The organism is Mycolicibacterium canariasense, from assembly GCF_002101555.1.
In the GTDB taxonomy this organism is placed as follows: Bacteria; Actinomycetota; Actinomycetes; order Mycobacteriales; family Mycobacteriaceae; genus Mycobacterium; species Mycobacterium canariasense.
On the sequence record NZ_LQOL01000111.1, the window covers coordinates 57,408 to 115,078 of the forward strand.

Annotated in this window: 54 protein-coding genes (2 of these 54 cut by a window edge); 27 read left to right on the top strand and 27 right to left on the bottom strand. The window is 67.2% G+C overall.

From position 1 onward, the window contains the following. The 5 genes in view from AWB94_RS33400 to cobF are tightly spaced (at most 40 nt apart) and all read right to left on the bottom strand, a layout consistent with a single transcriptional unit that may run on beyond the window. Positions 1–1,435: the 5' portion of a xanthine dehydrogenase family protein molybdopterin-binding subunit gene (locus AWB94_RS33400; RefSeq protein WP_062659432.1), read on the bottom strand. The gene continues 734 nt to the left of window position 1, outside the view; 1,435 of the gene's 2,169 nt are visible here — the first part of the coding sequence; the start codon lies at positions 1,433–1,435; the stop codon falls past the left edge of the window. Beyond that, positions 1,432–2,409 carry an FAD binding domain-containing protein gene (locus AWB94_RS33405; protein WP_062659433.1) on the bottom strand — a complete coding sequence of 326 codons (978 nt, stop codon included), beginning with the start codon at positions 2,407–2,409 and terminating at the stop codon, positions 1,432–1,434. The genes AWB94_RS33400 and AWB94_RS33405 overlap by 4 nt, the downstream gene beginning before the upstream one ends. 6 nt (positions 2,410–2,415) lie before the next feature. Further along, a complete protein-coding gene (locus tag AWB94_RS33410) occupies positions 2,416–3,006 on the bottom strand; it encodes a (2Fe-2S)-binding protein (RefSeq protein ID WP_062659434.1) in 591 nt (196 codons plus the stop codon). Between the two features lie 40 nt (positions 3,007–3,046). Further along, a complete protein-coding gene (locus AWB94_RS33415; RefSeq protein ID WP_062659435.1) occupies positions 3,047–3,427 on the bottom strand; it encodes a phage holin family protein in 381 nt (126 codons plus the stop codon). Then, positions 3,424–4,167 carry a precorrin-6A synthase (deacetylating) gene (gene cobF / locus AWB94_RS33420; RefSeq protein WP_062659436.1) on the bottom strand — a complete coding sequence of 248 codons (744 nt, stop codon included), beginning with the start codon at positions 4,165–4,167 and terminating at the stop codon, positions 3,424–3,426. The genes AWB94_RS33415 and cobF overlap by 4 nt, the downstream gene beginning before the upstream one ends. A gap of 168 nt (positions 4,168–4,335) precedes the next feature. Between cobF and AWB94_RS33425 the strand changes: the two genes are divergently transcribed. Further along, a complete protein-coding gene (locus AWB94_RS33425) occupies positions 4,336–5,538 on the top strand; it encodes a diiron oxygenase (protein WP_062659437.1) in 1,203 nt (400 codons plus the stop codon). On the opposite strand, the gene AWB94_RS33430 is transcribed toward AWB94_RS33425, so the two are convergent. Beyond that, positions 5,496–6,695: an MFS transporter gene (locus AWB94_RS33430; RefSeq protein ID WP_062659438.1), complete on the bottom strand. Its 1,200-nt coding sequence runs from the start codon at positions 6,693–6,695 to the stop codon at positions 5,496–5,498. The genes AWB94_RS33425 and AWB94_RS33430 overlap by 43 nt on opposite strands. Positions 6,696–6,751: 56 nt before the next feature. On the opposite strand from AWB94_RS33430, the gene AWB94_RS33435 reads away from it, so the two are divergent. Beyond that, positions 6,752–7,633 (top strand): LLM class flavin-dependent oxidoreductase, encoded by an 882-nt coding sequence (locus tag AWB94_RS33435; protein WP_062659439.1) that lies wholly within the window; start codon positions 6,752–6,754, stop codon positions 7,631–7,633. 50 nt (positions 7,634–7,683) lie between these two features. On the opposite strand, the gene AWB94_RS33440 is transcribed toward AWB94_RS33435, so the two are convergent. Beyond that, positions 7,684–8,838 carry an ROK family protein gene (locus tag AWB94_RS33440; RefSeq protein ID WP_062659440.1) on the bottom strand — a complete coding sequence of 385 codons (1,155 nt, stop codon included), beginning with the start codon at positions 8,836–8,838 and terminating at the stop codon, positions 7,684–7,686. 98 nt (positions 8,839–8,936) lie between these two features. On the opposite strand from AWB94_RS33440, the gene AWB94_RS33445 reads away from it, so the two are divergent. Beyond that, positions 8,937–10,172 (top strand): MFS transporter, encoded by a 1,236-nt coding sequence (locus AWB94_RS33445; RefSeq protein WP_062659441.1) that lies wholly within the window; start codon positions 8,937–8,939, stop codon positions 10,170–10,172. A gap of 39 nt (positions 10,173–10,211) precedes the next feature. Here AWB94_RS33445 and AWB94_RS33450 read toward each other — a convergent pair whose 3' ends face one another. Together AWB94_RS33450 and AWB94_RS33455 are read right to left on the bottom strand one after the other, a co-directional pair. Further along, entirely contained in the window at positions 10,212–10,613 is a 402-nt protein-coding gene (locus AWB94_RS33450) for a DUF5709 domain-containing protein (RefSeq protein ID WP_062659442.1), read from the bottom strand. Positions 10,614–10,658: 45 nt separating this feature from the next. After that, complete coding sequence (locus AWB94_RS33455; protein ID WP_109762587.1) at positions 10,659–11,159, bottom strand: hypothetical protein; 501 nt, start codon at positions 11,157–11,159, stop codon at positions 10,659–10,661. A 71-nt stretch (positions 11,160–11,230) separates the two neighbouring features. Between AWB94_RS33455 and AWB94_RS33460 the strand changes: the two genes are divergently transcribed. Both AWB94_RS33460 and rnhA read left to right on the top strand, forming a co-directional pair. After that, positions 11,231–11,857, top strand: a complete 627-nt coding sequence (locus tag AWB94_RS33460; protein ID WP_062659443.1) for a VOC family protein — start codon at positions 11,231–11,233, stop codon at positions 11,855–11,857. Continuing rightward, entirely contained in the window at positions 11,854–12,321 is a 468-nt protein-coding gene (gene rnhA, locus AWB94_RS33465) for a ribonuclease HI (RefSeq protein WP_062659444.1), read from the top strand. The genes AWB94_RS33460 and rnhA overlap by 4 nt, the downstream gene beginning before the upstream one ends. Positions 12,322–12,370: 49 nt before the next feature. Here rnhA and AWB94_RS33470 read toward each other — a convergent pair whose 3' ends face one another. Further along, a complete protein-coding gene (locus AWB94_RS33470; protein ID WP_062659445.1) occupies positions 12,371–13,309 on the bottom strand; it encodes a hypothetical protein in 939 nt (312 codons plus the stop codon). A gap of 448 nt (positions 13,310–13,757) precedes the next feature. Between AWB94_RS33470 and AWB94_RS33475 the strand changes: the two genes are divergently transcribed. Continuing rightward, the gene (locus AWB94_RS33475; RefSeq protein ID WP_062659446.1) at positions 13,758–14,054 is read left to right on the top strand and encodes a hypothetical protein; all 297 of its coding nucleotides are present in this window, start codon (positions 13,758–13,760) and stop codon (positions 14,052–14,054) included. A 50-nt stretch (positions 14,055–14,104) separates the two neighbouring features. Here the strand turns inward: AWB94_RS33475 and AWB94_RS33480 are convergent, their stop codons facing one another. From AWB94_RS33480 to AWB94_RS33495, 4 genes are read right to left on the bottom strand one after another with little or no spacing between them, the layout of a single operon-like run. Next, a complete protein-coding gene (locus AWB94_RS33480) occupies positions 14,105–14,938 on the bottom strand; it encodes an SDR family oxidoreductase (RefSeq protein WP_062659447.1) in 834 nt (277 codons plus the stop codon). Continuing rightward, a complete protein-coding gene (locus AWB94_RS33485; RefSeq protein ID WP_234811977.1) occupies positions 14,935–17,055 on the bottom strand; it encodes a xanthine dehydrogenase family protein molybdopterin-binding subunit in 2,121 nt (706 codons plus the stop codon). Before AWB94_RS33485 ends, AWB94_RS33480 begins: the two co-directional genes overlap by 4 nt. 11 nt (positions 17,056–17,066) lie before the next feature. Then, a complete protein-coding gene (locus tag AWB94_RS33490; protein WP_062659449.1) occupies positions 17,067–18,071 on the bottom strand; it encodes an FAD binding domain-containing protein in 1,005 nt (334 codons plus the stop codon). Then, positions 18,068–18,583: a (2Fe-2S)-binding protein gene (locus AWB94_RS33495; RefSeq protein ID WP_201029618.1), complete on the bottom strand. Its 516-nt coding sequence runs from the start codon at positions 18,581–18,583 to the stop codon at positions 18,068–18,070. The genes AWB94_RS33490 and AWB94_RS33495 overlap by 4 nt, the downstream gene beginning before the upstream one ends. A 112-nt stretch (positions 18,584–18,695) precedes the next feature. Between AWB94_RS33495 and AWB94_RS33500 the strand changes: the two genes are divergently transcribed. The 5 genes from AWB94_RS33500 (at position 18,696) to AWB94_RS33520 (ending at position 25,997) form a co-directional block, all read left to right on the top strand. Then, positions 18,696–19,664 (top strand): amidohydrolase family protein, encoded by a 969-nt coding sequence (locus tag AWB94_RS33500; protein WP_165605400.1) that lies wholly within the window; start codon positions 18,696–18,698, stop codon positions 19,662–19,664. 7 nt (positions 19,665–19,671) lie between these two features. Next, positions 19,672–20,148, top strand: coding sequence for a (2Fe-2S)-binding protein (locus AWB94_RS33505; protein ID WP_062659452.1), 477 nt, complete (start codon positions 19,672–19,674; stop codon positions 20,146–20,148). After that, positions 20,145–22,283 carry a xanthine dehydrogenase family protein molybdopterin-binding subunit gene (locus AWB94_RS33510; protein WP_272937621.1) on the top strand — a complete coding sequence of 713 codons (2,139 nt, stop codon included), beginning with the start codon at positions 20,145–20,147 and terminating at the stop codon, positions 22,281–22,283. The genes AWB94_RS33505 and AWB94_RS33510 overlap by 4 nt, the downstream gene beginning before the upstream one ends. Before the next feature lie 70 nt (positions 22,284–22,353). Beyond that, entirely contained in the window at positions 22,354–25,089 is a 2,736-nt protein-coding gene (locus tag AWB94_RS33515; RefSeq protein ID WP_234811978.1) for a helix-turn-helix transcriptional regulator, read from the top strand. Between the two features lie 335 nt (positions 25,090–25,424). Beyond that, positions 25,425–25,997 carry a hypothetical protein gene (locus tag AWB94_RS33520; RefSeq protein WP_234811979.1) on the top strand — a complete coding sequence of 191 codons (573 nt, stop codon included), beginning with the start codon at positions 25,425–25,427 and terminating at the stop codon, positions 25,995–25,997. Positions 25,998–26,172: 175 nt separating this feature from the next. On the opposite strand, the gene AWB94_RS33525 is transcribed toward AWB94_RS33520, so the two are convergent. Next, positions 26,173–26,754: a TetR/AcrR family transcriptional regulator gene (locus tag AWB94_RS33525; protein WP_062659455.1), complete on the bottom strand. Its 582-nt coding sequence runs from the start codon at positions 26,752–26,754 to the stop codon at positions 26,173–26,175. Positions 26,755–26,844: 90 nt separating this feature from the next. Between AWB94_RS33525 and AWB94_RS33530 the strand changes: the two genes are divergently transcribed. Further along, the gene (locus tag AWB94_RS33530; RefSeq protein ID WP_062659456.1) at positions 26,845–27,606 is read left to right on the top strand and encodes an SDR family NAD(P)-dependent oxidoreductase; all 762 of its coding nucleotides are present in this window, start codon (positions 26,845–26,847) and stop codon (positions 27,604–27,606) included. Between the two features lie 178 nt (positions 27,607–27,784). Here the strand turns inward: AWB94_RS33530 and AWB94_RS33535 are convergent, their stop codons facing one another. Then, positions 27,785–30,040, bottom strand: a complete 2,256-nt coding sequence (locus tag AWB94_RS33535; protein WP_062659457.1) for an ATP-dependent DNA ligase — start codon at positions 30,038–30,040, stop codon at positions 27,785–27,787. 31 nt (positions 30,041–30,071) lie between these two features. Between AWB94_RS33535 and ku the strand changes: the two genes are divergently transcribed. The 7 genes from ku (at position 30,072) to AWB94_RS33570 (ending at position 35,916) form a co-directional block, all read left to right on the top strand. Next, positions 30,072–30,980: a non-homologous end joining protein Ku gene (gene ku, locus AWB94_RS33540; protein WP_062659458.1), complete on the top strand. Its 909-nt coding sequence runs from the start codon at positions 30,072–30,074 to the stop codon at positions 30,978–30,980. Positions 30,981–31,106: 126 nt separating this feature from the next. Further along, positions 31,107–31,898: an SDR family oxidoreductase gene (locus AWB94_RS33545; protein ID WP_062659459.1), complete on the top strand. Its 792-nt coding sequence runs from the start codon at positions 31,107–31,109 to the stop codon at positions 31,896–31,898. 13 nt (positions 31,899–31,911) lie between these two features. After that, positions 31,912–32,988 carry an NAD(P)H-dependent amine dehydrogenase family protein gene (locus AWB94_RS33550; RefSeq protein ID WP_062659460.1) on the top strand — a complete coding sequence of 359 codons (1,077 nt, stop codon included), beginning with the start codon at positions 31,912–31,914 and terminating at the stop codon, positions 32,986–32,988. Positions 32,989–33,028: 40 nt separating this feature from the next. Continuing rightward, complete coding sequence (locus AWB94_RS33555) at positions 33,029–33,313, top strand: hypothetical protein (RefSeq protein WP_062659461.1); 285 nt, start codon at positions 33,029–33,031, stop codon at positions 33,311–33,313. 8 nt (positions 33,314–33,321) lie between these two features. Further along, complete coding sequence (locus AWB94_RS33560) at positions 33,322–33,549, top strand: hypothetical protein (RefSeq protein WP_062659462.1); 228 nt, start codon at positions 33,322–33,324, stop codon at positions 33,547–33,549. Between the two features lie 78 nt (positions 33,550–33,627). Further along, entirely contained in the window at positions 33,628–34,857 is a 1,230-nt protein-coding gene (locus tag AWB94_RS33565) for an Nramp family divalent metal transporter (RefSeq protein WP_062659463.1), read from the top strand. Then, the gene (locus tag AWB94_RS33570; protein ID WP_062659464.1) at positions 34,858–35,916 is read left to right on the top strand and encodes a poly-gamma-glutamate hydrolase family protein; all 1,059 of its coding nucleotides are present in this window, start codon (positions 34,858–34,860) and stop codon (positions 35,914–35,916) included. A 198-nt stretch (positions 35,917–36,114) separates the two neighbouring features. Here the strand turns inward: AWB94_RS33570 and AWB94_RS33575 are convergent, their stop codons facing one another. From AWB94_RS33575 to AWB94_RS33585, 3 genes are all read right to left on the bottom strand, one after another. After that, the gene (locus AWB94_RS33575) at positions 36,115–37,137 is read right to left on the bottom strand and encodes a carbon-nitrogen hydrolase family protein (RefSeq protein ID WP_062659465.1); all 1,023 of its coding nucleotides are present in this window, start codon (positions 37,135–37,137) and stop codon (positions 36,115–36,117) included. Position 37,138: 1 nt separating this feature from the next. Further along, a complete protein-coding gene (locus AWB94_RS33580) occupies positions 37,139–38,572 on the bottom strand; it encodes a glutamine synthetase family protein (RefSeq protein ID WP_062659466.1) in 1,434 nt (477 codons plus the stop codon). A gap of 90 nt (positions 38,573–38,662) precedes the next feature. After that, positions 38,663–39,352 (bottom strand): FadR/GntR family transcriptional regulator, encoded by a 690-nt coding sequence (locus AWB94_RS33585; protein ID WP_234811980.1) that lies wholly within the window; start codon positions 39,350–39,352, stop codon positions 38,663–38,665. 139 nt (positions 39,353–39,491) lie between these two features. Between AWB94_RS33585 and AWB94_RS33590 the strand changes: the two genes are divergently transcribed. Next, positions 39,492–40,286 (top strand): TIGR03621 family F420-dependent LLM class oxidoreductase, encoded by a 795-nt coding sequence (locus AWB94_RS33590; RefSeq protein ID WP_062659468.1) that lies wholly within the window; start codon positions 39,492–39,494, stop codon positions 40,284–40,286. Positions 40,287–40,289: 3 nt separating this feature from the next. Here the strand turns inward: AWB94_RS33590 and araA are convergent, their stop codons facing one another. From araA to araB, 3 genes are read right to left on the bottom strand one after another with little or no spacing between them, the layout of a single operon-like run. Continuing rightward, complete coding sequence (gene araA, locus AWB94_RS33595; protein ID WP_062659469.1) at positions 40,290–41,807, bottom strand: L-arabinose isomerase; 1,518 nt, start codon at positions 41,805–41,807, stop codon at positions 40,290–40,292. Next, positions 41,807–42,490 carry an L-ribulose-5-phosphate 4-epimerase gene (locus AWB94_RS33600; RefSeq protein WP_062659470.1) on the bottom strand — a complete coding sequence of 228 codons (684 nt, stop codon included), beginning with the start codon at positions 42,488–42,490 and terminating at the stop codon, positions 41,807–41,809. Before AWB94_RS33600 ends, araA begins: the two co-directional genes overlap by 1 nt. Further along, entirely contained in the window at positions 42,487–44,169 is a 1,683-nt protein-coding gene (gene araB / locus AWB94_RS33605; protein ID WP_062659471.1) for a ribulokinase, read from the bottom strand. The genes AWB94_RS33600 and araB overlap by 4 nt, the downstream gene beginning before the upstream one ends. Before the next feature lie 358 nt (positions 44,170–44,527). On the opposite strand from araB, the gene AWB94_RS33610 reads away from it, so the two are divergent. From AWB94_RS33610 to AWB94_RS33635, 6 genes are read left to right on the top strand one after another with little or no spacing between them, the layout of a single operon-like run. Then, on the top strand, positions 44,528–45,535 hold the full coding sequence (locus AWB94_RS33610) for an ABC transporter substrate-binding protein (protein WP_234811981.1): 1,008 nt from the start codon (positions 44,528–44,530) through the stop codon (positions 45,533–45,535). A gap of 10 nt (positions 45,536–45,545) precedes the next feature. After that, positions 45,546–47,057 (top strand): sugar ABC transporter ATP-binding protein, encoded by a 1,512-nt coding sequence (locus AWB94_RS33615; RefSeq protein WP_062659472.1) that lies wholly within the window; start codon positions 45,546–45,548, stop codon positions 47,055–47,057. Next, positions 47,054–48,112, top strand: coding sequence for an ABC transporter permease (locus AWB94_RS33620; protein WP_062659473.1), 1,059 nt, complete (start codon positions 47,054–47,056; stop codon positions 48,110–48,112). Before AWB94_RS33615 ends, AWB94_RS33620 begins: the two co-directional genes overlap by 4 nt. Further along, the gene (locus tag AWB94_RS33625) at positions 48,109–49,098 is read left to right on the top strand and encodes an ABC transporter permease subunit (RefSeq protein ID WP_062659474.1); all 990 of its coding nucleotides are present in this window, start codon (positions 48,109–48,111) and stop codon (positions 49,096–49,098) included. The genes AWB94_RS33620 and AWB94_RS33625 overlap by 4 nt, the downstream gene beginning before the upstream one ends. A 20-nt stretch (positions 49,099–49,118) precedes the next feature. Next, the gene (locus AWB94_RS33630) at positions 49,119–50,120 is read left to right on the top strand and encodes a LacI family DNA-binding transcriptional regulator (RefSeq protein WP_062659475.1); all 1,002 of its coding nucleotides are present in this window, start codon (positions 49,119–49,121) and stop codon (positions 50,118–50,120) included. Then, positions 50,120–51,052 (top strand): aldose 1-epimerase family protein, encoded by a 933-nt coding sequence (locus tag AWB94_RS33635; RefSeq protein WP_062659476.1) that lies wholly within the window; start codon positions 50,120–50,122, stop codon positions 51,050–51,052. The genes AWB94_RS33630 and AWB94_RS33635 overlap by 1 nt, the downstream gene beginning before the upstream one ends. Here the strand turns inward: AWB94_RS33635 and galK are convergent. Genes galK through chvE form a run of 5 tightly spaced genes read right to left on the bottom strand, consistent with a single transcriptional unit; the run spans position 51,046 to position 57,278 of the window. Then, entirely contained in the window at positions 51,046–52,275 is a 1,230-nt protein-coding gene (gene galK / locus AWB94_RS33640) for a galactokinase (RefSeq protein WP_234811982.1), read from the bottom strand. The two genes, AWB94_RS33635 and galK, sit on opposite strands and share 7 nt — an antisense overlap. Then, positions 52,272–53,381 (bottom strand): galactose-1-phosphate uridylyltransferase, encoded by a 1,110-nt coding sequence (gene galT, locus AWB94_RS33645; RefSeq protein WP_062659477.1) that lies wholly within the window; start codon positions 53,379–53,381, stop codon positions 52,272–52,274. The genes galK and galT overlap by 4 nt, the downstream gene beginning before the upstream one ends. A 35-nt stretch (positions 53,382–53,416) precedes the next feature. Continuing rightward, entirely contained in the window at positions 53,417–54,664 is a 1,248-nt protein-coding gene (gene mmsB, locus AWB94_RS33650) for a multiple monosaccharide ABC transporter permease (RefSeq protein ID WP_234811983.1), read from the bottom strand. After that, on the bottom strand, positions 54,661–56,169 hold the full coding sequence (gene mmsA / locus AWB94_RS33655; RefSeq protein ID WP_062659514.1) for a multiple monosaccharide ABC transporter ATP-binding protein: 1,509 nt from the start codon (positions 56,167–56,169) through the stop codon (positions 54,661–54,663). The genes mmsB and mmsA overlap by 4 nt, the downstream gene beginning before the upstream one ends. A 20-nt stretch (positions 56,170–56,189) precedes the next feature. Beyond that, complete coding sequence (chvE, locus tag AWB94_RS33660; protein WP_062659478.1) at positions 56,190–57,278, bottom strand: multiple monosaccharide ABC transporter substrate-binding protein; 1,089 nt, start codon at positions 57,276–57,278, stop codon at positions 56,190–56,192. Positions 57,279–57,591: 313 nt separating this feature from the next. Between chvE and AWB94_RS33665 the strand changes: the two genes are divergently transcribed. Further along, a protein-coding gene (locus AWB94_RS33665; RefSeq protein ID WP_109762589.1) for a sigma-70 family RNA polymerase sigma factor crosses the window boundary here: on the top strand, positions 57,592–57,671 show its 5' portion. The gene runs 523 nt beyond the window's last position; only the first 80 of its 603 coding nucleotides appear in the window; the start codon lies at positions 57,592–57,594; its stop codon lies off the right edge, out of view.

A 57,671-nucleotide genomic window follows, 5' to 3' on the forward strand; every position in this document is an offset into this window, starting at 1 on the left:
CCCCGAGCGCGAAGCGCACCCGGCTCATCGGCAGTCCGAGCGCGTCGGCGGCGACCTGGGTCATCGACGTATAGGTGCCCGGCCCCATGTCACTGGTGGCGGTCTGGACTTCGGCGCTGCCGTCGCCGTTGATGCGCACCAATACATCGCTTTCGCTGCGGCTGGTGTGATATCCGGCGGCGGCCATCCCGATGCCGATGAGTTGGTCACCGTCGCGCACGACGCCGGGCACCGGATTGCGGCGCGACCATCCGAAGGTGTCGGCGCCGCGGCGCAGGCATTCGGCCAGCCGTCTGGTCGAGAACGGCAGACCGGTGCTCTGGTCGTGGTCAGGCTCGTTGCGCAGCCGCAGCTCGACGGGATCGATGTTCAGCAGGTGTGCCAAATCGTCCATGGCCGACTCCAGCGCGAAGGCGCCGGTGGTGGCGCCCGGTCCGCGCATGTAGGTGGGCAGGTTCACGTCCAGGGGCACCACCCGGTAGGTGGAGCGCATGTGCGGGCTGGTGTAGAGGAACTTCGGGGAGGCGGTGAGCCCGTCCTCGTAATGCCCATAGCGGGCGGTTTCGGTCGCCCCCTCGTGCACGGTGACCTGGATGTGCCCGGATCGCTGTGCACCGATCGCCAGTCGCTGTCTACTGGTGGGCCGGTAGCCGATTCCGGTGTAGGTCTGCTTGCGGGTGAGGATGAGTTTGACGGGCCTGCGCAGCTGCCGAGCGGCGAAGGAGGCCAGCAGTTGGTGCGGCCAGGTCTGACCGGCGCTACCGAATGCCCCGCCGACGAACGGTGAGATCACCCGGACGTTGTCGACCGGGATGCCGTGCGCCTCGGCATGGGCTTCCCGCGCGGACACGATCGACTGGACCTTGTCCCACACCGTGAGCCGGTCGCCGTCCCAGCTGGCCACGGTGGCCGGCAGTTCCATGGGGTTGTGGTTGTTGCGTGCGATGCTGTAGCGGTGGTCGGTGACGACGGCGGCGGTTCCCAGCGCGGCCTCCGGATTCCCGCGGACATAGTCCTTCTGATTCTCCGCCGGATGCCGGAACGCCCCCGGCGCATCGATATCGGTGAGTTGAGCGGCCTGGTGATAGCGCACCTGCACCAGCGCCGCACCGTGGGTGGCGGCTTCCAGCGACTCGGCGGCCACCATCGCCACCGGTTGGCCGAAGAAGGACACCGTGGTGGGGTCGAACGGCAGCTTCACCGCGGCGAAATCGGTGAACACTCGCAGCACGCCCGGGTGGGCGGCGGCCGAGGTGGCATCGATATCCCGTACCGCGCCGGCGGCGACGGTGCTGCAGACCAGGACCGCGTGCGCGACCCCCTGCACCGGGTTGTCGGCGGCATAGCGGGCCCGACCGGTGACCTTGAGAGGGCCGTCCACGCGCACGATGGGACGCCCGACGATGTCGGGGGCTACGCGCTGCGGCTGGGTCATGGCAGCGCCGCCACGGTGGCCAGCTGCCGGGCCACCGTGCGGCGCAGCAGTTCCACCTTGAAACCGTTGCCGGACAGTGGTTGGGCGCCGTCAGCTGCCGATACCGCTGCCGCAGGCCACAATTCGGGACGTACGTGCCGACCGATCAGGGCGTTCTCGACGGTGGGTAGTCGCCACGGGACGGTGGCCACCCCGCCCACCGCGACGCGCGCGGCCGCGACGACGCCGTCGGTGATGTCGAGCGCGACCGCCGCCGAGGCCAGGGCGAATTCATAGGACTGGCGGTCGCGTACCTTGCGGTAACCGCTGCGGCGCAGCCAGGGACCGGACGGGATCTCCACGGCGACAATGAGTTCACCCGGCCTGAGATCGTGCTCGACATCCGGGCTATCGCCAGGCCTCCGAAAGAATCCGGCAACGGGGATGCGACGCTCGGCACCGGCGTCGCGGGTGATGACCACGGCGTCGAGTGCCACCAGCGCTACCGCCAGATCCGACGGGTGGGTGGCCACACAATGGTCACTGCCGCCGAGGATGGCGTGGGTTCTGTTGAGCCCACCCCTCGCGGCGCAGCCCGTGCCCGGGGTGCGCCGGTTGCAGGCGGCGGTGACATCGCGGAAATACAGGCAGCGTGGACGCTGCATCAGGTTTCCACCGATGGAGGCCATGTTGCGCAATTGCGGAGACGCACTGCGCTCCAACGCTTCCACGACGAGCGGGTAGGTGCGCCGGACGTCGGGGTCGGTGGCCAGATCGGCCATCCGCACCAGGGCCCCGACCCGCAGCCGGTCCGGTCGCAGATCGATCTCGCGGTAGGGCAGCGCGTTGATGTCGATTACTGCGCCGGGTCGTTCGACAGTCTCGCGCATCAGGTCGACGAGGGTGGTGCCGCCGGCAATGTAGCGCGCGCCCGCCGCCCCGGCCGCCAGGGCCGCCTTCTCGTCGTGGGCCTTGGCGAACGTGAACGGGTACACCTGCGGTCAGGCCTTCTTCGCCGTCTCGGCGACCGCCGTCACGATATTGGTGTAGGCCCCGCACCGGCAGATGTTGCCGCTCATCCATTCCCGGATCTCGTCGTCGGAGCGGGTGTGGCCTTCGGCGATACAGCCCAACCCGGACATGATCTGCCCTGGTGTGCAGTAGCCGCACTGGAAGGCGTCGGCCTCGATGAACGCCTGCTGCAGGGGGTGCAAGCGGTCAGGTTCGGCGGGATCGGTGAGACCCTCGACGGTCTGGATGTGGGCGCCGTCGTGCATCACCGCCAGGGTCAGGCACGAGACGATCCGCCGGTCGTCGACCAGAATGGTGCAGGCACCGCAAGCACCCTGATCGCAGCCCTTCTTGGTGCCGGTGAGTCCGACCCGTTCGCGCAGCATGTCCAGCAGCGAGGTGGTGGTGTCGACCGTGACATCGGTGTCGGTTCCGTTGATGCGCAGCTTCACGTCGACGGTAGCCCCTGCAACGGTGGGCCTCTCGGCATCGCAGCCGGCGAGCAGTGGCGCCGCCGCGACCGCGCCGCCGACCGTTATCGAGGCACCGACGAAGGCGCGACGGTTGATCTGCGGAGGCACCCGCGCGAGCGTACGCCCGCAGTCTGTGGGCGCCCGGGGTTCAGGTACGGATCAGCAGCGACAGCAGCCAGCTGACGATGGACAACACGATGGCCGCCCAGATTGCGGTCCACCAGAAATCGTCGATGAACAGACCCCAGTGCGTGGTGTGCTCGGTGATCCACGAGGTGATCCACAGCATCAACGCATTGACCACGACGTGGAACAGGCCGAGGGTCACGATGTAGAGCGGAATCGAGATGATCTGCACGATCGGCTTGATGACCGCGTTGACCAGACCGAAGATGACCGCGACGACGAAGATGATGCCGACGCGTTGCACCGTCGTGTCACCGCCGACGAATCGGATTCCTGACACGAACAGCGTCACCACCCACAGCGCCAGCCCGGTCAGTGCGGCACGCAACAGAAAAGACGTCATCGATCCGCTCCTCGCAGTAGGTAGATGTCCATGATCCAGCCGTGCCGCGCTCTGGCCTCGGCGCGGCGCGCCGCGATCCGCTCACCAACCTCGCCCACGGTGCCGGACTCCAGCAACTCGTCCGGGGTGCCCAGATAGGCTCCCCACCAGATCCGGGTGTCCGGCGGGCAGGTCAAGAACGAGCAGTCGCCGTCGAGCATCACCACGGCGTCCTCGGCCAGCCCGTGGTCGCGGAGACGGCGGCCGGTGGTGATCAGCACCGGTGCGCCGATTTCGTTGAGCGCGATGCGATGTCGCGCGGTGAGTGCCTGGATGGCGGTGATGCCCGGAATGACGTCGAACTCGAACGCGACGTGTTCGGCCACCCGTTCCAGGATGCGCAGCGTGCTGTCGTACAGCGAGGGATCGCCCCAGGCCAGAAAGGCCCCGACGCCGTCGGGGCCGAGTTCGGTTTCGATGGCCTGGGCCCACAATCGGGCCCGGGCGGCGTGCCACTGGTCGACGTTGTCGCGATACTCGCCCTCGGTGGCCCGTTTGGGGTCGGGCAGTTCGACGAACCGGTACCCGGGTTCGGTGATGAACCGGTCGCAGATCAGCCGGCGCAGCGCGACCAGATCGTCCTTGGTCTCGCCCTTGTCCATCGCGAAGAACACGTCGGTGTCGTTGAGCGCCGAGATGGCCTGCATGCTCACGTAGTCCGGGTCGCCCGCGCCGATACCGATGACATGGATGGTGCGCACCTAGGAAGGCTAGCCGACCGCCCAATTGCGCAAACGGGCGGGAAAGTGCGAGAACTTGCCGACATTTCGTCGATTTCGGCGAACCGGGAGTATCCAGTACCCGGGGTATTGACTACTGGCGCCGGGCGGACGTAGCGTCGGTTCACGGGATTCGAAAGGACGTCACGCATGACGGCTTCGGTGAGAACTCAAACCACGCGCGCTGAATTCGCCGAGCGGCTGCTCAAGGGATCGGTGCGCAAGTCGTATGCCCCAATCGTCGACATCGACTGGGACGCCCCGTTGGATCCGGACAAATTCTTCCTGCCGCCCAAGGTGGTGTCGCTGTACGGCACCCCGTTGTGGGAGGCGATGAGCCGGGCCGAACAGATCGAGCTGTCCCGCCAGGAACTGGTGAACACCTTGTCGGCGGGCATCTGGTTCGAGAACATCCTGAACCAGGCGTTGCTGCGCAAGATGATGCATCAGGATCCGACGGCCAGCACGACCCATTACGAACTGACCGAACTCGGCGACGAGACCCGGCACATGGTGATGTTCGGCAAGGCGATCGCCAAGGTCGGCGCGGAGCCGGTGCGGCCCAGGCTGTATCAGCGCATCATCATCAACGGCCTGCCGTTCATCTTTCGCGGCTCGGTGCTGTGGGTGGCCGCGTTGATCGGCGAGGAGATCTTCGATTCGCTGCAGCGGCAGATGATGGACGATCCCGAACTGCAGCCGATGGTCCAGCGGCTCATGCGGATTCACGTCACCGAGGAGGCGCGACACATCCAATTCGCCCGCGACGGACTGCGTAAGCGCACGCCGACGATGTCGCGGTGGAAGCGGTTCTGGATCGGCAACCTCAACGGGGCCGGCGGTTTGTTCTTCCGTTTCCTGTTCACCAACAAGGTGCAGTACGCCAGGGTGGGCCTGGACGCCCGCGCGGCCCGCCGGATGGCGCGTAACTCTGCTCACCGCAAGCAGACCCAGATCTCCGGTTTTGCCCCGCTGGCGGCGTTCCTCGAAGAGGTCGGTCTACTCGGCCCGATCGCCCGACGAGTGTGGCGACGTTCCGGGTTCCTTCCCGCGACGGTCCCGGCGGCCCCGCGGCTCGACGAGGGCGAAGACGAATTCGTCGAGGACGTCTACGACGGCCCTGCCACGGTGAACGGGCGGGCGGTACGCGTCCGGCTGACCGGACACCTGGACCCGATCGACGGGAAATACCACTGGCAGGGCACGGTGTTCGACGAGCTCACCGAGGCCCCGCGCGGCGCCGCCACCGTCACGATCGACGGAAATACGGTGCAGGGCAAGTGCACCGAACGCTCCCAGCAAGGCGGCTATCAGATCGCCGGCGCGGGTTCGCCGCCCTTTCGCTTGGCGTGACCGAACACCAGCACCGCGATCGCGAACACGGCGCCGACACCACCGGAGATCAGCAGCGGCACGGTGCCCTGGCCGGCACCGGCACCCCAGGCCAGTCCCGCCCACACCCCCGCGAACAGGATGGCGAATCCGCTCGCACCCTGGAAAACACCTTGCGCGCTGGCCTGTACGTCCGGGCCGACCAGCGACGAGATCCACGCCTTGCCCACCCCGTCGGTGCAGCCGGTGAACAGTCCGTACACGCCGATCAACAGCCAGGCCGCCACCGGATCGTCGGTCAGGCCCAACCCGGCGTAACCGATCGCAAAGAACACCAGGCCGATGCCGAACACCTGGATCCGACCGATCCGGTCGGCCAGCACTCCGGCCGGGTAGCTGCTCAGTGCGTAGACGGCGTTGTAACCGACGTAGGCCAGAATCACCTCCACGACCGAGAAGCCGATCTCGTTGAGCCGCAGCAACAACAGTGCGTCGGGGAAGTTGATGATTCCGAATACAACGAGCGCACTTGCGGTGCGCCAGTACCGACCCGGCAGATCTTTCACGTGCGCGAAGATCGGTGGGCGCGCCGCGCGCTCCGGGCGCTTGCGCTCCCGAGACAGGAACACCAGCGCCACGCTGAGGACCGCCGGCACCGCGGCCACCCACAGCAGCGGCGCGATCTGATGATCCAGCAGCTCGTAGCCGGCCAGCCCGATGAGCGGTCCGATGACCGCCCCGAAGGTGTCCATGGCGCGGTGGAAACCGAACACCCGGCCCCGGTGCGCGTCGTCGACGTCGACCACCAACAGCGCGTCACGCGGGACGCCGCGTAGCCCTTTACCCAGCCGGTCGACGACCCGACCTGCCAGCACGCCCTGCCAGGACGCGAACGCCGCCACCATGATCTTGCCCAGGGCCGCCATGCCGTACCCGGTGGCGATGAGCGGGCGGCGCGCGAACCGGTCCCCCAGCGGGCCGGAGGCCAGCTTGGTCAGCGACGCGGCACCTTCGGCCGCGCCTTCGATCGCGCCGACCACGGCGGGTGGCGCGCCAAGCACGGTGGTCAGGTAGATCGGCAATAGCGGGTAGAGCAACTCGCTGGCGGTGTCCTGCAGAAAGGACACCGCGGAGAGCACGCGAACGTTGCGGGTGAGCCAGCCGGCGGGCACCCGCACATCATGCCCCGCCCCAATCCGACACACAGAACTAGAACACGTTCTAGTATCGCCTCATGCGGTTCACCTATGCGGAAGCCATGACCGACCCGAGTTACTACATCCCGCTCGCCAAAGCGGCCGATGCGGCCGGCTATCACGCCATGACCATTCCGGACAGCATCGCCTACCCCGAGGTGTCGGACTCCAAATACCTGTACACGGCGGACGGCAACCGCGAATTCCTGGACGGCAAATCCTTCATCGAGTCGTTTGCACTCATCGGCGCACTATCGGCCGTCACCACCAATCTGCACTTCAACATCTTCGTGCTGAAGCTGCCGATCCGACCGCCGGCGCTGGTCGCCAAGCAGGCCGGGTCCCTGGCCGCTCTGTTCGGCAACCGGCTGGGTCTGGGTGTCGGCACCAGCCCGTGGCCCGAGGACTACGAGATCATGGGCGTGCCGTTCGCCAAGCGCGGCAAGCGGATGGACGAGTGCATCGACGTCATCCGCGGCCTGACCTCGGGTGACTACTTCGAGTACCACGGCGAGTTCTACGACATTCCCAGCATCAAGATGACGCCCGCACCCACCAAGCCGGTGCCCATCCTGGTCGGCGGTCATGCCGACGCCGCACTCAAGCGCGCCGCACGCAACGACGGCTGGATGCACGGCGGCGGCGACCCCGAAGAACTCGACCCGCTCCTGGCGAAGCTGCAGCAGTACCGCGAAACCGAGGAGCGCATCGGGCAGGCCGACGATTTCCAGATCCACGTCATCTCGATCGACGGGTTCTCGCTGGACGGTGTCAAGCGCCTCGAAGACAAGGGCGTGACTGACGTGATCGTCGGCTTCCGGGTGCCCTACATCATGGGCGAGGACACCGAGCCGCTGGACACCAAGATCCGCAACCTGGAGTGGTTCGCCGAGAACGTCATCGCGAAGGCCAACGGTTAGCCCGAACGTGAACCGGTGGGCGACCTCCCGGCAGAACCTCGCCTACGAGTTCACGTTCGGGCGACAAGCGCGTCCACGGCGCGCGCACTGAGCACCTCGTCGAGCGCCATGGCCGCACTGCCCACCGGCGCCGCGGTACCGCCGTGCGCCGAGGCCACCACCTCCAGCTCGCGGGTGGCCATCGTGGTTGCGTTGCCGTACAACGCTTCTCGCAATCCCGCGACGAAGATGTCGTAGGCGCCGGCCATATCGCCGGTGATGACGAGCACCTTGGGGTTGAGCAGGTTCACCGCCGGAGCGATGCCCTCACCCACGTACCGCCCGCTGTCGCGGATCATCCGGCGGGTTTCGGGGTCGCCGCCGTTGGCCAGCTCGACCACGTCACGCAAATGTCGGACGGTGTAGCCGCGCTGCTGCAGCTCGTGCACGATGGCCCAGCCACCCGCGACGGTCTCCAGGCATCCGGTGTCGCCGCACCGGCACGGACGCCCCTTGGCCGCGGCGATCTTGTTGTGGCCGAATTCGCCTGCGGCGCCGGAGGCTCCGCGCTGCAGAGCACCACCGGCGATGATGCCGGCACCGAGCCCGGTCGAGGCCTTGAGCACCAGCAGGTCGGTGTGGCCTTCGAGTTCGCCGCCGCGCTCGGCGAGCGCGATCGCGTTGGCGTCGTTGTCCAGGATCACCGGGATCGCGTCGAACCGATCGGCGAAGTACGGCCGCAAGGCCACCCCGTCCCAGCCCGGCAGGATGGGCGAATCCCGGCTGCAGCCACGCTCGCGGTCCACCGGCCCGGGCAGGCTCAGACCGATCCCGAACACCGTCGCGGACGGGCGGTCCTCGAGCAGCACATCGAGACCCTTGACCACGTCGGGCATCAGGTCGTCGGGGCCCAGGGCCATCTCCTGGTCGATATCCGACAGCCGCAGGATCACTCCGGCCAGATCGCACACCGCCAGCCGGGTCCGGCTGATGCCGACGGCCACCGACAGCACGACGCCGGCGTGGGTGTTGAAGCTGACCGGGGTGGCCGGCCGGCCACCGGTCGACGGGACCTGCTCACCTTCGAGCACCAGTCCGGCGTCGGCCAGCGCCGCGAGGCGGGCGGCCACCGCGGTCCGGGACAGCCCCGTGACGGCGGTGATATCGGCGCGTGTGGTTTCACCCCGTTCCCTGATCAGGGTGAAGACGTCGCCGGCGGTGGCCATGACCCGATTGAACACCGAAAACGTAAGTTACGCCACTTTGACCTCATATAGACAAAAGTCGGTTGGCCGAGTGACCTAAGTGGCCCTACGCTGATCACGTGTCCCGCACAATCGCCCAACCGCACCGGCCACTGTCCGTCGTCGCCCCCGACCCGACCGTGCGCTGGCTGGCCGTGTTGGCGCTGGCGCTGGGCGGTTTCGGCATCGGCACCACGGAATTCGTGGCCATGGGGCTGCTGCCCGATATCGCCGCGAGCCTGCACGTCTCCGAGCCGACCGCCGGTCATGTCATCTCCGCGTACGCCCTCGGCGTGGTGATCGGCGCCCCGCTCATCGCGGCGCTGACGGCGCGGGTGAACCGCAAGACGCTGGTGCTCGCCTTGATGACGCTGTTCACGGTGGGCAACTTGGCCAGCGTGTTCGCCCCGAGCTACGGCACGCTGGTGGCCGCCCGGTTCGTCGCGGGCATCCCGCACGGCGCTTTCTTCGGCATCGCCGCGCTCGTGGCCGCCCACCTGATGGGCCCGCAGAACCGGGCCAAGGCCGTCGCGCACGTGCTGACCGGTCTGACCGTGGCGACCGTCGTGGGGGTGCCCGTCGCGTCGGCGCTCGGGCAGCACTTCGGCTGGCGCAGCGCCTTCGGCCTGGTGGTGGCCATCGGGCTGGTGACCCTGACCGCCATCTGGTTCTGGGTGCCCAACCTGCGCTCCATGCACGTCACCAGCCCGCTCACCGAGTTGGGCGCGCTGCGCCGGGTGCAGGTGTGGCTGGCTCTGCTGGTCGGGATGGTGGGCTTCGGCGGCATGTTCGCCGTGTACACCTACGTCGCCACCACCATGACCGACGTCGCCGGGCTGCCGCGCGCCCTGGTGCCGCTGGCCCTGATGGCCTTCGGGCTCGGGATGGTGATCGGCAATCTGGCCGGCGGCCGGATGGCCGATATCTCGGTGGTGCGCGGGCTGTACCTGTCCATCACCGCGCTCGGCGTGGTGCTGGCCCTGTTCGTGCTGGCCGCGCACAACCCGTGGACCGCACTGTTCGGACTGTTCCTCATCGGCGCCGCGGGATCGGCGATCGGCCCCGCCCTGCAGACCCGGTTGATGGACGTGGCGCACGACGCCCAGACGCTGGCCGCCGCGCTCAACCACTCGGCGCTGAACATCGCCAACGCCACCGGCGCGTGGATCGGCGGTGTGGTGATCGCCGCGGGTTACGGCTACACCGCGCCCGCCGCGGCGGGCGCGGTGCTGACGCTGGCCGGCTTGGCGGTGCTGACGCTCTCCGTCGCCTTGCAGCGCACCACCCGTCGCCGAGCGGCCGTGTCTGCACAGTGACGCGCCGCGATCCCCGGCATTTCGAGGACGCTCGCGCCGTCAGTCGTCGATGACGTGCACCGCGGCCTCCTCCGCGGAGGCCGCCCCACCGTCGATCCCGACGTCGGTACCGATCAGCTCGGGTTCGTCGTCGACACCGAAGCCTTCGTTGGGTGCCACCAGCCGGCCGGAGCGCACGTCGCCCACCTCGTCATCGCCGGCCTGCTCGTCGGGGACGTAGGCGTCGTCCAGCGCCATGGCCGGGTCGGGCACCTCGGCGGCCAGGAACTCGTCGAGCGTGTCGTGATCGCGGGGCTCCTGCCACTTCTCCGGCGGGGAGTAGCCCTCGTCGAGCAGATCGTCGACACCGCGATCGAGCAGGGTGTCTTCCTGCGTCAGCTGGTCGTCGTCGTCCACGCTGTACAGGCCTGCGGTCTCTTCTGGCGAATCCGGACTACTCATGGGAACCACGATGGCACCGACGGCGTCGCGCTGCCACCCTCGGGTCTACGCGCACAGCGGTGACAACCCGGAAAAGTGCACGGCCGGCGCACCGTCGACGGTGACGAAATCGGTGCCCGGTGACCACTCGGTGCCCGGCGTGATCCACGGCGGCACCCCCTGCAGATAGGCGATGGTGAGGTCGGCGAAGTACCGGACATCGGCCGGGCAGGCCGCATCCTTGGCGGGCTGGGGGTTCCAGGCATGCACCACAACCGGATTCACCAACCGGGTGCCCTGCGCGCAGTTGGGCTGACACTCCACCGAGCTGTCGGTGCCGGTACCGCGGGCACCGTCGGCACCCCATGAGGTCCACACCATGTCGGTGAGCACCCCGGTGTTGTCGCAGTTGTAGTCGAAGGTGACCGGCTGCTGCAGCACGACTTCGCCCGGGTCGTAACACTTACCGATGGCGAACACCGGGTCAGTGGGCTGCGCGGCCGCGACGACCGTCGCACCGAACCAGGCGACGACGGCAACTGCGGGCACCGCGTACAGGCGATTCACACGCGGAGACTAACAACACACACCGCAGCGCGCCGACCTGATGATCCAGCGATGCCCTGCAGAATCGACGCATGACCGTCGACGAGATCGAGGTGGCCGATCCACCGCAGGCCTGGGCCCGGGCGGGGTTCAGTGTCGATCCCGCCGGCATCGTGCGCGTCGGCGGTGTGCGCATCCGCTGCACGGGACCGAGCAAGGGCACCGGCATCCTCGGATGGTCGTTGCACGACATCGCGGCCGACGGGTCGCTCGACGGTATCCCGACCCGACGCTCGGACGCCGCGCCCGCCGATCCTGCCACTCATGCCAACGGCGTCACCGCGATCGACCACATCGTGATGCTGTCCCCCGACTTGGGGCGGACCGTCGCGGCACTGGCGGCGATCGGGGCACAGCCGCGCCGCGAACGCGACGGCGAGCTCGGCGGCCGGCCGATCCGGCAGATCTTCTTCCGCTTCGGACCGGTGATCATCGAGGTGGTTGGTGCGCCCGGGGCATCCGGTGACGGACCGTCGTCGCTGTGGGGCATCACGTACGTCGTCGCCGATATCGACGCGACCGCCGCCTTCTTCGGCGGGCGCACCGCGCCGGTCAAGGACGCGGTGCAGCCGGGACGTCGGATCACCACCCTCGATCACCGGGCGCTCGGAATGTCGGTGCGCACGGCGATGATCTCCGGACATAAGCTCGACGGGTGACCCACCCCGTGATCATCCATACCGACGGCGGGTGCCGGCCCAACCCGGGCCCCGGCGGCTGGGGGGCGGTGCTGCGGCACCGCGAGCACATCCGCGAGATGTGCGGCGGCGACGCCGGCCAGACGAGCAACAACCGGATGGAACTGACCGCGCCCATCATGGCGCTGGAGGCGTTGACCCGTCCCGTGCTGGTACACCTCTATACCGACAGCACGTACGTGCGCAACGGGATCACCAAGTGGGTGCTGGGCTGGGAACGGAACGGCTGGTTGACCGCCGCCAAGGAGCCGGTGAAGAACGTCGACCTGTGGCAGCGGTTGCAAGCGGCATGCGCCCGGCACGAGGTCGAATGGTTCTGGGTGAAAGGTCATTCGGGCGTCGGCGACAACGAGTTGGCCGACGCGTTGGCCACCCGTGGCATGCAGGAAGCCATCGAGACCGGCCGCGCGACGCTCATCGGCTGACCGAGAAGACTCGGGCAGCGGCTTCGGCTGCCCGAGTCCGGTGGCCCGGCTACTTCGAAGAGCCTTCGGAACCAGCGTCTTTCGACCCGGTGTCACCCTTCGGCGCCGACGGTGTGGTGTCGGAATCCGCCGTCGTGGTGGTCTTCTTGGGAGCCGGCAGTTTGAAGGTCGGCAGCTTGAGGGTCGGCAGCTTGAACGTGGGCCGCTTCCAGGTGGGCTTCTTCACCACCGGGGTAGCCGGCACGGGTGATTCGGCTTTCTCGGTGTCGCCCGTTGCCTTCTCGGTGTCTCCTGTCGCCTCGGTCGAAGGCTCCGGTCCGGCATTGGCCGGGGTTGCGGCGCTGTGCTTGCGCGGCGCTTTCGGCGTCACCTCTGCCGATGCGGTGGACAGGGTCACCGTCCGGCTGGCTTCCCCTATCGCCGGCGAAGCGACATCCGGTGCAGCCGTCTTGGCCGTCACGGACGGCTGGGTGAACAACGCCTTCTCCGCGGCGACGAACCCGTCGACGGCGGCCTTGACGGCGTTGACGAAGAAGTTCAGCGCCTGCGCGGGAGTGAATTTGCCGTAGACATATGTTCCGTCCAGCCCACTGGCCAACGCGATCTGCGCGCCGGTGGCGATCGGGAACACGAGCGAATGCGTCAGCACGACCGGCTGCTGCGCCAGCCGCTTGTCCACATTGAGGTTGGTGAGCAGTTGAGTGGCGCCCTTCGCGACGTTGTCCACGGCCAGCGTCACGACATAGAGCGGAACCGTGATGGCTGTCCCGGCCGGGCCGGCAGGCATCGCGTAATACGGTGCAAAGAAGTTCACCGCGGCCAGTTCGACGGGGAGGGACTTCACCTCACGCACCACCGCGGGCGTGACGTGCTCGGCGGCCTGTAGCGCCGGCGGCGCGGCCACCGCGCCCGCCGCCGCGATCGCCACGGCGCCGGTCAGCGCCACCATCGGTGTCATCCGGTCACGAACATTGCTCAGAGCGTCCACCGCTCCCCCTTCGGTTGGATCGATACAATGAGGTCAGCAAACTAAAATTTGCTACACGAGCAGCATACACATGGGTTAGCAAACTTCGGATGAAATTACTCATATCGATTTTCCCTCATTGAATGGGTGATTGACCGACCAATTCGGCAGGTTGCCCAGTGCCGCTAATCAATGATCGACGAACACATGGTTCGCGGGATGCGCAATCGCTTCCGGCTGACGGGTATCGGCACCGGCGGGTACCGAAACACTCATCAATCCCGGCAGGGCCGCAGGCCCACCCGGACGCGGGCCGACAGTCCCTGCCCGGCACCGCCCACCCGGGACCTTGGTCCCTAGTCACCGATGCCGGTGGGTTCGACACTGAACTGGCCGTCGAAAACCCTTCCGGCGGCGGGCGGGCGACATCCGCCCATGCGATTGGTGTCGAGAGCAGAAGGAGTCAGCTATGAACCGCGAGGTCAGCAAGTTCTTGTCGGGGTCGTTCGCCGCGTTGGCCTACGCACATGCCGCCTACGCCGTGGCAACCCGGCGAGGGATCATCAGCGAGCCGGTCTTCTTGGGCAGGCGGTGGGGTGTCGGCTATATGTGGACCGAAGCCGCGGTGTACTCCGCCATCAGCGTGGCGCTCGGCTACCACGGGTGGTCGGCCCCATGCCCGCGGCGGCAGGACGTGCAGGCACCGAGCCCTGCCGAGGAGGCCAGCTCACATCCCACGAAGGATGTTCAGCCGCAAGGAGTTTGATTCCGTATCGCGGTCCGGCAACCCTGCTACACGCGTGCAACAAATCCGGTCTAGTCCAGGCCTGAGTCGGGCTGCAGATCAGCAGAGGACGCGTTGTCGCGCTGCGCAGCGACCTCGACGAGTCGAGTCGACAGGCCCTGGGTGATCAGAGTCCACGCATCCGAACCGAGAACCAGCCGCCGAGGCGGAACCTCGGCGTCGGCGGCGCGAATGATCGCTGCGGCCACACGTTCCGGACTGTTGGTCATCTCGTCGATTGTGGTCGGCGGCGGATCGGCGGGTCCACCCCGATACGGTGCACTCGCCGGAATGCGCTCGGCGGCATCGAAGAAGCTGGTGCGCACGACGCCGGGTTCGATCAAGGTGGTGCGGATGCCGAACGGCTCCACCTCGTAAGCGAGAGCGTCATAGAAACCTTCGATACCCCACTTGGAGGCGTGATAGACCGAGTAGGACGGGAAGGTGACTTGCCCGCCCATGCTCGACATCTGCATCAACAGCCCGCCGCCCTGGGCGCGAAGAGGCGGTATCGCTGCGCGGGCGAGTTGGATGGAACCCGTCAAGTTGGTGGCGATCAACTCCTCGATGTGCTTGTCGCCGAGGTCTTCCGCGGCGCCGGACACGCCGTAACCCGCGTTGGACACGATGACGTCGATCCGCCCCAATGCGTCGAATGCCGCGCCCACAACCTCGCGGACCATGCCGTAGTCGGTGACGTCGAGGGTGTGCCGCCACAGCCGATCCCCGAAGCGGGTGGCCAAGTCGTCGAGCTGTTCAGGTCGCCGAAGCGTCGCCGCGACGGTGTCGCCGCGCACCAGTAGTTGCGCAACCAGCTCTCGCCCCATGCCGCGGGATGTTCCGGTGACGAACCAGGTCTTTGTCATGGTGCTCCTGTCAAGCCGCCGAGCACTTTCCACGGCAGGATGGGCAGCTCGCGCACCCGAACCCCCACCGCGTCGTGCACGGCGGCGGCCACCGCGGCGTCCACACCCGTCGCGCCGAGTTCGCCGATCCCACGCGCACCGATCAGGCTGGCGGCCTCGTCGTACTCGTCGATGAAGGACACGTCGAGGTCGGTGGGGATATCGGCGTTGACCGGCACCGCGACGTTCGACAGGTTCTTGGCCAGCCAGCGGCCGTGAACCGGCTCCTGATCGCTTTCCTCCAGCGTGGCTTTGCCCCAGCCCCAGATGATGCCGCCGATCATCTGGGCCCGCGCGGTCACGGGATTCATGATGCGTCCGGCCGAATAGACGCCGACGGCACGCCGCAGCCGCAGCAGTCCGAAATCGCGTTCCACGCCGACTTCGACGAAGATGGCCCCCCAGGTTCGCAGCGCCAAAGGCGTTCCCTCCCCGTCCAGGTTCATCGCGCCGTCGGGCGTCTCGAACCGGCCCTCGCCGACGATCTCGTCGATCCCCGCAGCGCGCAGCGTGTCGGTATCGATCGCCGCGATGCCGCGGGCGGCGAGTTGTGTGACCACGTTGCGGGCCGCGGCGGCGACCGCGCTGCCCGCGCTCATGGTGATCGACGAGCCATAGCTGGGCCCCGCAGCCGGTAACTGCGTATCACCCCAACATATTTCGATCTGTTCGCGCGCCACCCCCAGCTCCTCGGCGGCGATCTCACGGAGTAACGTCGGCGCGCCCGTCCCGATATCGGGCACGTTCGCCTCGACCACGACCGTCCCGTCGCCGCGCAACCGGATCCGCGCCGCACTGGGGAAGCGGAAGCTGCCCATGGTGCAGGTCGCCATCCCGTGCCCGATCGCCCACGGACCCTCCGCGCGTGCCCGTTCGTGACGCTCGCGCCAGCCGTAACGGCGGGCCCCTTCGGCGTACGCCTGCTTGAGTCGGTTACTCGACCATGGCCGACCGTCGGCCGGGGAGACCTCGGCAAAATTGGCCAGCCGCACGTCGAGCGGATCGATGCCGGACGCGTCGGCCAGTTCGTTCATCGCGGACTCCAGCGCCCACTGGCCGTTGCCTTCGAGCGGGGCCCGCATCGGGGTGGGCACGTTGAGGTTCACCCGTTCGATCACCTGACGGGTGCGGATCGCGCCTGATGCATACAGATTCCTACTCGACAGAGTTGCCGGCTCGACGTGGGTGTCGACCATGCCGGCGTTGTTCACCGCGACGTGCTCGATGCCGGTGAGCCGCCCCGACGCGTCGGCGGCCAGTCGCACCGTCTGCTCCATCCACGGTTGGTATCCGACATTGCTGAACTGGTCGGCCCGGCGTAGGTGCAGCTTCACCGGCCGGCCGGTGATCCGAGCGGCGGCTGCGGCCAGAATCTGGTGCGGCCAGATGTAACTCTTGGAACCGAAGCCCCCGCCGATGTGGCGGGCGATGATGTGGATGCGGTCAGGTTCGAGACCCAGCGCCGCGGCGACCACCGGCGGCACCGTGGAACTGGCCTGCACACTGTCCCAGAGCGTCAGCGTGTCACCGTCCCACTGCGCGACCGTGCCCGATGTCTCCATCGCGTGATGATGCCGCGGCGCTTGCCGGTACGTCTGCTCGATGCGGAGGGCGGCGCTGGACCACGCCGCATCCATGTCACCCTTGCTGAATTCGCCACCGAATTCCCCGGGAGCCGACTCACGATGACCCGCACCGAGCAGCACCGGATCGGCGCGCTCGCAGTCGACCGCTACCAGTGTTCGCCCAGCTTCGGCAGCCTCGACGGAATCGGCGATGACGATGGCGACGGGCTGGCCTTCATAGTGGATCACGCTGTCGGTGAACGGCATTCGGGTCACCCCGGCTGGTTCCGAGAGCTCGGGAAAGTCCGGCAGTTCGGCGGCAGTGAGGACGGCGATCACGCCGGGCGCCTGCAGCGCGGCACTCGTATCGACGCCCCGCAGCCGGCCGGCGGCAACGGGTGCGCCCACGAGTACCGCGTAAATCATCCTGTCGGGATGGTGATCGGCGGTGTAGAGCGCTGTACCGCTCACCTTCGCCGCGGCCTCGACCCGCGGAAACGCTTTCGTGGTCACCGTCGTTGCCGTCACGGCGCGCCCCCGGCGGTCAGCAGCGCCCGTACGGCAGCACGGCCCGCGAGCACCGTCTTGAAGCCGTTGTTCGGCAATGGACGCGCGGCTGTCATGGCGCGGTTGAGGATGGGCGCCAACGTGTCCCGGTTGAGGCCGACCCCGACGAGTTGCGGCTCGATCGCGTCGAGCCGCCACGGCTTCTGCGCCACCGAACCGAGTGCGACGCGGGCCTCGCTGATGATGCCGTTCTCGCTGCGTACTGCTGCGGCGGCCGAGACGATGGCGTACTCGTACGATGCGCGCTCGCGCACCTTGACGTAGGCCTGCCCCTCGCCGGGCCGTAGCTGCAGCCGGTACCCGGTGATCAGCTCGCCGGCCTCCAGGCGAGTCTCGCGCTGGGGGTCCCCCGTGGCGGCCGCGTCTTCCTGCGAGAGATGGAACTCGGTCATCGGGATGCTGCGGGTGCCGGCCGGGCCGGCGATGACGACCCGCGCACCGAGAGCGGCCAGCGCGACCGCCGGGTCCGACGGCTGCACTGCCACACAGTTCTCGGTCCAGCCGAAGATGGCCTGCCGCTCGTGATGACCGGCCAGCGAGGAACACCCGGTGCCCGGGGCGCGTTTGTTGCAACCCCACGGCAGCGGTTCCTCCGCACGGAAGTACGGGCACCGGGTGCGTTGCAGAACGTTTCCGCCCATGGTTGCGCGGTTGCGCAGTTGCGCGGACGCGGCCTGGCGGCACGCCGACGCCAGTGCGCCCGCGCCGCTGTTGACGGCGGGGTGTGCCGCGACGTCGTTGAGCGTCGCCAACGCCCCGATGAACAACTGGTCACCGTCGCTGGTGATGCCCCGCAGTTCGTCGAGATCGCCGATGTCGAGGACATGGTCGTCATCGGAGATCCCGAGGCGGAACCAGTTCAGCAGTTCGGTGCCGCCCGCGATCACGGTGGCGTCACCGCGGCTCAGGGTGGCCGTCGCCGAGGCGATATCGGTGGCGCGGGCGTACCCGAAGTCCCTCATCGGCCTTGACCGTTCGCGGCGGCCAGCACGGCCGCGGTGATCTGGGGATAGGACGCGCACCGACAGATGTTGCCGCTCATCGACTCCCGCACGGTGTCCCCGTCTGTCGCGTGGCCCTCGGCGATGCAGGCGACCGCGGATATGACCTGACCGGGTGTGCAGTATCCGCACTGGAACGCGTCGTGTTCGGCGAATGCGCGCTGCACCGGGTGCAGCGCGCCGTCCGGGCCCGCCAAACCTTCCACCGTCACGACGTCGCGGCCGTCGCACTGCACAGCCAGGGTGAGACAGCCATTCATGCGTTGACCGTCGACGAGGACCGTGCACGTCCCGCATGCGCCCTCATTGCAGCCTTTCTTGGCGCCGGTCAACGCCACCGCTTCCCGAAGCCAGTCGAGAAGCGCGGTTCGTGGTGCCACCTCGGCCTCGATGGCGGTCCCGTTGACCTGCACGCGGATCGGTACCCGGCGCCGGAACCCCAGCGCCGCGTCAGCGCAATCCTCGGCCGGCATGGACATCAGTTCAGCAATGGCCCACCGAGATCGGACCCGTGATAGTGCCGGGTTCTGCGACCCGGCACTTCTACGGGTCCATCACCGAGCGCGACCGGGCAGAGTCGACGGCGTGAGGCGATTGGACGGCATCGTGGATGTGCATTCGCATAACTTTCCGGTGCTCAGCGCGGCCCAGCGGGAAGTGGAGAACTCCTGGCTGGCGGCCAACAGGTTCACCGGTCCGCCGGCTCCCGAATGGGTGGCCGACGTGGCGCTGGCATTCATGGACGCCCACGGCATCGCGCTCCAGTTGTTGTCCATGCCGACGGACGTCTTCGCCGAGCGGGCCCGCGAGATCAACGATCGGGGCGCCGCGGTGGCGGCCGCCAAACCGGATCGGTTCGGATTTCTCGCCACGATCCCGGCTGCAGAGCCGCGGCGAGCAGTCGACGAGATCAGGCGGGCAGCCGACGAACTCGGCGCCGACGGATTCGTGATGTCCACCAACACCGGCGGCACGTATTTCGGCGATCCGCACTATGCCCCGATTTTCGCCGAGCTGGATCGGCGCCACGCACCGGTGTTCGTGCACCCTTCGGCGCCGGCGGGGCTGGAACTGACGGCGTGCGGGCGACCGGGGCCGGTGCTGGAATTCGTGTTCGACACCCCGCGCACCGTGGTGGACGCGGTGTTCGCCCGGGTGTTCGAGAACTATCCCAACATGAAGATGGTCTTGGCCCACGGCGGCGGCGCGCTGCCGGCGGTGTGGTCCCGGGTGGCGGCGTTGGGGCCGCTGCCGTGGGTACCCAATCCCCGCGCCGTCACCGCCGACGACATCAAGACACAGCTCGCCGGCCTCTACTTCGAGATGGCCAATGCCGCGCATTCGGTGGGGCCGCTGCTGGAGCTGACCACCGCCGATCACATCTTGTTCGGCACCGACTATCCGCTCTCGGACATGAAGGTGCACGAGGACTACATACGCGACCTCCTGAACTCGACCGCGCTCGACGATACGCAGTTCGCGGCGATCAACGCCAGCACTCTGGCTGTATTCCCCGAGTTGGGCAGACGCTTGTCCGCCGTGGGAGCGACATAGGGGAAGTATGCACTCGATCGACGTGAACGGTGTCATTCGGGAGGTTGACACCGAGGACGACACACCGCTGTTATATGCACTACGAAACCATCTCGGCCTCAAGGGAAGTCGTTTCGGTTGCGGCCAGGGGCTGTGCGGGGCCTGTCTGGTGTTGATCGACGGCCGTCCGGACTATTCGTGCAGCGTGCCCATGTGGGCGGCCGATGGCCGCGCGATCACCACCATCGAGGGACTGGGGACACCGGAGACGCCTCACCCCGTGGCTCGGTCCTTCGTGGAAGGCCAAGCCGCGCAGTGCGGCTACTGCATCTCGGGGATGATCGTCGGTGCCGTCGGGCTGCTGCGTGAGAACGACGCACCCACCGAGGACGAGGTCCGCGCCGCTCTGGATCGCAATCTGTGTCGGTGCGGTGCTCACAATCGGATCGTCCGTGCGGTCCTGGCCGCGGCCGAGGCGATGCGCAGCGAAATGCCGCCGCGGTGACGGCATCGGACATCCGCGCGTTACCCACCTCGCTTCGGAGCAATCCGAGGTTGGGTGATTGGTTGCGTATCCTGCCCGCGGGAGTGGTCGAAGTACGTTCGGGCAAGGTCGAACTCGGCCAGGGCGTATTGACCGCCTTGGCCCAGGTGGTGGCCGAAGAGCTCGATATCGAGGTTGCCCGAGTCCGGATGATCGGCGCGCAGACCGGCCGCAGTCCCGATGAGGGGTATACCGCGGCCAGCATGTCGATCCAGCAGTCGGGTGCCGCACTGCGGATGGTGGCCGCCGAGACGAGAGCCCGCTACATCGCCGTCGCCGCCGACCGATGGGGGATAGCCGAGGAAGCCGTCGACATTGCCGGCGGCGCCATCGTCGCCGCGGATGGGCGCTCCACAAGCTACTGGGAGCTCGCCGATGACACCCTGTTGGACCGTAAGGTCACCGGGACCTGCGAGCCCAAGGAACCCAGCTCGTACACGCTGGTCGGGACCAGCGTGCCCCGAATCGACCTGCCGGCGCTCGGCGTCGGCACACCGCGCTTCGTCCACGATCTGTCATTCGACGGAATGCTCTATGGCCGGGTGGTGCGCCCGCCGTCGCGCGGTGCGGTGCTCGCCGGAGTCGACACCACGGCGGTGACCGGTACCGGCGGCATCGTGGCGGTCATCCGCGACGGCGACTTCCTGGGCATTGTCGCCGAGCGTGAAGAACTCGCCGTGCACGCCGCCGAGGTGTTGCGCACACACGCCACCTGGGACGAGCACCCGACCCTGCCCGACGAGGACCAACTGGCGACATTCCTGACCACCGCCCCCGCCGATACGACCGTCCTCGCCGAGGAGGGGAACATCGCCCCCGGCACCACGGCGGCGGCTTCCCACGAGGCGGTGTTCCACCGTCCCTACCTCGCGCATGCTGCGATGGGACCGTCGTGCGCCGTGGCCCATTTCACCGCCGGTGACCACCCGACCCTGCAGGTATGGACCCACAGCCAGGGTGTCTACGTCCTGCGTCGAGAACTGGCGCGCGCCCTCGACATGGACGAGGCCCGGATCACCGTGCATCACGTCAAGGGGCCGGGATGCTACGGGCACAACGGCGCCGACGACGCCGCCATGGATGCCGTCATGATGGCGCAGGCCGTGCCCGAACGCCATGTCCAGGTGGTGTGGTCGCGCGCCGACGAGCTGACGTGGGCGCCATTCGGGCCGGCTGCGGTGGTCCGGGTCGCGGCCGATGTCGATACCCGCGGCGACGTACTCTCCTGGCGCCACGAAATCTGGGGCAGTAGTCACAACACGCGACCGGGATTCGTTCCCGGAATCGGGTTGCTGGCGGCGAGCCATCGGCAAGGCGGCCAGGAGATCGTCGCCGGGCCGGAGGCTCCGCTGGAACACGGGGGCACAGCCGGACGTAACTCGGTGCCCGGATATGCCTTTCCGGCCTACCGAGTTGTCAACCATCAGATATCGACGATGCCGCTGCGCACCTCGGCGATGAGGGCGCTCGGCGCTTTCGTCAACGTGTTCGCCATCGAATCGGTCATGGACGATCTGGCCGCGGCGGCCGGACGAGACCCCGTCGAGTACCGGCTGAGCCAGCTGCGCGACTCACGGGCCCGAGCGGTGATCGAAGCCGCCGCACAGGCATTCGGCTGGGATACCTGGTCGCCCACGGATTCGGTGGGACGCGGGATCGGCTACGCGCGCTACAAGAACAGCAGTGCGTACTGTGCGGTGCTGGCCGAGGTCGAGGCGATTGCCGAGGTGCGGGTGCGCCGTCTGGTGATCGCGGTGGACGCCGGGCTGGTGATCAATCCGGATGGTGCCATCAATCAGATCGAGGGCGGCGCGATCCAGGCCACCAGCTGGGCGCTCAAGGAGCGCGTGCGCTTCGACAGGGCGTCCGTCACCAGCGACACGTGGGAGAGTTATCCGATCCTACGATTTTCCGAGGTGCCACGGGTGGCCGTCGAGTTGATGCCCGGCGCCGGTCACCCCAGTCTCGGTGTGGGAGAGACCTCGCAGGGACCGACCGCCGCCGCGATCGCCAATGCGCTGTACGACGCGCTGGGTGTACGGGTGCGCACGTTGCCACTGACCGAAGAGCACATCGTGGCCGCCATGCCGGACTGACCGGTCAGCAGCGCCAACCAACCGTCGATCGCGCTGCATCGGCGCGGATCACCGTGCGACGATGCCTACCATGGCACTGGTCGGGCGACAACGCGAGCAACAAGCGCTCGCCGAGCTGCTCGAGGCCGCCCGGCGCGGCCACAGCGGGGTTCTCGCGCTGCGCGGCGAGCCGGGCATCGGCAAGACCGCACTGCTGGAAGATCTGGTGCAGCGGGCACCCGACTTTCGCGTCCTGTCGGTCGGCGGTGCCGAGTTGGAACGGGACATCGCGTACGCCGGTGTGCAACAACTGTGTGCGCCGCTGATGGGCCTCATCGAAGGGCTACCCGAGCCGCAGGCCCACGCCTTGCAGGTTGCGTTGGGCCTCACCAACGGGGCGGCTCCCGACCGCTTGCTGGTGGGGCTTGCGCTGCTGACGCTGCTTGGCGCGGCGAGCAGCGACTCCCCCCTCTTGTGTGCCGTCGACGACGCGCAGTGGATGGATCCCGCGTCGCTGCAGGCCTTGGCCTTCGTCGCCCGCCGAATTCAGGTGGATCCGGTCGTCATGGTGTTCACCACCAGAGACATTGGCGCCGACGCGATTGCGGGCCATCGGGAACTGATGTTGAGCGGCCTGACCGATCGCGACGCACGATTGCTGCTGGCCACCATGGTGCCCACCCGGCTGGATGAGCGGGTGCGAGAAACCGTGCTCGCCGAGGCGAACGGAAACCCGCTCGCGCTGCTGGAGCTGCACAAAGCGTTGACCTCGGACGGTCTGGCGGGCGGCTACGGGCTGCCGAGCGCAACCTCGAACGAGACGCACATCGAGCGTACTTTCGTCAGGCAGGTCAGTGAACTTCCTTCCGCAACAAGGCTATTGCTGACCGTGATGGCCGCCGAGCCCGCAGGTCGACCGGAATGGATCTGGTCTGCCCTGCGCAGTCTGGATATCGATCGGGAGGCCGCAGAGCCCGCGGAGACCGCCGGCCTGATCTTCGTCGACGGCGGTCCGAGGTTTCGCCATCCCCTGATTCGCGCAGCGATCTATCGCAGCTCGTCGGCGTCGCAGCGCCGGCAAGCGCACGCCGCCTTGGCATCCAGCATCACCGGGCCGACCGCCGACGACTACCGGGCCTGGCACCGCGCCCATGCGACCGACACGCCCGACGCCCAGATCGCCGACGAACTGGAGCTTGCGGCCGGGCGTGCCCGCGCTCGAGGAGGCGTTTCCGCCGCGGCGTCGTTCCTGGAATACGCCGCCCGGCTGACGCCGGACTCGACCGAGCGGGCCCGCCGGACGCTGGATGCCGCGATGTCCAACCTCGACGCGGGGATGTCGGAGCCGGCCGCGCGCCTGATCGCCGCGGCGCACGACACCACCGACGACGAACTGCTGGCTGCACGTTGCGAATTGTTGCGCGCGAAGATGGCATTCGCTGCCAGCCGCGGCGTCGACGCACCGCCCCTGCTGCTCGCAGCCGCTAAGCGGCTGGAAAAGCTCGACCCGCCCGAGTCGCGGAAAGCCTACCTGGGGGCTGTGATGGCGTCGATCCTCGTCGGCAGGCTGTCGACCGAACGGCACAACTCGGCACCGTCCGTTGCGCAGGCTGCGCGCAAGGCGCCCGCCGCCCCGGAACCGCCTCGGGTCATCGACCTCTTGCTGGACGGCTTGATCGTCAGGTTGAGCAGCGGCTACGTCGCCGCGGCGGGCCTGCTGCAAGCGGCAATCCGGGCGTATCTCCTCGAGTGGGAGACCGACGCCCCCGACCCGCGCTGGCACGATCTCACCGCGCGTGTGTGTCTGGATCTGTTCGACCAGGACGCCTACAACTTCCTGACGGCCCGAGAGGTCGAGCAGCTGCGGGCCTCGGGTTCCTTGACCATGTTGCCGGTGGCCCTGGTGACCTATTCGGCGGTCTGCGTCACGGCGGGCGAGTTCGAGCAGGCGGCCGCATTGCTCGACGAGTCCGCCGCCATCATCACCGCGACGGGCGCCCCGGTTCGGGCGGCGATCAGGACCTACCTTGCCGCCTACCGCGGAGAGGAACAGCTGTGCCGTGAGGGAGTGCGAGAGACGATCGACGGTGCGAAGGGCCGCGGCGAGGGATATGACATCTCGATTGCCCTCTACGCGGCAGCGATCATGCACAACGGACTCTGCCAGTACCAGGAGGCCATGGACTCCGCCGCTTCCGGCGCGCGACACGACGACCTCGGGATGTGCGGCTACCTCCTCGTCGAATTGGTCGAGGCGGCCGCGCGCTGCAACGAACACGAAGTCGCCGCAGCGGCGCTCGATCGGCTGCTGGAACGCACGGGGGCCAGCGGCACCGAGACGGCACTCGGTTTGGCCGCCCGGTCCACCGCACTGGTGTCCGACGGCGTGGTGGCCGACGTTGCGTACCAAGGCGCGCTGGTGCATCTTGAGCGCACCCCTGTGGTGGTGTACCTGGCCCGCACCCACCTGCTCTACGGCGAGTGGCTGCGCCGGGAGAAACGCCGGGCCGATGCCCGCACCCAATTGCGGATCGCACATGACATGTTCGCCCGCATGGGTGCTGACGGCTTCGCGCGCAGAGCGCAACGCGAGCTCGCGGCCACCGGCGAGACGGTGCACGTGGGGTCGACGGACGCTACGTTCGCCTTGACGGCGCAGGAGAGCCGCATCGCGCTCCTCGCGCGCGACGGTTACACGAACGTCGAGATCGCTGGGCAACTGTTCCTCAGCCGACGCACAGTGGAGTGGCACCTCGGCAAGATCTTCGCGAAGCTCGGAGTCACCTCACGGCGTGAACTGCGGACCGCACTCACCAACGCGCCGTGAGGGTCGCCCCGGGTCTGTTCCAGGTGCCTTGTTGCAGAAGTAACTTCGCCACGAGGACTCCCAGACAACCGGCGGCTAAGCAGTATTCGAAGCGTGCGGGATTCGTCGCACCACAGGTGGTGCCTCATGACGAAGCAACGCCGACAGTGCAGGAGATCGGCGTCGAAGTGCTCGTCCCGTCATCGCCAGCCCCTGGCCCTCCTCGGTGACCGCCCTGGGCAATCACGCCGTTGCCCGACCGGGCCCCGCGCGGTGGCATCCTGATAGTCACGATGGCAATAGACCCAGATTGGACCATACGTCCCCGCCAGGGACTGGGCCGGCTCGAATTCGGTATGTCCCCGGCACAAGTGGATGCACTGTCCGCGACCTACGGCACCGTCACCGGTCGGGGTGCTGACCGCATCTCCGATGACCTGCTGCGTGAGACGCTGGCGATGTTCGGCGACGCGTTGAGCGACGACGAGAAGCAGGCCCTCATCGCCGAGTACGCGACGAACGGCCCATCCGCAGACAGCGTCACCGAAACCCGCGGTCACCTCGTGCTGCGCTACGAGGCCGACCGCCTCTGCGAGATCATGCCCGCCGGCCCACGACACCCGCTGTTCCTCGACGGCAGGGACGTCTTCGCCCTGCGCGGTCTCGAACCACTGGAGCTGCTGGAACGGCTCAACGAAAGCCCCGGACGCTATGCCGATACCGAAGCGGCGTTCGACAACCTAGCCATCTCGGTGACCGGGTTCGGCGTCAGCGATTCGGCGACCGGTGTGCTGGCGCTGGATGAATCCGACGAGCGCTTCCGGGAACGGACGGCGACCTTACGGGAAGTCCCCTATCTCCCCGAGCAGGAGATGCACCGCTACGTCCGGCACTCGTTGCGGACGGTCACAGGTGGTGTGGAACCGTGAGATACGGGCGCTCACGGATCATCTTGCACTATTTTCAGAGAACTGGCGGAAGTGCAGTATTCGAAGTGTGCGGCATTCGTGTGCACACAGTCCAGGCGTGACAAGCCATCGCCATCACCTCCGCATGGTGGGGCTATTCCGCGGCGGCCGATCGTCGACGACGGTGCGCGGGCCACTAGTCGTGTGATGCCAGCAGATCTGCCAGACTCCGCACGTCGGCGCTGTCCAGGAGCCGCTCTGTCGAGAGCATTCGGTACCAGATCACCCCGAAGACGATGTCGCCTATGAGCTCGCCGTGCACCCCCGGAGGCAGATCACCGCGGATTTCAGCGCGGCTGACGATCTGCAACAACGCAGCACGGCGTCGCGCCAGGAATTCCGTTTGAAACCGATGCCGCAGTTCAGGATTCTGCTGCGCCTCTGCCATCAGGCTGCGCAATGCGCTTCGAACTCCATGAGGGCGAAGGATTTTGACGGTCTGGTTGAGGAAGTGGAGCAAATCTTGCGCATAAGACCCCTGATCAGAGGTGGAAATCTGCACCTCGGCTTGCGTCGCGAGCGACTCGAGAAGGACGTCCCCTTTGGTCGGCCACCACCGATAGATCGTCTGCTTGCTAACCCCCGCGCGGGCCGCGATGCCCTCGATTGTGAAGTCTCGCCCCTCCTCGGCTACGAGATCGAAGGCCGCCGTCAGTATCGCTCGCCGGCTCTGCTCGCTTCTCCGCCGTCCGCGCCGGCGAGGCTCTTCACTGCTCACCTTCGAAGCCTACTAATCAACGGTGCGCGGCGTCTCGGAAAAGAGTACAGTGATTTGCGAGACGCAACGCACCGTAAATAGGGAGGCATCGTGACGGACAATGCGCTGGACGGAAACGTCGCACTGATCAGCGGAGCGTCAAGCGGGATCGGTACCGCCGCCGCGCAACGGTTGGCGGGCGCCGGAGCAAAGGTCGCCCTTGCCGCACGGCGAGCCGACAGGCTAGAGGAACTGGCGGAACGGCTTCGTTCCCAGGGCCATGAGACTTTGGTGATTGCTGCTGACCTCACCGACGCTGGCAACGGACAGCGGGCAGTGGAGCGAACCATTGAGAAATTCGGCCGCCTCGACACCTTGGTGAACGCGGCCGGCGTGATGCTGAACGGCGCCTCCGAAGAGTCACCGCTCGACGAGTGGGATCGAATGGTCGACATCAACCTCCGCGGCCTGATGTACGTGACCAAGGCGGCATTGCCGTACCTTCTTGTCGCTGCACGAAACAGCCCGCGCTCCGTGGCGGACGTAGTGAACATCTCATCCGTCGCCGGACGGGTTGCGGCACCGACGGTCGCGATCTACAACGCCACGAAGTTCGCCGTGACGGGCGCAACCGAGGCGTGGAGGCAGGAGTTCACCAAACGCAATGTCCGTTTCTCGGTGATCGAGCCGGGTCGCACCCAATCCGAATTGTTCGACCAGAAGCCTAATTCCGCTGCGGATTTCGAAGCTGCGTTCGGTGCAGTGGAGCAGTTGCACGCGGAGGACATCGCCGAAGCGATTGCGTACATCGTCAGCCAACCGCGTCGCGTCGCCGTGAACGAGATCGTCATTCGACCCACCGATCAGCCATAGCGGAGAACCGGTCTCAACTGCGAAAGAAAGTCGCTCATGACGGCGAAATTGGTACCGCGCACCCGACCAAAGGGCTTGCACCAGGTGCATCATTGATGTGTCCGCGCGGAGCGCACCTACCTCTTCAGACAAGCGGACTGCACCGAATCAGCAACGCGTACAGCCTCTTACGTAGCTACTATTCCCAGACCACCTCTTCGGGCGACTTGTCCGGCCGCAGCCCGCGCCAACTCGGCTGGCGCAGCCGGCCATCGGAGGTGCGCTCGCTGTAGCGCACCTCGCCCACCAGTTCCGGCCGGACGAAAGTCACCCCGCGCCGGTCGATGGTGGAAAGCGGTGCATTGAAAGGAGACTCGTCGGTCTCCAACGGTTTGAGGGTTGCGCGCAGATCGCCGAGCATCTTGTCGGTGAAGCCGGTGCCCACCCTGCCGGCGAAGTGCAGGCCGTCCTCGCCCGGGACACCGACCAGCAGCGCGCCGATCCCGCTGGTTCGTCCCCCCTGCCCGGCACGCCAGCCGCCGATCACCACTTCCTGGGCGTTCCAGAATTTGTCCTTGATCCATGCCGAGGACCGCCGGCCCGGCTGATAGGTCGAGTCCCACTTCTTGGCCACCACACCCTCCAAGCCCCGACGCCGGGCGTCCCCGAGCGGATCATCGTCGGGCAGCAACGGGGGAACGATCAGTCCGCCGCCGGAAGCCAAGGTCTCCAACAACTTTCGCCGGTCACGGTACTTCACCCGCAGCAGTGGCCTGCCGTCCAGCGCCAGCAGGTCGAAGGCCCAGAACTCGACATGCCCCTCCCGGCCGCGGTTCTGTATGGCCCCGAAGCTGGGCACCCCGTGCTCATCGAGCGCCACCACCTCACCGTCGAGGAGCACGTGGTGATCGGCCAGATCGGCGGCCAACGTTCGCAGTTGGGGGTACTCCGCGGTGACATCGCGCCCCCGTCGCGAATACAAATGCAGCGCACCATGATTCACATCCACCAGCAACCGGTAACCGTCCCACTTGCCTTCGAACGCCCACTGCGCCGGCTTGAAGCCGGCCACCGATCCGTGCGTGGCCAGCATGGGTTTGACCTCAGCCGCGGTCATCGCGGGCTGTTCTTTCATCCGATGGGCAAGCCAGTTCTTGCCGTCGGTCTGGATCAGCGCATAGCGGCCGGAGATCCGGTCTCCGCGCAGGGTCACGATGACCTCGCCGCCCTTGCCGTGCATCGGATCGGGGTCGCGGAACTTCTCCGCCTCGTAGGTGCCGGCGTCCCAGATTCGCACCTCACCGCCGCCGTACTCCCCCTTCGGGATCGTCCCCTCGAACGTCGCGTACTCCAGCGGATGGTCCTCGGTATGCACGGCCAGGTGGTTCACCGCCGATTCGGCAGGCAGGTTCTTCGGTACGGCCCAGCTGACCAGCACTCCGTCCCGCTCCAGCCGGAAGTCGTAGTGCAACCGGCGGGCATGGTGTTCCTGGATGACGAAGCGGTTGTTCGCACCGGTGACCGGGGCGGCCGCCGGAACCGGCTCCGGGGTCTTCCCGGCGTCGCGCATGCTGCGGTAGGTGGTGAGTTTGTCCGGCAGCACCAGGGTGTCGTCCAGGCCGGCCAGCAGGTCGCCGTCGCGCTCCAGCCGGGCCAGCACCTCGTCGAAACGCAGGTGCCGTAGGTCTGGATCGCCGATCTCGTCCCAGGTCCGCGGGGCGGCCACGGTCGGCTGATCGCGACCCCGCAACGAGTACGGGGCGACGGTGGTCTTGGCGGCGCTGTTCTGGCTCCAGTCCAGAAACACCTTGCCCGCACGCAGACTGCGGGTCATGGTGGCCGTCACCTGCTGTGGCATCGCCTTCTCCAACTGCTGGGCCACCCGGCGGGCCAGCACCGACGCACCGTGCGAGCTGACCGGCTCGGCCAGCGGCACGTACAGGTGCACGCCCTTGCTCCCACTGGTCAGCGGAAACGTCGTCAACCCGATATCGGCCATCAGGTCGCGCACCTCGCGGGCCACCGTGCAGATCAAGGCCATGTCCACGCCCTCGCCGGGGTCCAGATCGAACACGATCCGGGTGGCCGGTCCCGGCTTGCCGTCGACGAAACGCCACTGCGGGACGTGCACCTCCAGCGCCGCCTGCTGGGCGATCCACGCCAGCCCCTCTCGGGTGTCGATGATCGGATAGACGGTGGTCGCCGACTTGTGTTCGATGGCACCTCGGTCCAGCCAGACCGGTGCCGACGAGGCGAGTTGCTTCTCGAAGAACGACGGCTCGTCCACGCCGTTGGGCCACCGTTTCCTGGTGACCGCGCGGCCGGCGATGTGGGGCACCATGGCGTCGGCGACCGCCAGGTAGTACTCGAAGACCTCGGCTTTGCTGGTGCCGGTCGCGGGGTAGAGCACCTTATCTGGGTTGGTCAATTTCACCCGGCCGTAGCGCTCCACCACCTAACGGTATTACCCGCTGTTACGGTTGAGCATGCGGTCTATCTGGAAGGGTTCGGTCGCCTTCGGTCTGGTGAATGTCCCCGTGAAGGTGTACAGCGCCACCGAGGACCACGACATCAAATTCCATCAGGTGCACGCGAAGGACAACGGCCGGATCCGATACAAGCGCACCTGCGAGGTGTGCGGCGAGGTGGTCGAGTACCGCGATATCGCGCGGGCATACGAATCCGACGACGGGCAGACCGTCGTGATCACCGACGAGGACATCGCCACGCTGCCCGAGGAACGCAGCCGCGAGATCGAGGTCGTGGAGTTCATCCCGGCCGAACAACTCGACCCGCTGATGTACGACAAGAGTTACTACCTGGAGCCGGACTCCAAATCGTCGAAGTCCTATGTGCTGCTGGCCCAGACCCTGGCGTCCACCGACCGGGTGGCGATCGTGCATTTCGCGCTGCGCAACAAGACTCGATTGGCGGCGTTGCGGGTCAAGGATTTCAGCAAGCGCCAGGTGATGGTGGTGCATACCTTGTTGTGGCCGGATGAGATTCGCGATCCCGATTTCCCGGTGCTGGACAAGGAAGTCGAGATCAAGCCGGCCGAGCTGAAGATGGCCGGTCAGGTTGTCGAGTCGATGACCGACGACTTTCATCCCGAACAGTTCCATGACACCTATCAGGAAGAGCTGCGCGAGCTGGTGCAGGCCAAACTCGAAGGTGGCGAAGCCTTCACGACCGAGGAACAGCCGACCAATCTGGACGAGACCGAGGATGTGTCCGATCTGCTGGCCAAGCTGGAAGCCAGCGTGAAGGCGCGCCAGGGTTCCGAGAACGAACCGGCCAAGAAGGAACCCGCGAAGAAGGCGCCGGCCAAGAAAGCACCCGCCAAGAAGGCCGCGGCGAAGAAAGCTCCGGCCAAGAAGGCCGCCGCGAAGAAGTAGGCCGCGGCCTCCGCCGCCGGTCGGCGTCTCGCACGCGGACCAGCTCAACTAGAACGTGTTCCAAAAACTCGCCACGGACGCACCGCCCCCTTGCTACGGTGACGCGGGAGCAGAAATGGAGCACGCATGATTCTGGACAGATTCCGGCTCGACGACCAGGTCGCGGTGGTCACCGGCGCGGGCCGCGGGCTGGGCGCGGCGATCGCCGTCGCGTTCGCGGAAGCCGGTGCGGACGTGCTGATCGCGGCACGTACCCAGGCTCAGCTCGAAGAGGTCGCAGCCCAGGTCGCCGACGCCGGGCGCAAGGCACACGTCGTGGTGGCCGACCTCGCCCACCCGGAGGCCACCGCTGCGCTCGCTGGTGAGGCCGTCAGCGCGTTCGGGAAACTAGACATCGTCGTAAACAACGTCGGCGGCACCATGCCGAGCCCCCTGCTGAACACCTCCACGAAGGACCTCAAGGACGCGTTCACCTTCAACGTCGGCACGGCGCACGCGCTGACAGCGGCGGCGGTCCCGCTGATGCTGGAACATTCCGGCGGCGGCTCGATCATCAACATCACCTCGACGATGGGCCGGCTGGCCGGACGCGCGTTCGTCGCCTACGGCACGGCCAAGGCCGCGCTGGCGCACTACACCAGGCTGGCCGCGCTCGACCTGTGCCCACGTATCCGGGTCAACGCCATCGCGCCCGGGTCCATCCTCACCTCGGCCCTGGACGTGGTGGCCTCCAACGACGCGCTGCGCGAACCCATGGAAAAGGTCACGCCGATGCGCAGATTGGGCGAACCGGCCGATATAGCCGCGGCCGCAGTCTATTTGGCGTCACCGGCAGGTGGTTACCTGACCGGTAAGACGCTGGAGGTCGACGGTGGCCTCACCTACCCGAACCTCGACCTGCCCATCCCGGACCTGTGAGGAGCACCTAGAGATGGCCATCAAAGTCGCAGCGATCGGCACCGGAAACGTCGGACGGCACGCGCTGAGCCAGTTGATCACCGACCCGGCCTATGAGCTCACCTCGGTCTGGGTGTCGTCGGCGGCCAAAGCCGGTCAGGACGCGGGAACCCTTGCCGGCCTTGACATCACCACCGGCATCACCGCCACCAACGACCTCGGTGAGGTGCTGGCCACCCAACCCGACTGTGCCGTCTACACGGCGATGGCCGACAACCGGTTACCGGAGGCGCTGGAGGATTACCGACGGATCCTGGCCGCCGGCGTGAACGTGGTGGGCAGCGCGGCGGTGTTCCTGCAATACCCTTGGCAGGTGCTGCCCGCCGAGTTGGTCTCGCCCATCGAGGATGCCGCGAAAGCCGGCGGCGCGAGCATTTTTGTCAATGGTATCGACCCCGGGTTCGCCAATGACCTTCTGCCCCTTGCCCTTGCCGGCACGTGTCAGTCCGTCGAACAGATCCGGTGCATGGAGATCGTGGACTACGCCACCTACGACAGCGCCACCGTGATGTTCGACGTGATGGGATTCGGCAAGTCACTCGACGAGTTGCCGATGCTGCTGCAGCCGGGCGTGCTGAGCCTGGCCTGGGGTTCGGTGGTGCGCCAGCTCGCCGCGGGGCTGGGCATCGAACTCGACGAGGTCACCGAGACCCACGTGCGGGTGCCCGCCCCGGAAGACTTCGACATCGCCTCGGGGCACATCCCCAAGGGCAGCACCGCGGCCATGCGTTTCGAGGTGCGCGGCGTGGTCAAGGGGCATCCCGCCGTCGTGCTCGAGCACGTCACCCGGCTGCGGGCCGACCTGTGCCCGGAATGGCCGCAACCGGCGCAGGAGGGCGGTTCCTACCGCGTCGAAGTGACCGGCGAACCGTCGTACGCACTCGACCTGTGCCTGAGCAGCCGCAAGGGCGACCACAACCACGCCGGGCTGGTGGCCACCGCGGCGCGCGTCGTCAATGCCATCTCGGCGGTGGTGGCCGCGCAGCCGGGCATCGTCACCACCTTGGACCTTCCCCTCATCACCGGTAAAGGGCTGTACGCTGGGGCTTAGCGCTCAATTCCAACGTGAGGGGCCTCAGCCTATGCGGTCAATGCTCGTGCTTTCTTCGCTCTTGGCCGCCGCTGCCCTGCAGCTGGCACCGACCGCCGCGGCCGACCCGAACTCCAATCTGCCGTCGTGCACCAGTGTCGGCGGTACCGAAGCCGGTGGCGCCGCAACCGAATGCGCCACACCCGGCAACGTTCAACTCAACGCCTCACCCCCGGCCGAGCCCACCTACCCCTACCCGTGGGACGACGAGTTCTACGGGCCCGCGCTGATCATCGGCGGTGACGGTGGCGGTGGCTGGCACGGCGGTGGTGGCGGCCACCGCTAGGAGGCCAGATGCGCATCCGCCTGATGCCGGCCCTTTTCGTCGCCGTACCTGCCGCGGCGCTGATCGCGGCACCCGTCGCGGCGGCGGCACCGGAATGCGTGCAGACCGGACCGACCACCACGCAATGTACGTCCGGCGGGCACACCCAGATCGTGACGTCCCCACCGGCCAACAACAACGGTCCTTTCTATGGCTGGCCGTACGGCGGCGGCGGGATCATCATCGGTCTCGGATGAGCCCCGCGTATTGCTCCTCCCAGGTTTTCGGCTAACCTAACTTTTCTATTCGCTGGACCGGATAGAGGAGAGGCCGAGTTGCTCGAGGACACACAGACGCGGGTGCGCCGGCCGGGCTGGTATCTGCTCGGACCCGCATTCGTCGCCGCCATCGCCTACGTCGATCCCGGCAATGTGGCGGCCAATGTCAGCGCGGGCGCCCAGTTCGGCTTCCTGCTGGTGTGGGTCATCCTGGTGGCCAACGTGATGGCCGGGCTGGTGCAGTACCTGTCGGCGAAACTCGGACTTGTCACCGGCCGCTCGCTACCGGAAGCGGTCGCCGACAACACCCGCACCCCCACCCGGATCGCCTATTGGTTGCAGGCCGAGACAGTCGCGATGGCCACCGACCTGGCCGAGGTCGTCGGGGGCGCCATCGCGCTGCACCTGCTGTTCGACCTGCCGCTGTTGGTCGGCGGCATCATCACCGGGATCGTGTCCATGCTGCTGCTCGCGGTGCAGAATCGCAGCGGCCAACAGGTGTTCGAACGGGTGATCACCGGGCTGCTGCTGATCATCGCGATCGGCTTCCTCACCAGTCTGTTCGTCGAACCGCCCTCGGCCGGGGACGTCGCCGAGGGCCTGATTCCGCGGTTCGAGGGCCCGGAAAGCGTGCTGCTGGCCGCCGCCATGCTCGGCGCGACGGTCATGCCACACGCGGTGTACCTGCACTCGGGATTGGCGCGGGACCGGCACGGCCACCCCGAGGCCGGCGCGCCGCGACGGCGCCTGCTGCGGATCACCCGCGTCGACGTGGGCATCGCCATGCTGGTGGCCGGCGCGGTGAATCTGGCCATGCTGCTCGTCGCGGCGACCAATTTGCAGGGCATGACCGATACCGACTCGATCGAGGGTGCGCACGCCGCCGTGCGCGACACGCTGGGTCCGGTGGTGGCGCTGTTCTTCGCGATCGGCTTGCTGGCCTCGGGGCTGGCGTCGACGTCGGTCGGTGCGTACGCCGGGGCGATGATCATGTCCGGCCTGCTGCACCGCACCTACCCGCTGCTGCTGCGTCGGCTGGTCACCCTCATCCCGGCACTGGCGATCCTGGCCATCGGGGTGGACCCCAGCCGCGCGCTGGTCATCTCGCAGGTGGTGCTGTCATTCGGCATCCCGTTCGCGCTGATACCCCTGGTCCGGCTGACCAGCAACCGGTCGCTCATGGGTGCCGACGTGAATCACCGGGTCACCACTGCGCTGGGTTGGCTGGTGGCGGGCATCATCAGCGTGCTCAACGTCGTGTTGATCTACCTGACGGTGCGGGGCTGAATGACGTTGCCGCACATCTATTTCGCGTACGGATCCAACCTGTGCGTGGACCAGATGGCGCGCCGCTGCCCCGACGCCACCGACCCACGGCCCGCGACGCTCGCCGATCACGACTGGCTGATCAACGAGCGCGGGGTGGCGACGGTGGAGCCGTTGCCCGGCGCCGTGGTGCACGGCGTGCTGTGGCAGGTCAGCGGCCACGACCTCAAGGCCCTGGACAGCGCCGAGGGTGTGCCGGTGCGGTACCGGCGCGACCGGCTGGTGGTGCACACCGCCGACGGCACGCACGACGCCTGGGTGTACATCGATCCCCGCGTCGAAGCCGGAGCGCCGCGGCCCGGCTATCTGGAGCGGGTGATCGGCGGCGCGCGCCAGCACCGGCTGCCGCAGCGCTGGATCGATTTCCTGCATCGGTGGGATCCCGCGCGCTGGCCCAGCACCGAGCGCACGGCGGATTCTGCTGGACCACAGACGCTTTCGGAGCTTCTCGCCGACCCCGAGGTCCGCGAGACCAGCACCCTGCGGTCCCGGTTCGGGTTCCTGGCCATCCATGGCGGCGGCCTGGAACAAATGACCGACGTCATCGCCGAGCGGGCCGCCGCCGCGGCCGGGGCCTCGGTCTACGTGGTGCACCATCCACCCCGCTACCCGCACCACCTGGCCTCGGCTCGTTACCGTCGCGACGAATCCGCCACGCTGGCAGCCTTTCTCGACCACGTCGACGTGACGGTCGCGCTACACGGTTACGGGCGTATCGGCCGCAGCACCCACCTGCTCGTCGGGGGCCGCAACCGCCGCCTCGGCGACCACCTGTCCGGGCATATCGCGCTGCCCGGCTACCACGTGGTCACCGACCTCGATGCCATTCCGCGCGAGTTGCGCGGACTGCACCCCGACAACCCGGTGAACGTGCCGCGCGACGGGGGCGTGCAACTGGAACTGCCTCCACGGGTGCGCGGCATCAGTCCGCGCAGTGGGCTCCCCGGTGACGACGGCTTGTGCGCGGCCACCGCCGCGCTGGTACGAGGCCTGGCGACGGCGGCGCGGTCGTGGCCTTGACGAAGAAGGGTGCATAGAGCCGCTGCGCTGCAACGTTCGCCGATGACGCGAATTCCCGAGTGTCGCCACGCATGCGGTCGACGACGCCACCCGCGTCGGCGTGCGGCAGGCCCTGGTCGTGCAGCCACTGCACCAGATTGCCTGGGCCGTCATCAGTCTGGTGTTGGATCTCCAGGATCAGCTCCGCGCACGACACAGTCATGGTTCGCCAACCGGCAACTCGGTGAAGTGCACTGCGCCGCCACGTATCCGATTGACCTCGGTCCGGAAGACATCGGGCCTGGCGTAATGGCCGGTGACATCGAAGTTCAGCCGCTCCTGCATCACCCTGGCCAGGTCGAGGTCGGCGACCAGCACCCCTTCCACCCCGACGACCGGCGGTATCAACCATCTTCCGTCCGGGCCCGCCACCGCGCTGCCGCCGTCGAACACAATCTGCTCGGATGTCTCACGCAGCCGCGCCGCCAGCGGGAAGTCTTCTGGAATGGAGTCCGCGGTGATCAGGCCCGAGGCGGCCACGCTGAACACCCTGCCCTCGGCGGCCACGAAGCGGGTGATGTCGGCGGTCAGCGTGCTCGACCCCGGCCACGAGCCGATGTGCACCGTCTCACCCTGCGCGTACATCGCGTTGCGCGCCTGCGGCATCCAATTCTCCCAGCAGTTCAGGCTGCCCACCACCGCAGGCCCGAATCGGTGCGTCCGTAGGCCCGCGCCGTCGCCCTGTGCCCAGATCAACCGCTCGTCATACGTGGGGATCAGCTTGCGGTGGTGCCCCACCAACCCCAGGACGGGATCGATGGTCAGCAATGTGCACCAGACGCTGCCGGAACCGAGATCGCGTCCGCGTTCCGAGACACCCACAACAAGGCCGACGCCGAGATCGGCGGCCATGATCTCCAGCTCGCGGTGTTCGGGCCCACCGACCTCGATCGCGGAGTCCAGATAGTAGGCATAGCAGTCTTTTTGGTCAGCGTGGTCGAAGAGCGCACCACCGGTGCGCGGCGGCCAGAACGGATATCCGGACAAGTACGTCTCCGGGTATGCGATCACGGTGGCGCCGGCGGCGGACGCCACCCCCGCCGCCTCGGCGATCCTGGCCAGCCTGTCCGCAGACTTCAGCCAGGGGCCTCCGAGTTGCGCCGCGGCGACGGTGACCGTGTGTGGACCTGGCCGTGATTCCCGGTGTTCGGCGATGACTTTCAGTGTTGCTTCGAACGCCATCTCAGAAGACTTCGAAGTATTCGCGCTGTTCCCAGTCGGTCACGGCGGCGTTGAACCGGGCGACCTCGTTTCTCTTCACCGTGCTCAGGTAGTTCACGAAAACGTCGCCGAGCTCACGCCGCATCAACTCGCTGCTCTCGAAACAGCCCAAGGCCTCGTCCAGGGTGGCCGGTACCAATGGCACATCGGCCAGATAGGCCTCGTCGGCCGACGGGCCGGGGTCGAGTTTGCGTGCGATGCCGTCCCGACCACTGATCAACTGCGACGCCAGGTACAGGTACGGGTTGGCGGCCGGCTCGCCGATGCGGTTCTCCAGATGCGTCGAGCCGTCACCGCGCGCACCGGAGACCCGAATCATGGCACCCCGGTTCTCCTCGGCCCACGCAATCCGATCCGGGGCAAAAGAATTGGCGATGTAGCGCTTGTAGCCGTTGATCGTGGGCGTGGTCAGCACCGAACTCGCCCTGGCATGTTCGAGCAGTCCGGCCATGAAATGCAACGCCACGTCGGAAAGCAGTGCGCCGTTCTCGCCGGGGAAGACGTTGGAGGCGTGAGCGGTGCCGAGGGACTGGTGCAGATGCCAGCCGCTGGAGACGATGTTGGGGAACGCGGGCCGCGACATGAACGTGGCGTGGTAGCCGTGCCTGCGACAGATCTGCTTGATCGCACTGCGGATCAGGAGCACGTTGTCGGCAGTGGCCGTCCCGGGCAGCGGATCGAAGGTCATCTCGACCTGACCCGGCCCCCACTCGTCTTCGACGGTGGCCAGCGGCATCCCCAGCGCGACGATGTTGTCCCGCAGGATGCTGAGAATGCCGTCGGCTTCGTCGCCGCGGTTCTCGGTGAGGTACTGGTACCCGTGCGACAGCGCGGTCACGCTCGGTGGGGCCGGCGGCCAGCCGGAGTCGGCGAACGTGAGTTTCGGGTCGACCAGGCGGGTGATGTAGAACTCGAGTTCGGCGCCGGTGGTGTAGGTGTATCCGTCGTCGGCCAGAGCGGCGAGTTGTCGCTGGAGCACTCCGCGGGTGTCGAACGGCACCCGCTCGCCGTTGCGGTAATACAGCTCGGCGAGAACCCATCCGGTGCCGTCGACCCATGGCAGGACCCGGAACGTGGTCGGGTCCGGAACGAGCACGCCGTCGGGAAGTCCGGTGAGCCGCTCGTCGCCGAAACCGCGGGCCGCGAACGGCGGCACCGCCGGATTGTTGGTGGTGTCGAAGATCAGGGTCGCGGTCTGGAAGTCCTTGCCCTCGGTCATCGCGGAGACGAAGTGGCCGACCTCCAGGGTCTTGCCTCGCAGGATCCCGTGCTGGTCCCCCCAGCTGATGCGCACCTGGCGCAGTTCGAGCTCCGACAGCTGGGCGATCAGCCGGTCGGCCGCCTCCTGCTGCTCCGGTGACCACAGGTTGTGTGTGGCAATGAACGACGAGCCCATCGCTGACCCTTTCGTCAGACCAAAGATCAGGTGATCTGATCACCTGATCTTTTGTAGCAGCAGTCCGCCATCGCCGCGACCCGAACCGGGTCAGCCGCGGTTGATCAGGTGATCCGTGGTGCCGACGAGGTGCGTGAGCATCTTCTCGGCCGCCTCCGCCGGTGCACGACGACGAATCGCGGCCAGGATCTCGTGATGATCGGCCAGGGACCGGCACGGCTGCCCCGGCCGGGTCAGCGAGGTCTCCGAGGTCCGGTCGAGGGGTTTCCGCAACCCCTTGAGCAGCTTGATCAGCACCGGATTGTGCGAGGCCGCGGCGACGCCGAGGTGGAAACGCCGGTCGCCGTCCAGCCCGGGCTCGCCGGCGTCGATCTCGGTCTGCATCTGCTCGAGCGCGTCGGCGAGTTCGGCCAGGTCGGCCTCGTCGGCGCGCACCGCCGCCAGCCTCGCACACTGGGTTTCCAGTGCCTGCCGCGTCTCCCAGATGTAGGGATGGTCGACATGCGTCTCGACGAGTTCGGTGGCCAGCGAGGATATGACGTCCTCCGGCCGCTGCTGGAGATAGATCCCGTCGCCGTGCCGTACCTCGACGATCCCCTGGGCGCGCAGTGCGTTGATCGCCTCCCGCACCGAAGACCGGCCCACCTGGAGCTGTGCAGCAAGGTCCTTGACGTTGGACAGCTTGTCGCCCGGCTGCATGTCGCTGGTGTCGATGAATTCCCGGAGCCGCTCGCTGACCTGCTCATAGAGGGGCCGACGGTCCACATGACGCATCTGCATGCCGGCCATCCTGCTCCTCATCCGCTGATCAGATCTTCTGAACCCCAGTCTCGCAGATCGCGGGCGCCGAGCCACGTCCGGCGCCAAACAATGTGCTGCGCAGCCCGTTTCCATCAGCTAGACGGCCTAATATCTCCTCATGGCTCCAGACTTCCGTTTCGGCTTCGGCATGCGCAACGCGACCTCGGCCGGCTTCGTCCGCGAAGCCGCCCAACTCGCCGAAAAGCTCGGTTACGACGTGCTCTTGGTCCCCGACCACCTGGGCGCGCCGGCACCGTTCCCGGTCCTGGCGACCGCGGCGGCCGCCACCGATGCGCTGCGGCTGGGCACGTTCGTCCTCAATGCCTGCTTCTACAAGCCGGCCCTGCTGGCGCGCGACGTCGCCGCGCTGCACGAGCTGTCCGGCGGCCGGTTCGAGGTGGGGCTGGGCGCCGGTTATGTGAAGGAGGAGTTCGACGCCGCCGAGCTGCCCTTCCCGAGTGCCGGCAAACGAATCGACTACCTGGAACATGTGACGGCATATCTGGCCGAACACGTGCCGGGCGCACCGATCGTGATCGCCGGTGGTGGCGACCGGCTGCTCACCGTCGCCGCCAAGTGGGCGGCCACCATCGGGGTCACCGGTGAGCTGGCCGACCGCGTCGAGTTCCTCCGCGGCGTCGCCGGCGATCGCTTCGCCGACCTCGAACTCAACGTCGCCATCACCGCGGTCCCCACCGATGGTTCCGGGATCCCGGACCTGAAGATGACGCGGCGGTTCGCCCCCGGCCACAGTGATGAGCAGCTGCTGCAGTTGCCGGGAGTGCTGTCGGGGACGGTCGGCGACCAGGCCGATAAGCTACGCCGGTTACGCGACGAGTTCGGCGTCACCTACTTCGCGGTGCAGGCCGGCCACGCCGAGGCTTTCGGCAAGGTCATCGCCGCGCTCAAATAGCCGTCACAGACCGTCGGCCAGGTGGTAATACACCGAGTTCCACCGTAATTCGCGCTCGAACTCGTGGGTGACGGTGTCGATGTCGATGGTCACCAGTTCGGTGCCGACGATGGTCGCCAGGTCGCGGATGGCCGACACCGGGACCGCGGTGGTCAGCACGGTGTGGTGCGGCCCGCCCGCCATCAACCAGGTCTCGGTCGAGGTGGACCACGACGGCAACGGTTCCCACACCGCGCACGCCACCGGCAGGCTCGGCAACGGGGCCGGCGGCTCGATCACCCGTACCTCGTTGGCCACCAACCGAAATCGATTACCGACATCGCAGATGCCCAGTACCACGGCGTCACCGGGTGCCGCGGTGAAGCGCATGCGCACCGGGTCCTCGCGGCCACCGATGCTCAGCGGATGCGCTTCCACCGTCGGGGTCTGCGCGGCGATGCTGGGGCACACCTCCAGCATGTGTGCGCCGAGGATGGTCTCGGCGCCAGGCGTCAGGTCGTAGGTGTAGTCCTCCATGAACGACGTGCCGCCCGGCAGGCCGGTACCCATCGTCTTGACCGCACGTACCATGGCGGCGGTCTTCCAATCCCCTTCGGCCCCGAAGCCGTAGCCGTCGGCCATCAACCGCTGTACGGCGATGCCCGGCAATTGACGCAGCCCGCCGAGATCCTCGAAATTCGTGGTGAAGGCGCTGAATCCGCCCTCTTCGAGGAACTGCCGCAAGCCGATCTCGATACGGGCGGCTTCCCGCAGCGTGTCATGGCGTTCCTGCCCGGACCGCAGCTCCTCGGCCACCACATACCGGTCCTGGTATTCCTGCACCAACTTGTCGATGTCTGCGTCCGCTGCGGCATTGACCGAGGCCACCAGCTCGTTGACCGAATAAGAGTTCACCGACACGCCGAATCGGGATTCGGCTTCCACCTTGTCGCCCTCGGTCACCGCGACATCGCGCATGTTGTCTCCGAACCGGGCCAGCCGCAGTCCGCGCAGGTCGGCGGCGGCCAGCGCGGCGCGGGCCCACGATCCGATGCGTGCGGTGGTGTCGGGGTTGCCGACATGGCCGGCAACGGTGGTGCGCGGCACCGACAGCCGGGTCTGGATGTAGCCGAACTCACGATCCCCGTGTGCCGCCTGGTTGAGGTTCATGAAGTCCATGTCGATGGTGTCCCAAGGGATCTCGACACCGAACTGGGTATGGAAATGCAGCAGCGGTTGGCGCAGCGCGTTGAGTCCCCGGATCCACATCTTGGCCGGGGAGAAGGTGTGCATCCAGGCGATGATGCCGACACAGCGCTCGCTGGTACCCGCCTCGCTGAGCAGGCGGTAGATGGCGTCGCTGGTGGTGACGACGGGCTTCCACACCACCGGCACGGGCAGGTCGGGACTGGCGTCCAGGCGGTCGGCAATCACCCGGGATTGTTCGGCGACCTGGTCCAGGATGTCCTGGCCGTACAGCGACTGGCTGCCGGTGAGGAACCAGATCTCTTTGTTCTCGGGCTTTTCGGTGGCGTTGGACATCAAGCTTCTTTCTGGCCGTAGATGTTCTGGTAGCGCTCGTAGAGGGAGGTGACGGCGTCGGCGGGCAGCTCCGTGGGACTGCCGAGCTGCCTGCTGATGAAGGCGGTGCGGGCCACGTCCTCGAGCATGACCGCAGCCTTGACCGCCGACCGGGCGTCGGGGCCGATGGTGAACGGGCCGTGGTTGCGCATGAGAACCGCCGCAGAACGGCTGCCGCGTAGCGTCTCCACGATGCCGCGCCCGATCGAATCGTCACCGATCGGCGCGAATGGGCCCACCGGCACCTCACCGCCGAACTCGTCGGCGATCATCGTCAGGATGCACGGAATGGGCTCACCGCATGCCGCCCACGCGGTGGCGTAGGTGGAATGGGTGTGCACCACCCCGCCGACCTCCGGCATGTGCCGGTACACATAGGCATGCGCGGCGGTATCCGATGACGGTGCGAGCTCGCCGTCGACGAGTTCGCCGTTGAGGTCGCAGACCACCATCTGTTCCGGCGTCATCGAATCGTAGGAAACCCCAGAGGGTTTGATGACCATCAGGTCCCGGTCCGGCACGCGTGCGGAGACGTTGCCCGCAGTCCAGATCACCAGCTGGTAGCGGGTGAGCTCGGCATGCAGATCGCACACCTGCCGCCGAAGATCGGTGATCGTCTGGGACACTTCCGAAGTCACGGTCACTGGGCGGTCCTCACCATGTCGGGTTGGGTTGCGGCGGCGCGGATGGCCCGCAGCCTGCGCATCATCTGGTTGCCGCGGCCGAACCAGTCGTGCAGCGTGACGTACTCCGCGTACAGGGCGTTGTAGCGCTCGACATTCTCCGGGACCGGCAGGAATGCGCTCCTGGTGCGCCCGCCCATGGTCGCCGATGCGGTCGGCACGTCGGGGTAGGCGCTGGCGGCGGTCGCGGCGTGGATGGCGGCTCCCAGCGCCGGTGCCTGGGTGGAGGTCACACAGGACAGCGGTAGACCGGTGACATCGGCGTAGATCTGCATCAGCAGCCGGTTCTTGATCAGCCCGCCGGCGACCACCAGTTCGTCGACCGGAACCCCTGCGTTGTTGAAGGTTTCGACGATCATCCGGGTGCCGTAGGCGGTGGCCTCCAGCAGCGCGCGGTACTGGTCGACGCAGGTGGTGTCCAGGGTCTGCCCGACGATCACACCGGAGAGGTGATGGTCGACCAGCACCGAGCGGTTACCGCTGTGCCAGTCCAGCGCGACCAAGCCGTGCTGACCGATCGCCTGTCGGGCCGCCAGATCCGACAGGTGCTCGTGCACCGACACACCGCGTTGGGCCGCCTCGTGCGCGTACTGTTCGGGCACACAGTTCTTGATGAACCAGGCGAAGATGTCCCCCACCCCGGACTGACCGGCCTCATAACCCCACAGCCCGACGGTGATACCGCCCTCGACCACGCCGCACATCCCCGGGACGTCCTGGGGATGCCTGCCGTTCATCACATGACAGGTCGAGGTGCCCATGATGGCGACCAGCCGGCCTGGTTCGGCGGCATCGGCCGCCGCGACGGTGACGTGCGCGTCGATGTTGCCCACGGCCACCGCGATTCCCGCCGGCAGCCCCGTCCAGGCCGCGGCCTGCGCGGTCAATGTGCCCGCCGCGGTGCCGAGCTCGGCGATCGGTTGCTCCACCTTGTCGGTGACGAAATCGGCGAAGCCCGGATTGAGTGCGGCCAGGAACTCTTTCGAGGGATACGCCCCGTCCTGCCGGATGGCCTTGTAGCCGGCGGTACTGACGTTGCGCACATAGCGGCCGGTGAGCTGCCAGACGATCCAGTCCGCACCCTCCACCCAGCAGTCGATGGCGGCGTAGGTCTGCGGGTCCTCCTCCAGGATCTGCAGCCCCTTGGCGAACTCCCACTCGCTGGAGATGAATCCGCCGTAGCGGGGCAACCATGATTCACCGCGAACCGCGGCCAGCGTGTTGATCCGGTCGGCCTGCGGTTGGGCGGCGTGATGCCGCCACAACTTCGCGTAAGCGTGTGGGCGGTCGGCGAATTCGGGAAGCTCGCACAGCGGTGTGCCGTCGGCGCGGGCCGCCACCATGGTGCAGGCGGTGAAATCCGTGCCCACCCCGATGACATCGGCCGGATCGATCCCGGCGACGGCCACCGCCTCGGGCACCGCGAACCGCAGCACGTCGACATAGTCCTCGGGCACCTGCAGGGCATAGTCCGGTGGCAGCCGGACACCACTGTCACCGGGTAGCGCCTCGGTGAGCACACCGTGCCGGTAGACGTGCTCGGCCGACGCCATCTCGTGGCCGTCGGCAATCCGGACCACCAGGGCCCGCCCGGACAGCGTGCCGAAGTCGATGCCGACCACGTACTTGTCGACGCTCATCGGCGCGCCTCGTCCTGCGTCCCGCCCATACGGTCCATCACAACCACCCTCCGACACCCGTGCACACCTGTGCGCTGCATCACAATGCTCGATGTTAACGTGAACATCGATGGCGGGTCAACGGGTGACCAAGTCGACCGAGGTCGACCCTCTCGTTCCCGCTCACCGAAATTGTGTGCGGATATCCAGCCGCTACGCGCTTCCTCGGACGCCCGATCGAGGGTTGACCACATCCAAGGTGATCGTTAACATCCACAACTGTGACGCGGGCCACTTTCTCTCAGGCCGAGTCACATCGACCACGTGTGTCCGGCTGCGCGGTACCGTCCGGCACCCCGGGAACGAACAGGAGTCCGGCGTGAAGAAGACCGTCCTGACAAGAGCACTGACCACCGTCATCGGCATCGCCGCGGTCGCGGCCACGGTAGCGGCCTGCGGTAGCGGAAAGGCCCCAGGCGGCGGCAACAGCAGTCCAGCCGGTGGCGGCGGCGCGATCACCCTGGGCTTCGCCCAGGTGGGCGCCGAAAGCGGCTGGCGCACCGCCAACACCGAATCCATCAAGAGCGCCGCCAAGGCCGCCGGCATCGACCTGAAGTTCGCCGACGCCAACGGTGAACAGGAGAAGCAGATCACCGCGATCCGCTCGTTCATCCAGCAGGGGGTCAATGTCATCGCCTTCAGCCCCGTCGTGCGTACCGGTTGGGACGCCGTGCTGTTGGAGGCCAAGAATGCGAACATCCCGGTGATCCTGACCGACCGGGCGATCGATACCCAGGAGAAGGACGTCTACAAGACCTTCATCGGCGCGGATTTCGTCGAAGAGGGTCGGCGGGCCGGACGCTGGGTCGCCGATCAGTACGCCAACACACCCCGGCCGGTCAACATCGTCCAACTGGAGGGCACCACCGGTGCCGACCCGGCGATCGACCGCAATACCGGTTTCAAGGACGGCATTTCGGCCAATCCGAACCTGCACGTCGTGGCATCGCAGACCGGCGACTTCACCCGCTCCGGCGGTAAGCAGGTGATGGAGGCGCTGCTGAAATCCACCCCGCAGATCGATGTGGTCTTCGCGCAGAACGACGATATGGGCCTGGGCGCGATGGAGGCCATCGAAGCCGCGGGCAAGGTGCCGGGCAAGGACATCAAGATCGTCGCGATCGACGCCACCCATGACGGTATGCAGGCATTGGCCGACGGCAAGTTCAACTACATCGTCGAATGCAACCCATTGCTCGGCCCCCAGCTGATGGATCTGGTGAAGAAGGTGGCCGCCGGCGAGCAGGTCCCGCCGCGGATCGTGACTCCCGACGAGGCCTTCGATCAGCAGCAGGCGATCAAAGCCCTGCCCGAGCGTCAGTACTGAGCGACGACTCATGGACCAGCGTGGCGCCGTGGTGCAGATGCGGGATATCGGTATCGAGTTCCCTGGCGTGAAAGCGCTTGATGGCGTGGACTTTCGGTTGCTTCCCGGCGAGGTGCATGCCCTGATGGGCGAGAACGGGGCCGGCAAGTCCACGCTCATCAAGGCGCTCACCGGGGTGTACCAGATCGACTCCGGGCAGATCCTGCTCGACGGTGTCCCCCGGTCGTTCGGCAGCCCACGACAGTCCCAGGAAGCCGGGATCAGCACCGTCTACCAGGAGGTGAATCTCTGCCCGAATCTGTCGGTCGGCGAGAACATCCTGCTGGGACGTGAACCCCGGCGCTGGGGTCGCATCGACTACCGGGCGCTGCACCGCCGGGCCGCCGAGCTGCTCACCGAACTGGAACTGGCCATCGATCCCCGATCGCGGTTGGGTGCCCACCCGATCGCCGTCCAGCAGTTGGTCGCGATCACCCGGGCCACCGCGGCCAAGGCCCGGGTGCTCATCCTCGACGAACCGACCTCCAGCCTGGACACCGGTGAGGTCGCCGAATTGTTCGGCGTCATCAGGCGGTTACGCGACGCCGGCACCGCGATCCTGTTCGTCTCGCATTTCCTCGATCAGATCTACGCGATCGCCGACCGGATCACCGTGTTACGCAACGGCAAACTCGTCGGCGAATACCCGACCGCCGAGCTACCCCGGGTGCAGCTGGTCACCGCCATGCTGGGCCGCGCGGCGGATGTCCTCGACGAGGTGGCCGACAACGCGGCCCGCGCCACGGTCGACGTCAACACCACACCGGTGGTGTCGATCGACCGGTTCGGACGCCCGCCGGCCGTGGCACCGGTCACCCTGGACATCCACCGCGGCGAGATCATCGGCCTGGCCGGCCTGCTGGGGTCCGGACGCACCGAACTGGCCCGGCTGATCTTCGGTGCCGACCGGGCCACCACCGGGGCGCTGGCGGTGAACGGCGGCAAGGTGGCCATCCGCACCCCGCGCGCGGCCATCGGCCGCCGCTTCGCCTTCACCTCCGAGAACCGCAAGGACGAGGGAGTTTTCGGCGACCTCACGGTGCGGGACAATCTGGTGCTGGCCCTGCAGGCCCGGCGCGGCTTCGCCCGTCCCCTGTCGGCCAAGGCCAAGAACGACCTGGTGGACAAGTACATGGAAGCCCTGGACATCCGGCCCCGCCGGCCCGACGCCCTGATGAAGAACCTCAGCGGCGGCAACCAGCAGAAGGTGTTGCTGGCTCGCTGGCTCATCACCGAGCCCGAACTGTTCATCCTGGACGAACCGACCCGCGGCATCGATATCGGGGCGAAAGCCCAGATCCAGCAACTCGTCACAGACCTGGCGGCCGACGGTATGGCGGTGTTGTTCATCTCCGCCGAACTCGACGAGGTGCGGCGGGTATCGCACCGCATCGCGGTGATGCGTGACCGGCACAACGTCGCCCAGGTGGACGCCGACGAGAGCGACAATCTGACCGAACTGATCGCGGCGAGCCCGGCATGATCAAGAAACTCGCTGCCCATCAACTGTTCTGGCCGCTACTGGCACTCGTCGCTCTGCTCGCGGTGAACACCGCGCTCTCCCCCGGGTTCCTGGCCATCCGCATCCAGAACGGCCACCTGTACGGCAGCCTCATCGACATCCTGCGCAACGGCGCCCCGATCCTGCTGGTGGCGTTGGGCATGACACTGGTGATCGCCTCCCGCGGGATCGACCTTTCCGTCGGCGCGGTGGTGGCCATCGCGGGTGCGGTGGCGTGCGCCCACATCGCGGCCTCTGCGACTCCGGACAGCCCGGGCACCGTGCTGTCGGCGATGGCCCTCGCGGTGCTGGTGGCCTGCGTGCTCGGACTCTGGAACGCAACCCTGGTGGCGCTGCTAGGCATTCAGCCGATCATCGCGACACTGGTGCTGATGACGGCCGGCCGCGGGATCGCCCTGTTCGTCACCGAAGGCCAGATCGTCACCGTCACCAGCGCCCCGTTCAAAATGCTCGGCGCCGGTTACCTTTTCGGCCTGCCCGTGGCCATCCTGGTCAGCCTCGCCATCTTCGTCGTGATCGGCCTGCTCACCCGGCGCACCGCGCTGGGCATGCTGCTCGAAGCCGTCGGAATCAACCCGGAAGCCAGCAGACTGGCCGGGGTGCGCAGCCGCACCATCGTTTTCGCGGTGTACGTGTTCTGCGCGCTGTGTGCCGGCATCGCCGGATTGATGATCGCCTCGAACATCTCCGCGGCCGATGCCAACAACGCCGGCCTGTGGATCGAGATGGACGCCATCCTGGCCGTGGTGATCGGCGGCACCTCGTTGCTCGGCGGCCGCTACAGCCTGACCGGAACCTTGATCGGGGCGCTGATCATCCAATCCCTGACCACCACCGTGTACACCCTCGGTATTCGTCCGGAGGTCACCCTGGTGTTCAAATCCCTTGTCGTGGTGGCGGTATGCCTGATGCAGTCCGCTCGGTTCCGGGCACTGTTCACCCGTCGGGGCCGGCGTGCCACACCCGCACCACCGGCGCCGGTCGTCGATCCCGTCGAGACGAAGGTGCACGCATGACAGCCACGTTGGCGGCACCGTCGGCGGGCATCCGGCGGTTGGCCGCCGGCCGATTCACCGGGCCGATCGCCACCCTGGTGTTGTTCGTGGTGCTGTTCGCCGGTGTGCTCAACCGCTTCGACTTCGCCAGTCCCACCCAGGTTTTCCTCAATCTCTTCGTCGACAACGCCTACCTCATCGTGCTGGCCGTCGGGATGACGTTCGTGATCCTCACCGGCGGCATCGATCTGAGTGTCGGATCGGTGGTCGCACTGTCGACGGTGATCCTGGCCAAGACACTGCAACTGGGCTGGCCCACGCCGGTGGCGATGGTCACCGTCATGCTCGTCGGCCCAGCGCTGGGCCTGATCATGGGCGTGATGATCGAACGTTTCGACGTGCAGCCGTTCGTGGCGACACTGGCCGGCATGTTCGCCGCCCGCGGGATGTGTTATGTCATCAGCGTCGACTCGCTGCCCATCAAGGACCCCGCGGTCCGCACCCTGGGCCTGCACTACCTGTACCTCTACGACGACAAGTTCATTCGCTGGCCGGTCGTCATCGCACTGGCCGTGCTGGCGGTGGCGCTCTACGTCTTGCACCTGACCCGGTTCGGCCGCACCGTCTACGCCGTCGGCGGCAACAGGCAATCGGCACAACTGATGGGCCTGGACGCCGGACGGACCCGGGTGTCGGTGTACGTCATCAGCGGCTTCTGCGCCTCCCTGGCCGGCATCTTGCTGGCCGTACAGAAGTTGTCCGGCTACAGCCTCAACGGGGTCGGGTTGGAACTCGACACCATCGCCGCCGCGGTGATCGGCGGTGTCGTGCTGGCCGGCGGCGTGGGTTACGTGGCCGGCGCGCTGATCGGGGTGCTGGTGTTGGGCACCATCGAAACCTTCGTCACCGCCGCGAGCCTGGACTCCTACTGGACCAGAATCATGACCGGGGCGTTGTTGCTGGTCTTCGTGCTGGTTCAGCGTGTCCTGGTGAGGCCGACCACATGAGCCGCGGCAATAATAGAGCGATGAGCCGCAAGCCAGTCATGTCCGACGTTGCCCGGCTCGCCGGTGTGTCACATCAGACGGTGTCACGAGTGATCAACGGGTCCAGCAGCATCCGGCCCGAAACCCGGGAGCGGGTGCAGCACGCCATCGCGCAGCTCGGGTACCGGCCCAACAGTGTGGCGCGTGCGCTGGTCACCAGTAAGTCCGGCATCATCGGCATCATCGGCAGTAGCACCGCCCAGTACGGCCCATCCAGCATCCAGCGCTCGGTCGAGGAATCGGCCCGTGAGGCGGGGTTCTTCTCCAGTTCGGTGACGCTGGCCGCGGTGACCCGGCAGGAGATCCGGGGGGCGCTCGATCATCTGTCCCGTCTCGCGGTGGAAGCCATCGTCATGATCGCGGCCCAACAGGACGCCCTCAACGTGGTGTACTCCGAGGACTTCGGGGTCCCGGTGATCGTCGTCGAGGGTGACCTGTCCGGCTCCGGGCTGTCCGTCGGTGTCGACCAGGTCGGCGCGGCCCGCACCGCGACGCAACACCTCATCGACCTCGGGCACACCGAGATTGCCCACGTCGCCGGTCCGGACGGCTGGCCGGAGGCCGCGGGACGCACCAAGGGCTACCTCGATGCGATGCTGGCCGCCCGGTTGGCCCCACGCCCGGAGCACAAGGGCGACTGGAGCGCCGCCCGCGGCTATGCCCTCGGCCGTGAGGTCGCCGCCGACCGGGACCTCACAGCAGTTTTCGCCGCCAACGATCACATGGCCATCGGGGTGCTGCATGCGCTGGCCGAGGCGGGCCGCCGGGTACCCGAGGACATCAGCGTGGTGGGGTTCGACGACATCCCCGAGGCCCCGTACCTCATCCCGGCGCTCACCACCATCCGGCAGGATTTCGCGGCGGTCGGCCACCAGGCCATCGCCATGGTGAAGGCCCAGCTGACCGGCATCGAATGCGAAACTTCCTTGCTCCCTTCGGATCTGGTGATTCGCGAGAGCACCGCTGCACCCAGGACGGACTAGTGCACACAGACCAACGCACCGTCCATGGCGTCGAATACACCCTGGCAGACGGGCCGGCCCGCGCAGTCATCACCGGCGTCGGCGCGGCCATCAGAGCGCTGGCGGTCGGCGGCGTCGACCTGACGCCGGGATACCGTGGCGATCGGCTGCGGCCGTTCTACTCCGGCACCGTGCTGGCGCCCTGGCCGAACCGGGTGCGCGACGCCAGGTGGGTCTACCGCGGCAGCACCCAGCTCCTCGACGTCACCGAACCGCAACGCGATAACGCGCTACACGGCCTGTTGTGCTTTACCGAATACCGTCTGATGGAGCAGACCGCCACCACGGTGATGCTTGGTGCGCAGGTCTTTCCGCAGCACGGGTATCCGTTCCATCTGGACACCACGGTGCTCTACCGGCTGGCCGAGGACGGGCTGCGTGCCACGCACACCGTCGAGAACCTGGGATCCGATCCGGCTCCGGTCGCGCTGGGCACACACCCGTTCCTGTGCATCGGCGGTGTCCCGACATCCGAGTTGACCCTGACCGTCTCGGCCGACACCCATATCGACGTCGACGAACGCCTGAATCCGACCGGCACCAGCCCGGTGCAGGGCAGCTACTGGGATCTGCGGGTCGGCCGCCGGGTGGCGGATCTCGATCTCGACGACGCCTGGACGGGACTGCACATCACCGACGGTGGCAGTGTGCACTCGCTACGGGCGCCCGACGGTCAAACCGTATCCCTGTGGGCTGACCAGCAATTCGGGTACATCCAGGTGTTCACCACGCGCCGGTACCCGGTGGGCGACCAGTTCGTCACCGCGGTGGCCGTCGAACCGATGACCGCGCCCGCCGACGCGCTCAACAGCGGCGAGGGCCTGCGCTGGCTGGAGCCCGGCGACAGTTGGTCGGCGTCGTGGTCGATCCGCTACCGGGCCGGCAGTCAGTAGACGCGGCGCGCCGCCGCACTGGGAATCGCGTACAGGAAGTCGGGTTCGGGAAATCCGCTGTCCCGGGCGGCTCGACGGGCCGCCTCGATGACGAAGCCGACCCGGTCCGACCGGATGAGGGCCAGCGCCGACCCGCCGAAGCCGCCGCCGATCATCCGTGCCCCGAGTGCCCCGGCCGCCAGCGCGGCGTCCACCGCGGTGTCGAGTTCCGGCGAGCTGACCACCAGGTCGTCACGCAGCGAGGCGTGCGACGCGGTGAGAAGCGGCCCGACGGCGGCGATCTCGCCCGAGCGCAGGGCGGTGGCGGCGCCGGCGACCCGGCGGATCTCGGTCAGCACGTGCCGTAGCACCCGCCGCAGCGCCGGGTCGTCGGCGTCGGCGCAGTTGAGCACCGCGTCCACATCGTCGTTGTCGTACAGCGCGGTGCGCGGGATCCGTGCACACACCCGTTCCACGCGGGAGCGCCGCAGACCGTAGCCGCCGTCGACCAGCCGGTGCGCGGCATTGGTGTTGATCACCAGCAGCGCCAATCCGGAGGGCCGGCAGTCGAACGGCAGGTGTTCGGCCCCGAAGGTGCTGCAATCCAGCAGCATCGCGTGTCCGGGCCTGGCGCGTAAGGCCACCGACTGGTCCATTCCGCCGGTGGCGGCGCCTACCACGACGTTCTCGGCGGTGATGCAGTCACGGGCCAGGGTGCGCCGGCCGGCGTCATCGGTCGCCGCACCGAACAACTCGGCGATCGCCAGGGCCGTGGCCGACTCCAGCGCGGCCGAGCTGGACAGGCCCGCGCCCTGCGGCACCGACGAGTGCACCGCGATGTCCAGCCCGGGGATGCGGGCGATGGTGTCGTGGTAGGTCATCGCCCACGGCACACCGGCCACGTAACCAGCCCAGCCGCGGGGCTGCCGGGGCGCGATCTCGGCACCGCTGCCCTCCCAGCCGTCGTCATGGCCGGTGGACACCATCCGCAGCCGGTCATGATTGTGCACCCGAACGGCGACCGCGGTGGCGTACGGCAGCGCGAAGGGCATGACCTTGGCGCCGATGTAGTCGATGTGCTCGCCGATCAGGTTCACCCGACCGGGCGCCACCCACACGCCGTCGGGCCCGCCGCCGAACCGGTGCTGGAACAGTTCGGCCGCCCGGTCGCAGAGCTCTTCGTGGGCAACGGGTTCCACCATGTTCAGCCTGTTCACGACGCGACGGACCGTTGAGGTTCTCATGCCACCTCCCGCAGCCGATCGGCGATGCGCTCCGGTGTGGTGTCGCTGATCCACGCGCCCATCCCCGATTCCGAACCGGCCAGATACTTCATCCGGCCCGGCGACCGCATGAGCGAGAACAGTTGCAGGTGCAACCGCGCGTAGGCCCGGTCGGGACCGATCGGTGCCTGATGCCAGGCCGCGATATAGGGAGTCTGTGCCACCCCGTCGAAGAAGCGGTCCACCCGGGCCAGCAAGTTCAGGTAGACCGCGGCCAACTCCTCGCGTTCGGGCCCCGACAGTGCCGGGAAGTCGGGCACATCGCGGTGCGGAATCAGCTGGATCTCCAGCGGCCAGCGTGCCGCGGCGGGCACGAAGGCGGTCCAGTGTTCGCCGGCGACGAGCAACCGGCGCCCGGAATGCTGCTCGGCGGCAAGGACATCGGCCATCAGGTTGCGACCGGTGGCCGCAGCGTGCCTGCGGGCCTGTTCCACCAGGGCGCGGGTCCGCGCCGGCTGGAACGGATAGGCGTAGATCTGGCCGTGTGGATGCGTCAGCGTCACCCCGATCTCGCGGCCGCGGTTCTCGAAGCAGAACACCTGCTGCACCCCGGGTATCTCGGAGAGTTCGGCGGTGCGGTCGGCCCACGCCTCGATGACGGTCCGGGCCCGCCGATGCCCCAACTCGGCGAAACTGGCGTGCGGATCGCTGGTGAAGCACACCACCTCGCAACTGCCCCGGCCCGGGGCTTGCGGCCACAGCGGCTCCCCGTCGACCAGCGACGCCGTCGGGACCGCGTGTTCCGACAGGGCCGGAAACCGGTTCTCGAACACCACGACGTCGTAGTCGGCCGCCGGGATCTCGGTGGCCGGCGAGCCCGCCCGAGTGGGCGCCAGTGGTGAGGCGTCGGCAGCGGGCAGGAAGGTCCGGTCCATCCGTTGGGCGGCGATGGTGACCCACTCGCCGGTCAGCACGTCATACCGCAGGTGCGAGTCCGCCACCATCGGCTCGAGGTTTCTGGTGTCGGTCAGTCCACCCGTGCGCCGCATCCTGCCGTCGGCGGCGAGTTCGTCGAAGTAGATGAGGCGACGCCCGTCGGCCAGGGTGGTGACCGTCTTGCCGACCATGGCCGATAAGGGAGATGGCAAGGTGGGCACCGGGTTTATCTCCCGCCCCTGCGCTTGTTGTAGATGTCGAAGCCGACGGCGGCCAGCAGCACCAGACCCTTGATGACCTGCTGGACATCGCTGCCGATGCCGATGATCGACATCCCGTTGTTCAGCACGCCGAGCACCAGGCCGCCGATGATGGCGCCGAACACGGTGCCCACCCCGCCGCTCGACGATGCCCCGCCGATGAACGCGGCGGCAATGGCTTCCAGTTCGAAGTTGATACCGGCCTGCGGCGTCGCGGAATTCAGCCGGGCGGCGAACAACAGCCCGGCCACCGCGGCGAGCATTCCCATGTTGACGAACACCAGCAGGGTGACGCGTTTGTTGCGGACCCCGGACAGGCTGGCGGCCGCGGCGTTACCGCCCACCGCGTACACCTGGCGCCCGAATACGGTGTTGCGCATCATGAAGGCGTAGACCAGGGTCAGCACCACCAGGATGATGCCGACGATCGGAACGCCGCGGTAACTGGCCAACAGCAGGGTGACCGCGGCCAGTGCTGCGACGATGCCGACGCACTTCGCAATGAACAGCGTCTTGCTCGAAACCTGTTGTCCGTAGCGCAATTGGGCACGGCGCCGCCGGATCTGCATGACGACGGTGGCCACCATGGCAATACCACCCAGGATGACGGTGGGCCAGTGATACAGCGCGGCGTTGCCGAGTTCGGGCAGGAAGCCGCTGCTGATCTGCTCCAGGCCGCGCGGCATCGGCGCGATCGACTGTCCCTCGAGCAGGTATTGGGTGGCGCCGCGGAACACCAGCATGCCGCCGAGTGTCACGATGAACGACGGGATACCGACGTAGGCGATCCAGAAGCCCTGCCAGGCCCCGATGAGGGCCCCCATCCCGATGCACAGCAGCGTCGCCAGCAGCCAGGGCATGTCGTTGCGCACCATGAGGACACCGGCCATCGCGCCGGTGAAGGCGGCCACCGACCCGACCGAAAGGTCGATGTGGCCGTTGATGATCACGATGACCATCCCGATGGCCAGCACCAGGATGTAGCCGTTCTGCTGGATGATGTTGGTGACGTTCAGCGGTTTGAGCACGATGCCGCCGGTCCAGACCTGGAACAGCAGCAGGATGGCGATGAGCGCCACGACCATGCCCGACTGCCGCACATGCGACATCAGGAACCGGGAGACCGCATTTCCGCCGCGGGTGGGCGCGCTGGAATCGTCCGGACGCTGCGGTGCGGCGCTGCCCGGTGACGTTTGTTTGGTGGTGATGGTCACGCGGAGCCTTTCATCATGTGGTGCATGAGGTTTTCCTGGGTCGCTTCCGAGCGCGGCACTTCACCGGTCAACCGCCCCTGGCTGAGGGTGTAGATCCGGTCGCAGAGGCCCAGTAACTCGGGAAGTTCGGAGGAGATGACGAGCACCGCCTTCCCGCGGGCGGCGAGTTCGTTGATGAGCACGTAGATCTCGTGCTTGGCACCGACATCGATACCGCGGGTCGGCTCGTCGAGGATGAGGACGTCGGGGTCGGTGAACAGCCACTTGCTGAGCACCACTTTCTGCTGATTACCGCCGGACAGCTTGCCGGTGGCGGTCTGCACCGAATCGGTCTTGATCCGCATCGAGGCGCGGAACTGCTCGCCGATGCGCGTCTCCTCGTGGTGGTCGATCACCGACCGGCGGCTGACCTTGTCCAGCGACGCCAGGCTGATGCTGGTGGCGATGCTGTCCATCAGGTTCAGCCCCAAGGTCTTCCGGTCCTCGGTGGCGTAGGCGATCCCGTTGTCGATCGCGCGTGGCACGGTGCTGGTGTCGATCTCGCGCTCACCCTTGAAGACTTTGCCGCCGACGTACCGACCGTAGGATCGGCCGAACACGCTCATCGCGAGTTCGGTGCGGCCGGCGCCCATCAGCCCGGCGATACCGACGATCTCACCGGCCCGGACATTGAGGGTGACATCGTCGACGACCTTGCGTTGCTGGTCAATCGGGTGCAGCACGGTCCAATTCGCCACCGAGAACACCACGTCGCCGATCTCGCACCCCTCCCGGGACGGGAACCGGTCGACCAGATCGCGCCCGACCATGGCGCGCACGATCTTGTCCTCGGTGAGCTGCGCGTCGACCGGCACGGTGTCGATGGTGCGGCCGTCCCGCAGCGTCGTCACGCAGTCGGCCACCTGCATCACCTCATTGAGCTTGTGCGAGATGATGATCGAGGTGATGCCGTGCTCGCGCAGCTCCACGATGAGGTCGAGCAGGTGCATGCTGTCGGCATCGTTGAGCGCGGCCGTCGGTTCGTCGAGGATGAGCAGCCGCACATCCTTGGACAGCGCCTTGGCGATCTCGACGAGCTGCTGCTTGCCGACGCCGAGGTCGGAGACCCGGGTCTGCGGGCTCTCCCGCAGACCCACGCGGTCCAGCAGCGTCTGCGCCTCGTGCAGCGTCCGGTCCCAGTCGATCACCCCGCGGTGCGCGATCTCGTTGCCCAGGAACATATTCTCGGCGATCGACAGGTACGGCACCAACGCGAGTTCCTGGTGGATGATCGCGATACCGCAGCGCTCGCTGGAGCGGATGTCCCGGAACTCGCACGGCTTGCCGTCGAAGAAGATCTCGCCGTCGTAGCTGCCGTGCGGGTACACCCCGCTGAGCACCTTCATCAGCGTCGACTTGCCCGCACCGTTCTCCCCGCAGATCGCGTGGATGGCCCCGGCCCGCACCGTCAGGTCCACCCCGGACAGCGCCTTCACACCGGGGAATTCCTTGGTGATGCCGCGCATCTCCAACAGCGGCGGGGCCGTCACTGAATCTGATCCTTGGTGTAGTAGCCGGAGTCGATCAGCACCTTCTGGTAGTTGGACTTGTCGACGCTGACCGGGTCCAGCAGGTAGGAGGGCACGATCTTGCTGCCGTTGTTGTAGCTCTTGGTGTCGTTGACCACCGGTGTGCCGCCGGTCAGCACGGCATCGGATTCCTGCACCGCCGCCTTGGCGAGCTCCCGGGTGTCCTTGAAGACCGTCTGGGTCTGCTCGCCGGACACGATGGACTGCACCGACGCCAGCTCGGCGTCCTGGCCGGTGACAATCGGCAGGGGCTTGGCGGCGTTACCGTAGCCGGAGCTCTTGAGCGCCGAGATGACGCCGCGCGAGATGCCGTCGTACGGCGAGAGCACCGCGTCCAACCGGGCGGTGGTGTAGGCCTGGCTCAGCAGGTTGTCCATCCTGGACTGCGCCAGCCCGCCGTCCCAGCGCAAGGTGGCGACCTGGTCGAACGAGGTCTGTCCGCTGCGGACCACCAGCTTGCCGCTGTCGATGTAGGGCTTGAGCACGCTCATCGCGCCGTCGAAGAAGAAGGTGGCGTTGTTGTCGTCGGGCGAGCCGGCGAACAGTTCGATGTTGAACGGCCCGGCACCGCCGGCGAGGTTCAGCTTGTCGACGATGTATTTGGCCTGCAGCACACCGACTTTGAAGTTGTCGAAGGTGGCGTAGTAGTTGACGTTGGGGGTGCCCTTGATCAACCGGTCATAGCTGATCACCGGGATGTGGGCGTCGGCGGCTCGCTGCAGGGTGTTGGTCAGCGAGGAACCGTCGATCGGCGCGATCACCAGCAGTTGGACACCCTTGGTGATCATGTTCTCGATCTGGGAGACCTGGTTCTGCACGACGTCGTCGCCGTACTGCAGGTCGGTCTGGTAGCCCAGGGCCTTGAATTGGTCGACCATGTTCTGGCCGTCGGCAACCCAGCGTTCGGAGGACTTGGTCGGCATGGCGATGCCGATGGTGCCTTTCTGGGATGTGCTGCCCCCGGCGCTCTCGGTGGAGCGGCCGCAGCCGATCAACGCCAGGGCGGCGGCCATCAGCACGGCCACCCACCAGCTCAGTTTTCGCATGTTTCCTCCTGCAGACACGTGGACGCGCTCAGCGCGGCGGGCCTGGCCCGCTCATCTCGGCCGCAACATCCAAATGTGAACGTTAACACTCCGCCGTACGAGTATGTGAGCCAACTCACTCGTTGTCAATGGAGCCTGCCATATCACCAGAAAGGTGCCTAACAAGCGGTTGCGGGGTGGCACGAAACGTGGCCGCGCAAGTCTGTGAATGTGAGCTTTAACAAATTTCGTCCACCCACCGCCGGCGCGGGAACCCATCCGGGCTGAGACCCGCGCCGAATGCCGATGTGAGACCAATCGAGGGCGGCCGCCGATGTACAACCACGAACCTTTGGGTGGACTGAGCGTGCTGGACGTTAGGCTACCGCTCGTGAGCGCCGATCTCGACGTGTT

Bases quoted from the DNA above. Each gene is read 5' to 3' on its own strand.
- AWB94_RS33480 (WP_062659447.1), bottom strand. From the start codon at position 14,938: ATGACAAAGACCTGGTTCGTCACCGGAACATCCCGCGGCATGGGGCGA.
- chvE (WP_062659478.1), bottom strand. From the start codon at position 57,278: ATGCGAAAACTGAGCTGGTGGGTGGCCGTGCTGATGGCCGCCGCCCTG.
- AWB94_RS33440 (WP_062659440.1), bottom strand. From the start codon at position 8,838: ATGGCCACCGCCGGCGACGTCTTCACCCTGATCAGGGAACGGGGTGAA.
- araA (WP_062659469.1), bottom strand. From the start codon at position 41,807: ATGTCCAACGCCACCGAAAAGCCCGAGAACAAAGAGATCTGGTTCCTC.
- galK (WP_234811982.1), bottom strand. From the start codon at position 52,275: ATGAGAACCTCAACGGTCCGTCGCGTCGTGAACAGGCTGAACATGGTG.
- ku (WP_062659458.1), top strand. From the start codon at position 30,072: ATGCGGTCTATCTGGAAGGGTTCGGTCGCCTTCGGTCTGGTGAATGTC.
- araB (WP_062659471.1), bottom strand. From the start codon at position 44,169: ATGAGCGTCGACAAGTACGTGGTCGGCATCGACTTCGGCACGCTGTCC.
- AWB94_RS33475 (WP_062659446.1), top strand. From the start codon at position 13,758: ATGAACCGCGAGGTCAGCAAGTTCTTGTCGGGGTCGTTCGCCGCGTTG.
- AWB94_RS33625 (WP_062659474.1), top strand. From the start codon at position 48,109: ATGACAGCCACGTTGGCGGCACCGTCGGCGGGCATCCGGCGGTTGGCC.
- AWB94_RS33570 (WP_062659464.1), top strand. From the start codon at position 34,858: ATGACGTTGCCGCACATCTATTTCGCGTACGGATCCAACCTGTGCGTG.
- AWB94_RS33550 (WP_062659460.1), top strand. From the start codon at position 31,912: ATGGCCATCAAAGTCGCAGCGATCGGCACCGGAAACGTCGGACGGCAC.
- AWB94_RS33590 (WP_062659468.1), top strand. From the start codon at position 39,492: ATGGCTCCAGACTTCCGTTTCGGCTTCGGCATGCGCAACGCGACCTCG.
- AWB94_RS33545 (WP_062659459.1), top strand. From the start codon at position 31,107: ATGATTCTGGACAGATTCCGGCTCGACGACCAGGTCGCGGTGGTCACC.
- AWB94_RS33505 (WP_062659452.1), top strand. From the start codon at position 19,672: ATGCACTCGATCGACGTGAACGGTGTCATTCGGGAGGTTGACACCGAG.
- AWB94_RS33585 (WP_234811980.1), bottom strand. From the start codon at position 39,352: ATGCAGATGCGTCATGTGGACCGTCGGCCCCTCTATGAGCAGGTCAGC.
- AWB94_RS33580 (WP_062659466.1), bottom strand. From the start codon at position 38,572: ATGGGCTCGTCGTTCATTGCCACACACAACCTGTGGTCACCGGAGCAG.
- AWB94_RS33415 (WP_062659435.1), bottom strand. From the start codon at position 3,427: ATGACGTCTTTTCTGTTGCGTGCCGCACTGACCGGGCTGGCGCTGTGG.
- AWB94_RS33515 (WP_234811978.1), top strand. From the start codon at position 22,354: ATGGCACTGGTCGGGCGACAACGCGAGCAACAAGCGCTCGCCGAGCTG.
- AWB94_RS33560 (WP_062659462.1), top strand. From the start codon at position 33,322: ATGCGCATCCGCCTGATGCCGGCCCTTTTCGTCGCCGTACCTGCCGCG.
- AWB94_RS33555 (WP_062659461.1), top strand. From the start codon at position 33,029: ATGCTCGTGCTTTCTTCGCTCTTGGCCGCCGCTGCCCTGCAGCTGGCA.
- AWB94_RS33620 (WP_062659473.1), top strand. From the start codon at position 47,054: ATGATCAAGAAACTCGCTGCCCATCAACTGTTCTGGCCGCTACTGGCA.
- AWB94_RS33425 (WP_062659437.1), top strand. From the start codon at position 4,336: ATGACGGCTTCGGTGAGAACTCAAACCACGCGCGCTGAATTCGCCGAG.
- AWB94_RS33490 (WP_062659449.1), bottom strand. From the start codon at position 18,071: ATGAGGGACTTCGGGTACGCCCGCGCCACCGATATCGCCTCGGCGACG.
- AWB94_RS33495 (WP_201029618.1), bottom strand. From the start codon at position 18,583: ATGCCGGCCGAGGATTGCGCTGACGCGGCGCTGGGGTTCCGGCGCCGG.
- galT (WP_062659477.1), bottom strand. From the start codon at position 53,381: ATGGTCGGCAAGACGGTCACCACCCTGGCCGACGGGCGTCGCCTCATC.
- AWB94_RS33575 (WP_062659465.1), bottom strand. From the start codon at position 37,137: ATGGCGTTCGAAGCAACACTGAAAGTCATCGCCGAACACCGGGAATCA.
- AWB94_RS33615 (WP_062659472.1), top strand. From the start codon at position 45,546: ATGGACCAGCGTGGCGCCGTGGTGCAGATGCGGGATATCGGTATCGAG.
- AWB94_RS33460 (WP_062659443.1), top strand. From the start codon at position 11,231: ATGACCGTCGACGAGATCGAGGTGGCCGATCCACCGCAGGCCTGGGCC.
- AWB94_RS33520 (WP_234811979.1), top strand. From the start codon at position 25,425: ATGTCCCCGGCACAAGTGGATGCACTGTCCGCGACCTACGGCACCGTC.
- AWB94_RS33630 (WP_062659475.1), top strand. From the start codon at position 49,119: ATGAGCCGCAAGCCAGTCATGTCCGACGTTGCCCGGCTCGCCGGTGTG.
- mmsA (WP_062659514.1), bottom strand. From the start codon at position 56,169: ATGCGCGGCATCACCAAGGAATTCCCCGGTGTGAAGGCGCTGTCCGGG.
- AWB94_RS33435 (WP_062659439.1), top strand. From the start codon at position 6,752: ATGCGGTTCACCTATGCGGAAGCCATGACCGACCCGAGTTACTACATC.
- AWB94_RS33450 (WP_062659442.1), bottom strand. From the start codon at position 10,613: ATGAGTAGTCCGGATTCGCCAGAAGAGACCGCAGGCCTGTACAGCGTG.